The 57,671-nt window shown below is 56.5% G+C and carries 48 protein-coding genes, 1 tRNA gene and 1 pseudogene (1 of these 50 running past the window's edge); 35 read left to right on the top strand and 15 right to left on the bottom strand.

Annotation, left to right across the window (positions count from 1 at the left end; all coding sequences use genetic code 11):
- Positions 1 to 326 precede the first annotated feature (326 nt).
- Positions 327 to 1,736, top strand: coding sequence for a glutamate--tRNA ligase (gene gltX / locus IBT47_RS23840; RefSeq protein ID WP_105593317.1), 1,410 nt, complete (start codon positions 327 to 329; stop codon positions 1,734 to 1,736).
- A gap of 32 nt (positions 1,737 to 1,768) precedes the next feature.
- Here gltX and IBT47_RS23845 read toward each other — a convergent pair whose 3' ends face one another.
- Positions 1,769 to 2,242 carry an Rrf2 family transcriptional regulator gene (locus IBT47_RS23845; protein WP_105593318.1) on the bottom strand — a complete coding sequence of 158 codons (474 nt, stop codon included), beginning with the start codon at positions 2,240 to 2,242 and terminating at the stop codon, positions 1,769 to 1,771.
- 139 nt (positions 2,243 to 2,381) lie between these two features.
- Here IBT47_RS23845 and IBT47_RS23850 point away from each other — a divergent pair, with 139 nt between their 5' ends.
- Positions 2,382 to 3,281: an NAD(P)/FAD-dependent oxidoreductase gene (locus IBT47_RS23850; protein WP_200563481.1), complete on the top strand. Its 900-nt coding sequence runs from the start codon at positions 2,382 to 2,384 to the stop codon at positions 3,279 to 3,281.
- A gap of 201 nt (positions 3,282 to 3,482) precedes the next feature.
- Here the strand turns inward: IBT47_RS23850 and IBT47_RS23855 are convergent, their stop codons facing one another.
- Entirely contained in the window at positions 3,483 to 3,836 is a 354-nt protein-coding gene (locus IBT47_RS23855) for a YfeC-like transcriptional regulator (protein ID WP_105593320.1), read from the bottom strand.
- Between the two features lie 157 nt (positions 3,837 to 3,993).
- Complete coding sequence (locus tag IBT47_RS23860; RefSeq protein WP_200563483.1) at positions 3,994 to 4,782, bottom strand: formate/nitrite transporter family protein; 789 nt, start codon at positions 4,780 to 4,782, stop codon at positions 3,994 to 3,996.
- Between the two features lie 409 nt (positions 4,783 to 5,191).
- Here IBT47_RS23860 and IBT47_RS23865 point away from each other — a divergent pair.
- Positions 5,192 to 5,267 (top strand) — tRNA-Ala (locus IBT47_RS23865).
- 232 nt (positions 5,268 to 5,499) lie between these two features.
- On the opposite strand, the gene IBT47_RS23870 is transcribed toward IBT47_RS23865, so the two are convergent.
- Both IBT47_RS23870 and IBT47_RS23875 read right to left on the bottom strand, forming a co-directional pair.
- The gene (locus tag IBT47_RS23870) at positions 5,500 to 7,095 is read right to left on the bottom strand and encodes a rhodanese-like domain-containing protein (protein WP_200563485.1); all 1,596 of its coding nucleotides are present in this window, start codon (positions 7,093 to 7,095) and stop codon (positions 5,500 to 5,502) included.
- 410 nt (positions 7,096 to 7,505) lie between these two features.
- A complete protein-coding gene (locus tag IBT47_RS23875; protein WP_105593323.1) occupies positions 7,506 to 8,690 on the bottom strand; it encodes a NupC/NupG family nucleoside CNT transporter in 1,185 nt (394 codons plus the stop codon).
- 439 nt (positions 8,691 to 9,129) lie between these two features.
- Between IBT47_RS23875 and IBT47_RS23880 the strand changes: the two genes are divergently transcribed.
- Positions 9,130 to 10,368 (top strand): Nramp family divalent metal transporter, encoded by a 1,239-nt coding sequence (locus IBT47_RS23880; protein WP_200563487.1) that lies wholly within the window; start codon positions 9,130 to 9,132, stop codon positions 10,366 to 10,368.
- A gap of 67 nt (positions 10,369 to 10,435) precedes the next feature.
- Here IBT47_RS23880 and IBT47_RS23885 read toward each other — a convergent pair whose 3' ends face one another.
- Entirely contained in the window at positions 10,436 to 10,783 is a 348-nt protein-coding gene (locus IBT47_RS23885; protein WP_200563489.1) for a DUF2502 domain-containing protein, read from the bottom strand.
- A gap of 386 nt (positions 10,784 to 11,169) precedes the next feature.
- Positions 11,170 to 12,159 (bottom strand): L-glyceraldehyde 3-phosphate reductase, encoded by a 990-nt coding sequence (gene mgrA / locus IBT47_RS23890; protein ID WP_200563492.1) that lies wholly within the window; start codon positions 12,157 to 12,159, stop codon positions 11,170 to 11,172.
- Positions 12,160 to 12,364: 205 nt separating this feature from the next.
- Between mgrA and IBT47_RS23895 the strand changes: the two genes are divergently transcribed.
- A complete protein-coding gene (locus IBT47_RS23895) occupies positions 12,365 to 14,017 on the top strand; it encodes an alpha-keto acid decarboxylase family protein (RefSeq protein ID WP_200563494.1) in 1,653 nt (550 codons plus the stop codon).
- A 158-nt stretch (positions 14,018 to 14,175) separates the two neighbouring features.
- Positions 14,176 to 15,141 carry a glucokinase gene (gene glk / locus IBT47_RS23900; RefSeq protein WP_200563496.1) on the top strand — a complete coding sequence of 322 codons (966 nt, stop codon included), beginning with the start codon at positions 14,176 to 14,178 and terminating at the stop codon, positions 15,139 to 15,141.
- A 30-nt stretch (positions 15,142 to 15,171) separates the two neighbouring features.
- Here the strand turns inward: glk and IBT47_RS23905 are convergent, their stop codons facing one another.
- Both IBT47_RS23905 and IBT47_RS23910 read right to left on the bottom strand, forming a co-directional pair.
- Positions 15,172 to 15,900 (bottom strand): LytTR family DNA-binding domain-containing protein, encoded by a 729-nt coding sequence (locus IBT47_RS23905; RefSeq protein ID WP_105593329.1) that lies wholly within the window; start codon positions 15,898 to 15,900, stop codon positions 15,172 to 15,174.
- 23 nt (positions 15,901 to 15,923) lie between these two features.
- A complete protein-coding gene (locus IBT47_RS23910; protein ID WP_234472082.1) occupies positions 15,924 to 17,609 on the bottom strand; it encodes a sensor histidine kinase in 1,686 nt (561 codons plus the stop codon).
- A 570-nt stretch (positions 17,610 to 18,179) separates the two neighbouring features.
- Here IBT47_RS23910 and IBT47_RS23915 point away from each other — a divergent pair.
- Both IBT47_RS23915 and alaC read left to right on the top strand, forming a co-directional pair.
- A complete protein-coding gene (locus IBT47_RS23915) occupies positions 18,180 to 18,707 on the top strand; it encodes a GNAT family N-acetyltransferase (RefSeq protein ID WP_200563502.1) in 528 nt (175 codons plus the stop codon).
- Positions 18,708 to 18,827: 120 nt separating this feature from the next.
- Entirely contained in the window at positions 18,828 to 20,063 is a 1,236-nt protein-coding gene (gene alaC / locus IBT47_RS23920) for an alanine transaminase (RefSeq protein WP_105593331.1), read from the top strand.
- Positions 20,064 to 20,117: 54 nt separating this feature from the next.
- Here alaC and ypdK read toward each other — a convergent pair whose 3' ends face one another.
- The 3 genes from ypdK to IBT47_RS23935 form a co-directional block, all read right to left on the bottom strand.
- A complete protein-coding gene (gene ypdK, locus IBT47_RS27400; protein WP_105593363.1) occupies positions 20,118 to 20,189 on the bottom strand; it encodes a membrane protein YpdK in 72 nt (23 codons plus the stop codon).
- 197 nt (positions 20,190 to 20,386) lie between these two features.
- Positions 20,387 to 21,415 (bottom strand): HlyD family secretion protein, encoded by a 1,029-nt coding sequence (locus tag IBT47_RS23930; protein ID WP_105593332.1) that lies wholly within the window; start codon positions 21,413 to 21,415, stop codon positions 20,387 to 20,389.
- On the bottom strand, positions 21,412 to 23,022 hold the full coding sequence (locus tag IBT47_RS23935) for an MFS transporter (RefSeq protein ID WP_200563504.1): 1,611 nt from the start codon (positions 23,020 to 23,022) through the stop codon (positions 21,412 to 21,414). The genes IBT47_RS23930 and IBT47_RS23935 overlap by 4 nt, the downstream gene beginning before the upstream one ends.
- A 164-nt stretch (positions 23,023 to 23,186) precedes the next feature.
- Between IBT47_RS23935 and IBT47_RS23940 the strand changes: the two genes are divergently transcribed.
- The 4 genes from IBT47_RS23940 (at position 23,187) to IBT47_RS23955 (ending at position 25,874) form a co-directional block, all read left to right on the top strand.
- Positions 23,187 to 23,969 (top strand): IclR family transcriptional regulator, encoded by a 783-nt coding sequence (locus IBT47_RS23940; protein ID WP_105593334.1) that lies wholly within the window; start codon positions 23,187 to 23,189, stop codon positions 23,967 to 23,969.
- Positions 23,970 to 23,981: 12 nt separating this feature from the next.
- Positions 23,982 to 24,431 (top strand): universal stress protein, encoded by a 450-nt coding sequence (locus IBT47_RS23945; RefSeq protein WP_105593335.1) that lies wholly within the window; start codon positions 23,982 to 23,984, stop codon positions 24,429 to 24,431.
- 53 nt (positions 24,432 to 24,484) lie between these two features.
- Entirely contained in the window at positions 24,485 to 25,294 is an 810-nt protein-coding gene (locus IBT47_RS23950; RefSeq protein WP_234472078.1) for a hypothetical protein, read from the top strand.
- 298 nt (positions 25,295 to 25,592) lie between these two features.
- Positions 25,593 to 25,874 carry a hypothetical protein gene (locus tag IBT47_RS23955; RefSeq protein ID WP_200563554.1) on the top strand — a complete coding sequence of 94 codons (282 nt, stop codon included), beginning with the start codon at positions 25,593 to 25,595 and terminating at the stop codon, positions 25,872 to 25,874.
- A gap of 117 nt (positions 25,875 to 25,991) precedes the next feature.
- On the opposite strand, the gene IBT47_RS23960 is transcribed toward IBT47_RS23955, so the two are convergent.
- The gene (locus IBT47_RS23960; RefSeq protein ID WP_200563556.1) at positions 25,992 to 26,150 is read right to left on the bottom strand and encodes a hypothetical protein; all 159 of its coding nucleotides are present in this window, start codon (positions 26,148 to 26,150) and stop codon (positions 25,992 to 25,994) included.
- A 292-nt stretch (positions 26,151 to 26,442) separates the two neighbouring features.
- On the opposite strand from IBT47_RS23960, the gene IBT47_RS23965 reads away from it, so the two are divergent.
- Positions 26,443 to 27,324 carry an SMP-30/gluconolactonase/LRE family protein gene (locus IBT47_RS23965; protein WP_200563506.1) on the top strand — a complete coding sequence of 294 codons (882 nt, stop codon included), beginning with the start codon at positions 26,443 to 26,445 and terminating at the stop codon, positions 27,322 to 27,324.
- A 49-nt stretch (positions 27,325 to 27,373) separates the two neighbouring features.
- Here the strand turns inward: IBT47_RS23965 and IBT47_RS23970 are convergent, their stop codons facing one another.
- A complete protein-coding gene (locus tag IBT47_RS23970) occupies positions 27,374 to 28,603 on the bottom strand; it encodes an OFA family MFS transporter (RefSeq protein WP_200547866.1) in 1,230 nt (409 codons plus the stop codon).
- 839 nt (positions 28,604 to 29,442) lie between these two features.
- Here IBT47_RS23970 and tssB point away from each other — a divergent pair.
- The 22 genes and pseudogenes from tssB (at position 29,443) to tssE (ending at position 57,036) form a co-directional block, all read left to right on the top strand.
- On the top strand, positions 29,443 to 29,940 hold the full coding sequence (gene tssB / locus IBT47_RS23975) for a type VI secretion system contractile sheath small subunit (RefSeq protein WP_200563508.1): 498 nt from the start codon (positions 29,443 to 29,445) through the stop codon (positions 29,938 to 29,940).
- A 34-nt stretch (positions 29,941 to 29,974) separates the two neighbouring features.
- The gene (tssC, locus tag IBT47_RS23980; protein WP_200563510.1) at positions 29,975 to 31,522 is read left to right on the top strand and encodes a type VI secretion system contractile sheath large subunit; all 1,548 of its coding nucleotides are present in this window, start codon (positions 29,975 to 29,977) and stop codon (positions 31,520 to 31,522) included.
- Between the two features lie 9 nt (positions 31,523 to 31,531).
- Positions 31,532 to 32,872, top strand: a complete 1,341-nt coding sequence (tssK, locus tag IBT47_RS23985) for a type VI secretion system baseplate subunit TssK (protein WP_200563512.1) — start codon at positions 31,532 to 31,534, stop codon at positions 32,870 to 32,872.
- Positions 32,869 to 33,555, top strand: a complete 687-nt coding sequence (gene tssL, locus IBT47_RS23990; RefSeq protein ID WP_200563514.1) for a type VI secretion system protein TssL, short form — start codon at positions 32,869 to 32,871, stop codon at positions 33,553 to 33,555. The genes tssK and tssL overlap by 4 nt, the downstream gene beginning before the upstream one ends.
- Positions 33,552 to 35,276, top strand: a complete 1,725-nt coding sequence (locus IBT47_RS23995) for an OmpA family protein (protein ID WP_200563516.1) — start codon at positions 33,552 to 33,554, stop codon at positions 35,274 to 35,276. The genes tssL and IBT47_RS23995 overlap by 4 nt, the downstream gene beginning before the upstream one ends.
- A 4-nt stretch (positions 35,277 to 35,280) precedes the next feature.
- Positions 35,281 to 35,772: pseudogene (gene hcp / locus IBT47_RS24000) on the top strand (type VI secretion system effector Hcp).
- A gap of 178 nt (positions 35,773 to 35,950) precedes the next feature.
- Complete coding sequence (gene tssH / locus IBT47_RS24005; RefSeq protein ID WP_200563518.1) at positions 35,951 to 38,614, top strand: type VI secretion system ATPase TssH; 2,664 nt, start codon at positions 35,951 to 35,953, stop codon at positions 38,612 to 38,614.
- The gene (locus IBT47_RS24010; protein ID WP_200563520.1) at positions 38,611 to 40,992 is read left to right on the top strand and encodes a type VI secretion system Vgr family protein; all 2,382 of its coding nucleotides are present in this window, start codon (positions 38,611 to 38,613) and stop codon (positions 40,990 to 40,992) included. The genes tssH and IBT47_RS24010 overlap by 4 nt, the downstream gene beginning before the upstream one ends.
- Before the next feature lie 6 nt (positions 40,993 to 40,998).
- Positions 40,999 to 41,778 carry a DUF4123 domain-containing protein gene (locus IBT47_RS24015; protein ID WP_200563522.1) on the top strand — a complete coding sequence of 260 codons (780 nt, stop codon included), beginning with the start codon at positions 40,999 to 41,001 and terminating at the stop codon, positions 41,776 to 41,778.
- A 92-nt stretch (positions 41,779 to 41,870) separates the two neighbouring features.
- Positions 41,871 to 42,404, top strand: a complete 534-nt coding sequence (locus IBT47_RS24020; RefSeq protein WP_200563524.1) for a DUF3304 domain-containing protein — start codon at positions 41,871 to 41,873, stop codon at positions 42,402 to 42,404.
- Between the two features lie 108 nt (positions 42,405 to 42,512).
- Positions 42,513 to 43,046, top strand: a complete 534-nt coding sequence (locus IBT47_RS24025) for a DUF3304 domain-containing protein (protein WP_200563526.1) — start codon at positions 42,513 to 42,515, stop codon at positions 43,044 to 43,046.
- A gap of 108 nt (positions 43,047 to 43,154) precedes the next feature.
- Positions 43,155 to 43,688 carry a DUF3304 domain-containing protein gene (locus IBT47_RS24030; RefSeq protein WP_200563528.1) on the top strand — a complete coding sequence of 178 codons (534 nt, stop codon included), beginning with the start codon at positions 43,155 to 43,157 and terminating at the stop codon, positions 43,686 to 43,688.
- Between the two features lie 108 nt (positions 43,689 to 43,796).
- Positions 43,797 to 44,330 (top strand): DUF3304 domain-containing protein, encoded by a 534-nt coding sequence (locus IBT47_RS24035; RefSeq protein WP_200563530.1) that lies wholly within the window; start codon positions 43,797 to 43,799, stop codon positions 44,328 to 44,330.
- On the top strand, positions 44,318 to 46,768 hold the full coding sequence (locus tag IBT47_RS24040) for a DUF2235 domain-containing protein (protein WP_200563532.1): 2,451 nt from the start codon (positions 44,318 to 44,320) through the stop codon (positions 46,766 to 46,768). Before IBT47_RS24035 ends, IBT47_RS24040 begins: the two co-directional genes overlap by 13 nt.
- Before the next feature lie 18 nt (positions 46,769 to 46,786).
- Positions 46,787 to 47,044, top strand: a complete 258-nt coding sequence (locus IBT47_RS24045) for a PAAR domain-containing protein (RefSeq protein WP_200548123.1) — start codon at positions 46,787 to 46,789, stop codon at positions 47,042 to 47,044.
- Positions 47,041 to 48,180, top strand: coding sequence for a hypothetical protein (locus IBT47_RS24050; protein ID WP_200563534.1), 1,140 nt, complete (start codon positions 47,041 to 47,043; stop codon positions 48,178 to 48,180). The genes IBT47_RS24045 and IBT47_RS24050 overlap by 4 nt, the downstream gene beginning before the upstream one ends.
- Positions 48,164 to 51,628: an ImcF-related family protein gene (locus tag IBT47_RS24055; RefSeq protein WP_200563536.1), complete on the top strand. Its 3,465-nt coding sequence runs from the start codon at positions 48,164 to 48,166 to the stop codon at positions 51,626 to 51,628. The genes IBT47_RS24050 and IBT47_RS24055 overlap by 17 nt, the downstream gene beginning before the upstream one ends.
- A complete protein-coding gene (tssA, locus tag IBT47_RS24060) occupies positions 51,625 to 53,214 on the top strand; it encodes a type VI secretion system protein TssA (RefSeq protein ID WP_200563538.1) in 1,590 nt (529 codons plus the stop codon). The genes IBT47_RS24055 and tssA overlap by 4 nt, the downstream gene beginning before the upstream one ends.
- Before the next feature lie 58 nt (positions 53,215 to 53,272).
- Positions 53,273 to 55,027 (top strand): type VI secretion system baseplate subunit TssF, encoded by a 1,755-nt coding sequence (gene tssF / locus IBT47_RS24065; protein ID WP_200563540.1) that lies wholly within the window; start codon positions 53,273 to 53,275, stop codon positions 55,025 to 55,027.
- Positions 54,991 to 56,076, top strand: coding sequence for a type VI secretion system baseplate subunit TssG (gene tssG, locus IBT47_RS24070; RefSeq protein WP_200563542.1), 1,086 nt, complete (start codon positions 54,991 to 54,993; stop codon positions 56,074 to 56,076). Before tssF ends, tssG begins: the two co-directional genes overlap by 37 nt.
- Positions 56,054 to 56,599, top strand: coding sequence for a type VI secretion system lipoprotein TssJ (gene tssJ / locus IBT47_RS24075; RefSeq protein ID WP_200563544.1), 546 nt, complete (start codon positions 56,054 to 56,056; stop codon positions 56,597 to 56,599). Before tssG ends, tssJ begins: the two co-directional genes overlap by 23 nt.
- Positions 56,599 to 57,036: a type VI secretion system baseplate subunit TssE gene (gene tssE / locus IBT47_RS24080; protein WP_105591183.1), complete on the top strand. Its 438-nt coding sequence runs from the start codon at positions 56,599 to 56,601 to the stop codon at positions 57,034 to 57,036. Before tssJ ends, tssE begins: the two co-directional genes overlap by 1 nt.
- Before the next feature lie 28 nt (positions 57,037 to 57,064).
- Here tssE and IBT47_RS24085 read toward each other — a convergent pair whose 3' ends face one another.
- Positions 57,065 to 57,671, bottom strand: partial view of a DapH/DapD/GlmU-related protein gene (locus IBT47_RS24085; RefSeq protein WP_200563546.1) — the 3' portion only. It continues 8 nt past the right edge of the window; the window shows 607 of its 615 coding nt (coding positions 9-615); its start codon lies off the right edge, out of view — the gene reads right to left on this strand; it ends in the stop codon at positions 57,065 to 57,067.

Here is a 57,671-nt window from a genome sequence, read left to right on the forward strand (position 1 = left end):
AACCGCCGACCCCCTCCGTGTAAAGGAGATGCTCTACCAACTGAGCTAATCACCCCCGCTGTGTGGAGTCGCATTATAGGGATCCGCGAAAATGAGTCAACGCTTTTTATGAGTAAAATGTGAGTTCGCCTTAAAAATAGTCAGGATGTTCTGATTTCAGGCAAAAACAGAGGCTTGCCGAAGAAAATCACCGCGATGACCGGGGCAGAAGTGGGGATTGGCGTTGAGGATTCGTCTGCGAGTGATAGAATATCTGCCACGAAAATCAGACTGGCATAATTTGCCCTGACTCTGGCCAAAGCATCCGCGTAATAAGGCATTCATTAATGAAAATCAAAACCCGCTTCGCTCCCAGCCCAACTGGCTATCTGCACGTTGGCGGCGCTCGTACTGCACTTTACTCCTGGCTGTTTGCCCGTAATCACGGCGGTGAGTTTGTGCTGCGCATCGAAGATACCGATCTGGAGCGGTCAACCCAGCAGGCGATCGATGCCATTATGGATGGTATGAACTGGCTGAATCTCGACTGGGATGAGGGCCCGTACTATCAGACCAAGCGTTTCGATCGCTATAACGATGTTATCGATCAAATGCTGGAAGCCGGCACCGCGTACAAATGTTACTGCTCTAAAGAGCGTCTGGAAGCGCTGCGTGAGCAGCAGATGGCGAACGGCGAGAAGCCGCGTTATGACGGCCGCTGCCGCGATAGCCATGAGCATCACGCTGACGATGAGCCTTGCGTAGTCCGCTTCCGCAACCCGCAGGAAGGTTCGGTTATTTTTGACGACCAGATCCGCGGCCCGATTGAGTTCAGCAATCAGGAACTGGACGATCTGATTATTCGCCGCACCGACGGTTCGCCGACCTACAATTTCTGCGTGGTTATCGATGACTGGGATATGGGCATTACCCACGTAATTCGTGGTGAAGACCATATCAACAACACCCCGCGTCAGATCAACATTCTGAAAGCGATCGGTGCTCAGGTGCCGGTTTACGCCCACGTTTCGATGATCCTCGGCGACGATGGCAAAAAGCTGTCCAAACGCCACGGCGCGGTCGGCGTAATGCAGTATCGCGATGACGGCTACCTGCCGGAGGCGCTGCTGAACTATCTGGTACGTCTGGGCTGGTCACATGGTGACCAGGAGATTTTCTCCGTCGATGAGATGAAAAAGCTGTTCGATCTGGATGCGGTCAGCAAATCTGCCAGCGCCTTCAACACCGAGAAGCTGCAGTGGCTGAACCATCACTACATCAACACTCTGGCACCGGAATATGTGGCGACTCACCTGCAGTGGCACATTGAGCAGGAAAACATTGATACCCGCACGGGGCCGCAGCTGTCTCAGCTGGTGACCCTGTTGGGCGAGCGTTGCAAAACCCTGAAGGAAATGGCGGCATCCTGCCGTTACTTCTACGAAGACTTCGATGATTTCGATGCCGATGCGGCGAAGAAACACCTGCGCCCGGTGGCGCGTCAGCCGCTGGAAGTGGTACGCGATAAGCTGGCAGCCGTTGCTGACTGGACGGCAGAAAACGTTCATCACGCCATTCAGGCGACCGCGGACGAGCTGGAAGTCGGTATGGGTAAAGTGGGTATGCCGCTGCGCGTTGCGGTAACCGGTGCCGGGCAGTCGCCGGGTCTGGACGTTACCGTACAGGCTATTGGGAAATCACGCAGCATTGCGCGTATTGAGAAAGCGCTGGCGTTCATCGCCACCCGCGAAGGCTGATTTCAGTCTGTACCTGATTTTATCCAGATAACTTAGCCCTTCAAACAATGCCGGCCACTCAGATGGTCGGCATTTTTTTCAGCTCCCGCAAAGCGTTGCTCAAAATCCTCCGCCAGCTGTTCCAGCGTTACGCTTCCCAGACGTTCAAGCAGGAGCGCCTGAGCGGCATCAAACGCTTCGCTAAGCGCCGCGTTAACGGCCTGTTCAACCAGGCATTCCGCATGATCGGTGGATAATCCAATGGCAAAGATCGTTGACGATCCCAAAGCCTGGTGAATATCCAGCAGGGTGATCTCCGCCAGCGGCTTAGCCAGCATCCATCCCCCACGATGACCTTTTTCTGAGCGTACAAATCCTTGTTCCCGTAGCAGGGCCATGGTCCGCCGTACGACTACCGGGTTGGTATTCAGCATTTGCGCGATGGTATCGGAAGTGGTGGCTGTTTCATGGCGTGCAATATGGATGAGTACGTGAAGCATGCGTGACAGACGTGTGTCGTTTCTCATAACGGTACGATCCTGAGCAAAGTTGTACGAATTATTACATGAAACAATAAAAGTTACGAGATGATTGACAGTGCGATATCACGTAACTTATGTTGTGACGATATTGATTCGGATGAGTCAACCAGACAGGAGATACCTTATGACTTTTGAAGCGATCGTTATTGGCGGCAGCTATGCTGGCCTTTCTGCGGGTCTGCAGCTGGCACGTGCGCGCCGTAAGATCCTGATGATTGATGCCGGCCTGCGCCGTAATCGATTTGCCGGACATTCCCATGGATTTCTAGGGCAGGATGGCCGCGAGCCGGGCCAGATTGCCGATGAAGCGCGCAGGCAGCTAATGGCCTATCCCAGCGTTGAATGGCTTGCGCAGTCAGCGATCGGGGTGAAAAAAGAGGCGGGTGGTTTTATTGTCAGCACCCAGGACAGGCGAAGTTTTCATGGCCTGCGGCTGATTCTGGCGACTGGCGTGGTGGATGAACTTCCCGGCATTCCGGGGCTGCAGGAACGCTGGGGAAAACAGGTTTTTCACTGCCCCTACTGCCATGGCTATGAGCTGAATGGTGGTCCAATCGGCGTGCTGGCGGCTTCTCCCGGCGCTATTCATCATGCCATGATGTTGCCCGACTGGGGACCAACGACCTTCTTTTTAAATCAGGTATTCGAACCTGATTCAGAGCAGCTTGCCGGGCTTGCAGCACGCGGTGTCTTACTGGAGCGTGAGGTCGTGATCGCGATGGGGGGCGATACGCAAATTAACGTAACGCTCGCCGACGGGCGGGTGTGTAAACTGGCGGGGGTCTTTACCCAGCCGCGAACCCGCATGGCCAGTCCGATAGCTGCTGCATTAGGATGCGAATTTGAGGAGGGGCCGACGGGGCCGTTTATCAAGGTTGATGCCATGCGTGAAACCAGCGTTTCCGGCGTGTTTGCCTGCGGTGATGCATCTTTAGCGGCAGGGACAGTCGCTATTGCCGTCGGGGAGGGCGCACGCACGGGTAGTGCCGTTCATCATTCGCTCATTTATCGGCACGCGCGTTAGCCAGGAAGATGTTGAAAAGTTCCACCGCCACTCAGCCAGGCTAAATCAGGTAAAGCGTGGCCCAGGTGGTATTTCTATTCAGGTTATCGCTAATCACTCCATTAAAAAGGGCCCATGAAAAATCATGAGCCCTTTAATTACTCCAGTTACTGCGTTAATTAACCGAATCACATGAAGCGGTTTGGTCGCAGAACGGGTTGGTTAAACGTTACGAATTCCTAACCTTTGCAGTATCCCCTGAATCCCTTCACGCAGCAGTAATGCCGTCAACTTTTCCTGTTCATCGGTGCTCAGCTGTTGCAGCGATGAAACCAGTAAAGCAGAAAGAGAACTCTGGTTAACGCGATAATGCGCCGTGGGTTCAGTTGCGTGACGCGTTGATTTAAGGAATGATTTTACCTGTTCATCGATAAAAATCATCCTGGCTTTCCCACCCTGAACTCCGGGTTTTGGGGCGGTTGTCCAACCCTCTTTCTTAACCCATTTATTGATGGTTTGTCTGCTGAAACCTGTTTGCTGTGCCAGTTCTTCCGGCGTTAACCAATCCTTTTTCACTATCTATCCCTTTTAGCCGAACAAAGTAATTGAACATATTACAACAATTCATCACTTGAACAACTAATACAAATTACTAACCTTTAGTCAAATGAAAGGAAAAATACGTGGAACAATAGGAAATTTCCCCCGCAGCGGGCGCGCGGGGGAGGATAAATTAGCGGGAAACAGCCACTTCTTCGGTGCGAGGACGGTAGGCGATGTAATATGCCAGTCCTACAAACACCGCGCCGCCAACGGTATTACCGAGGAATACGGCAACAAAGTTTGGCAGATATTCGGCCCAGCTCAGGTAACCGGCAAAAATTGCGGCAGGAACGATAAACATATTTGCTACGACGTGCTGGAAGCCGATGGCCACAAAGGCCATAACCGGAAACCACATGCCGAAGATTTTACCGACCACATCTTTACTGGCAAAAGCCAGCCAGGTTGCCAGGCAAACCAGCCAGTTGCAGCCAATACCTGAAATAAACGCGTGCATAAAGTCGGCATTAACCTTCGCGCTGGCAATCGCTACGGTCTTCTTCAGGTAATCACCTTCGGTCATGCCGATCATATGGCCAAACAGCCAGGCAATCGCCACGCTGCCGATGAAATTGCCGATAGTGACCCAGAACCAGTTACGCAGCAGGCTTAATGCGCTAATTTTGCGGGCAAACCAGGCAACAGGTAGCATCATCATATTTCCGGTCAGTAGTTCACCGCCGGCCAGAATGGTCATAATAATCCCTACCGGGAAGACGGCAGCGCCAAGCAGTACGCCGAATGAACCCCAGTCGGCAGGTAGCTGGTTAATGACGTGGATATAGAGCAGGAAGCCGAAGGCGATAAAGGCACCGGCCATGAAACCCAGAATTAATAACGAAGAGACGGATGAACGGCTTTTAACCACGCCAGCCTGAACGGCAAGAGCAGCGATTTCTTTTGGTGTGTGCAAAGACATGGGGGCTCTGATTTATAGTGATAATAAACTGCCGGATTCCGTCGCGTGCTGAAACGCGCGCATCCAGCGCAGAGAAGGCCCGGCATCCAAATTCGGGCGCAAGTTTTGCACGCTCAGTTAACAAAAACAAGCAACTTTACTTATAAAAATTACCAATAATTAACAGCGAAAGATAAGTGGCTGAACCAGGGGAAATCTTAGGGGTTTCCTGAGGGGAGTCCGATCGTGGTGATAATAACCTGTCGTAATGAGTCCGGCGCAGTGAGGATGCTAAAACAGGAAATTAACGCTTTTATCATCGCTTTGGCGTCTTTTTCAGCGATCGATCTCAGATTGTTAATTTGCCGTTGACACCAACCGCGCTGTTTCATATTATCCCCGCCGTCAACACGACACGGTTTTTCGGACTGGGGGTATAGCTCAGCTGGGAGAGCGCTTGCATGGCATGCAAGAGGTCAGCGGTTCGATCCCGCTTATCTCCACCAAATTCTCAAACAGGTCGTTGTTAAAAAATAAATCTGCTTCGGCGGATTTTTTTTCGTTCATTTTTTACGACCACGCGGTTTCTCGCATAAAAAAACGGGGTAACCCGTTTCAGGTCCCCCGCTTAATCACTCACTATTTTAGCGCTATGGTGAGAAACACAATCGCTTTAGCCCCGACTAATCTGCGTTGCCATATCCTTCAGCGCAGCACAGCGAGCCTCCCCTGAGAGCCTTATCTCAATACCTGGAACCCATGAGTACCATCACGATCCAGCTGCGCGATCAGCCCACGCTCCCAGTCAAGATAGGCCTGTAAAGCCGCCGGGGAGATATCTTTGCCTTCATAAGGTCGCGGGTAGCGATCGACGCGTGGTAGCAGCAGCCGGGTTTCTCCGCTTTCCACCGGCAGACCGGCGGCTTTCCATGCGGTGTTACCCCCCTTCAGCGCCAGAACCGGTTTGCCGGTCAGCTGTTCCAGCTTCGGAATCGAATAGCGCGCCAGCAGGCTGCTGCCGCAGGTTACAACATAGCGTGCTGAATCCGGCAGCACGGCGGCTCCTTCGGTGGTCAGTACCGAACGCTGGAGCCACGCTGCCCCTGGAATATGCGCATTGGCGTAGTTGGCGCTGGTGGTGAAATCCAGTACCTGAATATCGCCGCCGGCAAGCAGGGCCGACAGCTCTGCGGGTTCAACTTCAGGCAGATCAGGCTGCGGTGGAACCCGTGGTGACCAGCCGCCGGTGGCGCTGAAATCCGCCTTGCTCAAACCATCGAGCACAAACGTCTGCCAGCCCAGCTGTGCCAGCCAGGACGCGCTGATATTGGCGCGTACGCCATCGCTATCGACCAGCACAATCCATGCGCCGCGAACGCTGGCGTAATGATCGGTTTCCTGAAGCAGCTGCCCGCCGGGAACGTGACGTGAATCGGGTAAATGCCCCTGCTGATATTCAGCCTCATCGCGCACGTCAAACAGATAAAGCGTGTGTCGATCCTGCTGCCGCCAGACGTTCACATCGTCCAGCGTGGCACGCTGGACCCCGGTTTTGTCCGCCAGGGTACGCGCGTGGCGTGCCGCATGCAGACGCGCCGTGTCACTGGCCTCACCGTAACGATGCGTCTGATTCGCTTCCAGCTTCAGTCCTGCCCGCGTCCAGCCGAGGATGCCGTCACGCAGAGCGTAAACCGGGTTGGGCAGCCCGCTGTCAATCAACGACTGCGTACCAATGATGCTACGTGTGCGATCGGCACTGATGACGACAATGGTGGTTTCCGGCGACGGAGCCAGATCCCGGCTACGCAGTACCAGCTCCCCGCCGGGGACGCTAATGCTGCCGGGGATGCTTTGCGTCTGGTACTCGTCAAAACGTCGGGCATCCAGCAGCACCACGCTGCTACCTGCCCGCTGCAGGGCGTTGACCTCATCGGCGGTCAGCGACGGTGTTTTAGCCCGTTTCTCAACCAGTTCGCCAAACGCTTTGCTGGGGACATTGACGTCGCTGAACAGCTCTCCGCCCGCTTCGGTCCAGCCGGACAGTCCTCCTGCCAGCAGCGTAACGTCAAGATAGCCAATCTCGCGCAGTCTGGCGGCAGCTTCCTGTGCCAGTCCTTCACCGTTATCGTAAACGGTCACCGGTGTGGTCAGGCGGGGAACGCGGTTCAGGATCTCCAGGTCCAGCTTGGAAAGAGAGATATTCACCGCAAACAGCGGATGTCCGCTGGCAAACTGGACTTCTTCCCGCACATCAACCAGCGCAACTTCCTGATGGTTTTGCAGCGCCAGGCGCAGTTGATGGTAGTCGCGGGTTAACAGAGTATTTTCAGCCATAAGAGGGTTCCAGACAGTCAGTGAAAGAGGTCGCTACTGTCGGAAATGAACGCTCTGCCGTTGAACGACTGGCCTTCATCAACAACAATCCGCAGTAAACGTCGAAGGGTGGCAATTCAGAGGGCCACACTAAGCCGGATTAAAAGGCGAGTGAAATCAATAATTGTTCGTTGTTAACCAGCAAATCAGCAATGTTGTGGCGCAGCGCGTGGCGATCGGGGGCGCGAAATGTCATCCGGTTGGTTGAGATGAGGTGATAACAGACGGCAAACGCCACAAGCGGATAGGGTCATGACGGGCGGCAGGGGAAAGCGGACAGGGTAAGGATGATGTGACGGTGGAAAAGCAGTGACAGCATCAGACGGCGGTTTAACCAAATGAAAATCGGGGCCATCAGGCCCCGATCCGTGTTACAGCACCAGTCCGGCGATAGAAGCCGACAGCACGCTGACCAGCGTTGAGCCGTACAGCAGCTTCAGGCCGAAGCGGGAGACGACGTTACCCTGTTCTTCATTCAGGCCTTTAATCGCACCGGCAACAATACCGATCGAAGAGAAGTTAGCGAAGGAGACCAGGAACACCGACAGGATACCTTCCGCACGCGGTGACAGCTGGGAGGCAATCTTCTGCAGATCCATCATTGCAACAAACTCGTTAGACACCAGTTTAGTTGCCATGATGCTGCCAACCTGCAGCGCTTCACCGGCAGGAACGCCCATCACCCAGGCAAACGGGAAGAACACGTAGCCGAGAATACCCTGGAAGCTGATGCCGAAAATGGTATCAAACAGGGCATTAATACCGGAGATCAGCGCGATAAAGCCAATCAGCATTGCGGCTACGATAACCGCAACTTTGAAACCGGCAAGAATGTATTCACCCAGCATTTCAAAGAAACTCTGACCTTTGTGCGTATTATTTAGCTTCAGGTCTTCTTCGTTCTCAACGCGGTAAGGGTTGATTAACGACAGCACAATAAAGGTACTGAACATATTCAGGATCAGCGCAGCGACAACGTATTTAGGCTGTAGCATGGTCATGTAGGCACCCACAATCGACATAGAAACGGTCGACATCGCGGTTGCTGACATGGTGTACATACGGCGTTCGGACATTTTTCCGAGAATATCTTTATAGGCGATAAAGTTTTCTGACTGTCCCAAAATCAGCGAACTTACCGCGTTAAAGGATTCCAGTTTACCCATGCCGTTGATCTTCGATAGCACCGTACCGATGGCACGGATGATGATTGGCAGGATACGGAAATGCTGCAGAATACCGATCAGCGCAGAGATAAAGACGATTGGGCACAGAACGTTAAGCCAGAAGAAGGCCAGGCCTTTGTCGCTCATATTACCGAAGACAAAGTTAGTACCTTCCGCTGCGTACTTCAGCAGTTTTTCGAACAGATCCGAGAAGCCTTTAACGAAGCCAAGACCGACTTCTGAGTTCAGGAAGAACCAGGCCAACAGAACTTCGATCACCAAAAGCTGGATAACGAAGCGGACGCGGATATTTTTTCGGTCGCGGCTGACCAGTAAGGCCAACAGCGCAACCACCGCCAGTGCCAGTGCAAAGTGCAGAATGCGGGACATGTTTGCTCCAATAATTTGAGGGCAGTTATATTTCGTTGCACATTCTATGTAACAAGGTTTGGAAAAACGAGACTTAATCCACAATATAACAATTAGCTATTACAGCTTTTTGCAGAAAAGCATGAGCCGTCACAGGTTTTTCTCTTCACTCGCCGAAATTTCCCCTGCCTGGATCGTTTACTTCATAGTACTTAGCGTAATCGCGGTGAAAAGGCGATGAAAAAAACACCCTGTATCTGGTAAGTGAATTCCGAATGCCCTACATTGAAAGGGGTTGCTCAAATTTTAGCTTTGACGTACTGTAACCCAAAGTATAGCCAGTGCTATATTTCATAGCGATGGCTATCACAGCGATAACTAGAATCATTACAAACGCGTTTAATAATCATTATCATATACGCCAGAGTAGCGTATCAGCCGCAGATCAGGGGTCACCACTATGCTGGAAAGTCGCACTGCGCAGCAGAGCGTCCGCAGTAACCGGAAAATTAAGTTTGCCTTGATGGGGCCTGCCTTCATCGCGGCGATCGGCTATATCGATCCCGGCAACTTCGCCACCAATATTCAGGCAGGTGCCTCCTACGGCTACAAATTGCTGTGGGTGGTGGTCTGGGCCAACATTATGGCGATGGTGATTCAGCTGATGTCGGCCAAGCTGGGCATCGCCACCGGCAAAAACCTGTGTGAGCATATTCGCGATCGCTTCCCCCGCCCGGCGGTCTGGTTCTACTGGGTGCAGGCAGAAATCATCGCGATGGCCACCGATCTTGCTGAGTTTATCGGTGCGGCGATCGGCTTTAAGCTGGTATTTGGCGTTAGCCTGCTGCAGGGTGCCATGCTCACCGGGGTGGCCACCTTCCTGATTCTGATGCTGCAAAACCGAGGTCAAAAGCCGCTTGAACTGGTGATTGGCGGCCTGCTGCTGTTTGTCGCCGCCGCCTACGTGATCGAGCTGTTTTTCTCCCAGCCGAAAGTGGTGGATTTATTGCAGGGCATGGCGGTGCCATCGCTGCCAACCGCTGACGCGGTACTGCTGGCCGCCGGGGTGCTGGGCGCGACCATTATGCCGCACGTGATCTACCTTCACTCTTCGCTGACCCAAAAGAGTGATGGCGGCACGCGCAGCGAGCGCTACAGTTCCACCAAGCTGGATGTGGCCGTGGCGATGACCATCGCCGGATTTGTTAACCTGGCGATGATGGCTACTGCCGCTGCCGCGTTTCACTTCAGCGGCCACAGCGGTATTGCCGATCTGGATGAGGCCTATCTCACCCTCGATCCTCTGCTGGGTAAAGCAGCGGCTGTGGTGTTTGGTCTGAGCCTGCTGGCTGCCGGTCTGTCATCAACGGTCGTCGGCACCATGGCCGGGCAGGTAGTGATGCAGGGCTTTATCCACTTCCATATCCCGCTGCTGGTACGTCGCGTTATTACCATGGTGCCGTCATTTATCGTCATCATTGCGGGCTGGGACCCGACCCGTATTCTGGTGATGAGCCAGGTGGTGCTGAGTTTTGGTATTGCGCTGGCGCTGGTGCCGCTGCTGGCGTTTACCGGCAACCGCGAACTGATGGGCGATATGGTGAACTCGCGTGTGATGCGGAACATTGGCCGGCTGATCGTGGTGATAGTGGTGGTGCTGAACGGCTATCTGCTGGTGTCGATGGCGACCGGCCTGTAATTTCTTTTCGATGTTAAAAAGGGCAACCCTTTGCGGATTGCCCTTTTTTTAGCTTCTTTTCAGGACATTAGTGATGATGGCGGCGATCGCGATCGTGTTCCCGCCATTCGCGGCGGCGTTCATGTTCCCGCCAGCGCCGCTCTTTCTCCCACTGATGATGGCGGCGCATCTCTTCATGGCGTCGCCACTGCTCGTGTCGCCACCAGCGCCCTTCATCGTAGCGATAGTTATTGCGCCACCAGCGGTCATCACGCCAGCGCCCGCCGTCCCAGTAGCGGCCCCGATCGTCACGGTCGCCCAAATGCAAGGTAATACCCGGAGCCAGAGTAATTCTTGCGCTGTCTGCCTGTGCTGTGTGCAGAGCCAGCGGTGATAAACATGCCACTAAAGCGGCAATCAACAATAAGCGTTTCATATTATCTCCTTATCAGCGGCCCGACTTCTCCACCGTATCAGCAGAATAGGGGCGGGCTCAGTGCGTGACGACTGGCGGAGTCTGAAATGCAGTAGAAGATGCGGATTTGGGAATTATCTGGGGCAAGAGTAGAAAACCGAACGGTCACGTGTCTGCTCTGCAGGCTTGATGGGGTAGAAAATGGCTGGTTGGAAGATGAATGAGTCAGCACAGTAAAATTGGCGACACGCCGTACTGTCTGAAAACCCGCGCTTCAGGCCGTGTTTTAACCTGAAGCGGCGGGAAACGGGCGGCAGTTCCTGATCGTAACCTGAAACGATATTTTGCTGGCGATCGCGGTGGGATAAGTTAAACCTGCGCAGCCCGCCAGCCCGCCAGCCCGCTAATCAGCCAAGAATCGCATCGATCTGTGCCAGCTCTTCTGCGCTAAAACTGCGGTTATCCAGCATTCCCAGCGCATCGTCAATCTGGCTGGTTTTACTGGCACCGATCAGCACTGAGGTCACGCGGTCGCCGCGCAGCACCCAGGCCAGCGCCATCTGTGACAGTTTCTGCCCGCGCTGCTGCGCCAGCGAATTCAGCTGGCGAACCTTCTCCATCTTCTCGGCGGTCAGCTGGTCTTCGCTAAGGAAGCGGCTGCCGCTGGCGGCACGTGAATCCTCAGGAATACCGTTCAGATAGCGATCGGTCAGCATGCCTCCGGCCAGCGGTGAGAAGGCAATGCTGCCAACGCCCTGCCCGGACAGCACGTCCAGCAGGCCCGCTTCCGGCGCGCGTTCGAACATGGAATATTTCGGTTGATGGATAAGGCTGGGGGTACCCAAATCTTTCAGTATGGCGATGGCTTCGGCCGCCAGTGCCGCCGGATAGTTAGACAGCCCGACGTACAGCGCTTTCCCCTGACGTACCAGATGGTCGAGGGCGGTCATCGTCTCTTCCAGCGGGGTTTCCGGGTCCGGGCGGTGGTGGTAGAAGATATCGACGTATTCGAGATCCATACGCTTCAGGCTCTGGTCGAGGCTGGAAATCAGATACTTACGTGAACCCCAGTCGCCGTAGGGGCCGGGCCACATGGTGTATCCAGCCTTACTGGAAATAATCAGCTCATCGCGCCACGGACGAAAATCTTCCCGCAGGATACGGCCAAAATGCTCTTCGGCCGATCCCGGCGGTGGGCCGTAGTTGTTGGCCAGGTCGAAATGGGTGATACCGTTATCAAAGGCGTGGCGCAGCAGGTCACGACTGACGTCAACCCGGGTACTGTCGCCAAAATTATGCCATAGCCCCAGCGAAATCGCCGGAAGCTTCAGGCCGCTACGGCCGCAACGGTGGTAGGTCATATTTTGATAACGCTGTTCATCTGCCTGATAAAACATAAAAAAATCCCGTCAGTTAAGAAGAAATATGGCGACACAGCACATCAGTGTATACGGTTACACTCACAAAAATAGCGCCACGGATCGCAACTCAGGGAGAATTATTAGCGTAACGTTCTGTTGCCATTTCCCGCGCCGCCTTTCTGCTAACGAAGTGAAAATTATCGCTAATACTCAGCTTATGCCCCGCAGAGGAGTGTGAGCAATGAACAGTTATACCGTGGGTGATTATCTGCTGGAACGTTTGAATGAGACGGGCATTGACCATTTGTTTGGCGTGCCGGGCGACTACAATCTGCAATTTCTCGACAGCGTGATCGCCCATCCGCGACTGGCATGGGTTGGCTGCGCCAATGAGCTTAACGCCGCCTATGCGGCCGATGGCTATGCCCGCTGTCGGGGTGCCGCCGCGCTGCTGACCACCTTTGGTGTTGGTGAGCTTAGCGCTATTAACGGTGTGGCCGGCAGCTATGCGGAGTATCTGCCGGTGGTGCATATTGTCGGTGCGCCGTCGCAGACCTCGCAGCACAACGCTGAATTACTGCATCACACGCTGGGCGACGGCGATTTCCGGCATTTTTTGCGCATGCATCAGGAAATCTCGGTGGCCAGCAGCGTGCTGACCGCCGATAACGCTGCGGCGGAAATCGACCGGCTGCTGCGCTGCGCACTGACCGAGCATCGACCGGTGTACCTGCTGCTGGCCACCAACGTTGCGGCCAGCCCGATTTCACCGCCGTCATCGCCTTTAGATCTGCGCATCAGCCGTCACGAACGGCAGCTGGCGGCGTTTGCCGACGCTGCAGAACAGCTGCTGGCCGAAGCCCGCAGCGTGGCGATGCTGGTGGACTTCCTTGCCGATCGGACAGGGCAGCAGGAGAGGCTGGCAAGCTGGCTACGGGAGGTGCCGATGCCATTTGCCACTCTGCTGATGGGCAAAAGCGTGGTGCCCGAAAGTCTGTACGGCTTTGCCGGAACCTATGCCGGGGCATCCAGTGCGCAGAGCACCCGCGAGGTGATTGAGCAGAGCGAGGTGATTATCACCATTGGTGTCAAATTTACCGATACCGTCACGGCCGGGTTTACCCAGCAGATTGACAGCGGTAAAACCATCGATGTTGGCCTGAACGAATGTCGGGTACGGGAGCACTGTTTCCACGATATACCGATGGCGGCAGCGCTGGAGGTGTTGCATCGGCTGGCAAGGCGGCACGGCAGCGGCTGGCGGCAACATATTGTCGCCCCTCCGGTGATGGAGGAAGATCGTTCGGTATCGCTAACCCAGGGCAGTTTCTGGCAGGCTATGCAGGCGTTCTTACGCCCCGGCGATATCGTTCTTGCCGATCAGGGGACTGCCGCGTTTGGCATTGCCGCGCTGCGGCTGCCGGAAAATACCCGCCTGATGGTGCAAACGCTGTGGGGATCGATTGGCTACACGCTGCCTGCCGCCTTTGGTGCTGCTACGGCAGATCCTGGTCGCCGGGTGATCCTGATTATCGGCGACGGCTCCGCGCAGTTGACGGTGCAGGAATTGGGCACCATGCTGCGCGATGGCCAGCATCCGATTATCTTTCTGCTTAATAACGATGGCTATACGGTGGAGCGGGCGATCCACGGTGCCGAACAGCGCTATAACGATATCGCCCGATGGAACTGGACGCATCTGACCGAGGCGCTGAGTCTGGACAACCCGGCGGAAAGCTGGCGGGTGACCCAGACGGTGCAGCTGGAAGACGTCATGCAGCTGGCTGCCGACAGTTCACGTTTATCGCTGGTGGAAGTAGTGCTGCCGCGAGCCGATATTCCGCCGCTGCTGGCGGCGGTTACCCGCTCTTTGCACGAGCGCAACAGCCGGTAACGGCGGCGATTGCAGCCGTTCTACTCGGTAAATAAACTGAAATTTTCCGAAAGGGCGGATTTTAGCCCGAAACGCTCACCTTTCTTCCCGGTGAGCGTTGTTGTTTTCGCAGTGGAAATTTATAGTGTGTCTACTTGATTAAGCGGAGCAAAACCATAATGACCCAGTATGCTTTGGTAGGTGATGTCGGCGGCACAAATGCGCGCCTGGCACTCTGTCATCTTGAAAGCGGTGCCATCTCACAGGCCAAAACGTTCTCCACCTCTGACTATGACAGCCTGGAAGCGGTAATCCGCACCTGGCGCTATGAACAGCAGCAGGAAATTCACGATGCCTGTATTGCTATCGCCTGTCCGATCACCGGTGACCGGGTTGAAATGACCAACCACGACTGGGCATTTTCCACCAGCGAGATGAAAGCCAGCCTCGGCCTGAAGCATCTGGAAATTATTAATGACTTTACCGCCGTGTCGATGGCGGTGCCGATGCTGCAGGAAGAGCACCTGCTGCAGTTCGGCGGCAAAGCGCCGGTAAAAGATAAACCGATTGCTATTTACGGTGCCGGAACCGGGCTGGGCGTTTCTCACCTGGTGCACGTGGACAAGCGCTGGATCAGCCTGCCGGGCGAAGGCGGCCACGTGGATTTCGCGGCCAATAGCGAAGAAGAAGACCAGATCCTTGAAGTGCTGCGTGCCGAACTGGGCCACGTTTCCGCCGAGCGTATTCTCTCCGGCGGCGGTCTGGTGAATCTTTATCGCGCTATCGTGAAATCAGACGGCCGCGTGCCGGAGGCGCTGAAGCCGCGCGACGTCACCGAGCGGGCGCTGGCCGACAGCTGCACCGATTGCCGCCGCGCGCTGTCGATGTTCTGCGTGATTATGGGTCGCTTTGGCGGCAACCTGGCGCTGAACCTCGGCACCTTTGGCGGCGTATTTATTGCCGGTGGCATCGTGCCGCGCTTCCTCGATTTCTTTAAGGCTTCCGGCTTCCGCGCCGCCTTTGAAGATAAAGGCCGCTTTAAAGATTACGTTAGTGATATTCCGGTGTATCTGATCACCCACGATCAGCCCGGCCTGCTGGGTGCCGGTGCGCATCTGCGTCAGACGCTGGGCCAGGTGCTGTAACCCACGGCTTCCACGCTGGCTGATGCGCAACTACAGGCGCATCAGCTGGCGAAACTCCTTCACCTTGCTGCGGCTTACCGGCACCTGAAACTCCAGATCGCGCAGTTTCAGAATGTAGGTGTTGTTGAACCAGGGTTCAATCTCGCGGATTTTGCTGAGGTTGACGCAGTACGAACGATGGCAGCGGAAGAAGTACTCCTCCGGCAGGCGGCTGCAAAACTCCGTCATGTTCATCGACATCACATACTCTTCCCGCCGGGTATACACAAACGTCAGCTTCTCGTGCGCTTCGGCATAATAAATATCGTTGATATCGGTCACGATAATGCGCTCGTCTTTCACCAGGTTGATGCTGTGGGAAGCGGGGCGCGGAGTGGCGGTGTTTTGTACCGTGTCCTGACGAACGTGGTTTTCCAGCTTGCGCAGCAGGGTGATTATGCGCATCTCGTGGTACGGCTTAAGAATGTAGTCGAATGCTTCCAGTTCAAAAGCATCCACCGCGTGCTCTTTATAGGCGGTTATAAACACTATCAGCGGCTTATTGGCGAACTTACTGATGTTTTGCGCCAGCAGCATGCCGTCCAGCGAAGGAATATTGATATCCAGAAATATCACGTCCACCTGATGGCTTTGCAGATATTTCAGAACGTCCAGCCCGTCATCGAAGGTCGCTTCAATCACAATCTGGCTGTGCTGACGGATCAGCCAGCTCAGCTCCTGCTGGGCCAGAAATTCATCTTCAACAATAATCGCTTTCACAACGTTTTCCCGGTTTACAAAAATTATACCGACAGCGAAATACGCTCATTTTCCGGCAGGGAAGCCCCATTTTTACTGATATAGAAGGAAATCTCCGTGCCCGGATTCAGCCGGTGGATATGCAGCCCCTCACCATACAGTAGCCTGACCCGATGATGAACGTTCAGCAGGCCGATTTTATTGCCCGGCATCTCATTATTCTTCACCCGGGCAATAACCTCTTCGGCGATACCGTTGCCGGTATCACGCACCGCAATCCGCACGCGATCGCCGTGATCCTGGATACTCAGCGTCACCACGCCTTTGCCCCGGCAGGGATGAATACCGTGAACAATCGCATTCTCGATCAGCGGCTGGATTAGCAGGCTGGGCAGCGAACAGCTGACATCTTCCTGAATATCGTAGATCACGGTTAGCTTATCGCCGAACCGTGCCTGCTCAATGGCGATGTAGTCCTTCACCTGATACAACTCTTTCTTGATATCAATGATTTCATCATCGTTCAGTTCAAGGTTGTAGCGAAGATAGCGGGAGAGGTTGGTAATCAGCTGCCGCGCGGTGTCCGGATTAAGCCGGATAGAGGAAGAGATAGCATTCAGCGCATTAAACAGAAAGTGGGGGTTAATCTTGCTTTGCAGCGCCCGCAGCTCGGCCTTATTGGCCATTTCCCGCAGCTGTTCGGCGCGCGACACTTCCAGCTGGGTGGAGATGATCTGCGACAGCCCGATAGCCATTTCCTTCAGGGAAGAGGTAATGCGGTGTGCATGGCAGTAGTAAATTTTCAGCGTGCCGGTGACTTCCCCTTTTTCCCACAGCGGGATGACAATCATCGAATGGATTTCCGGCGTGCGATGAGCTTCATCATTGTTCTTAATGATGATTTTTCCCTCAGAAATCGCCGCCGAGGTGGTTGGACTGATGCCGTCATCGCCGTTGCGGTAGTTCTCTTCGCCAAAACCGACGTAGGCCATGATCTGATGCTTGTCGGTGATCGCCACGGCATCCGCTTTGATATCGCTGCGAATGATTTCACACACCTGGCGCAGGGAATGGCTGTTGATCTGACGGAACAGCGGCAGGGTTTTATTGGCAATATCCAGCGCCAGCTTGGCCTGCCGCGCCGCGCTGGCTTCCTTCTCGCCTTCAACACTCTGCACCAGCAGCACGATCAGGCCGATACTGCTGGCCCCGAGGATCATCGGGATGGCGATTTCAGCAACGATATCAATCCCTAATGAAGTCGGGGAAGCCCACAGCACAATCAGCAGCATGGTCAGCGATTCGCAGAGCATGCCGCCAACGATCCCGGCGCTCCAGCGTTTCTCTTTCACCACTTTCAGGTTAATCCAGCCGGAGGCGATCCCAGCCACGATGCTGGTAATCAGGCAGGGGACCGAGGTCACGCCGTGAATATCGATCAGAAAACGGTGTACCCCGGCAATCACGCCGGTAGCAATGCCTACCCAGGGGCCAAACAGGATACCGCCGGACATAATGGCAATCGTGCGCACGTTAACCAGCGAACCTTCAACGTTAATGCCGGTCCAGGTGCTGAACAGGGCAAACAGCGAGAAGATCGCCGTGACGGCGAACAGTTCCTGGCGCGAGTGCTCATCCTTTTGCAGCAGCTGGCGAAAATGGCGGGTACGGGTCATAAAAAACAGACTGATAAGCATCAGCGCTGCGCGATCAAATACGGCGAGCAACATTTCAAACATAGAGTGCACGGGCGTCTCGGCTGACGGGGAGCAATGTCACTATGATAAGAAAAGGCGGGCGGATGCGCTACGGCTGTGGCAGGGTTCAGCGATACTGATGTGTTAATAGGGGAAAAGTTGAGTAACAAAAAGAGGATGTTGATATTCTCGACGACTTTGGGTCGGATTGACGATTTTTCACCGTTAATTGAGGAAAGTCCGTACTTTAAAAGGGGGTTATCCCCGGATTTCGTTCCGTATCGGCGGCAGGGAAGTAACGAATCCATTAATAGAGGAAAAACCGAGTGCTAAAAAGAGGATGTTGATTTTCAGCTTTGCGATATTAAAAATGCGTAGAAAACCATTCTCTGCAACATCCTCTGGCAAAGCTTATCGTAGTCTTTTTTCCGCGATATGAATAACCCTGCTGACGATACTGAGATCCGCCAGCCAAATATAGATTTTGCGACGGTATCCTGTCGTTATCCGCACACTTTTTTGCTAACTTCACGTTATCAGTAAGTGAAAAGCGGCACTAAAAAAACAGCCGAAGAGTGGATTTTCCCTTTTTTTGAGATATCTATGCAACTGACCACCGAGCGACTCATTCTCACCCGGCTGCAGCCGGAAGACTGGCAGCTGTTTTTACAGGTGCACAGCGATGAAGCCAGCATGCGCTTTATCAGCGCCGTGCCGCAGCTGGCGGACATCCGTCAGCGCTTTCAGGACCGTCTGGCCCCCTGGCAGATCACCAGTTTCCATATGCTGTGCCTGGTGGTGCGGCGCAAAGAGGATGGTGAAGCGGTGGGGCTGATCGGCACCAATGCAGAATGGGCACCGTACCGACAGGCGGAAGTCGGCTATTCGCTGCTCAGCCGCTATTTTGGCCTCGGCTATGGCAGCGAGGCGCTGGCCGCGCTATGCGAGTATTTGTTCCGTGAATGCGAGTTCCACAAGCTGAAGGCGCAGGTGGTGGAGGGCAACTGGGCGTCACGCCGGGTGCTGGAAAAAAACGGCTTCGAGCTGGAGGGCACGCTGCGGGATAATTATCTGCTGCGCGGGCATTGGGTGAATGACTGGCTGTTTGGGCGCGTAAATCCGCTGGAATAAAAAATTTTATCCGGCCTATCGACAGCCGTCGGAATATTACGCTATGTTCGTTGCACGGCCACCGCAGTGGCCGGCGTCGCTCGGACGGTCCGGGCGCTAACGTAAGCGAGCAAAAATACTATGGCTGATATCAGTTCAACCCGTCGTTTCTCCCGTATCGAACGCCTCCCACCCTACGTGTTCAACATCACTGCTGAACTGAAGATGGCCGCACGCCGTCGTGGGGAAGATATTATCGATTTCAGCATGGGCAACCCCGATGGCCCGACGCCGCCGCACATTGTGGAAAAACTCTGCACCGTTGCCCAGCGCGAAGACACCCACGGCTATTCCACCTCACGCGGCATTCCGCGCCTGCGCCGGGCGATTTCCCGCTGGTATGCCGATCGCTACCAGGTGGAGATTGACCCGGAATCGGAAGCCATTGTCACCATCGGATCGAAAGAGGGGCTGGCGCACCTGATGCTGGCAACACTCGATCACGGCGACACCGTACTGGTGCCCAATCCCAGCTACCCGATCCATATTTACGGCGCGGTGATTGCCGGTGCGCAGGTGCGTTCCGTGCCGCTGGTGGCGGGCGTCGACTTCTTTAACGAACTCGAACGCGCCATTCGCGAAAGCTATCCCAAGCCGAAAATGATGATCCTCGGCTTCCCGTCCAACCCGACCGCGCAGTGCGTGGAGCTGGACTTCTTCGAGCGGGTCATCGCTCTGGCGAAGCAGTACAACGTGCTGGTGGTCCACGATCTGGCCTATGCCGATATCGTCTATGACGGCTGGAAAGCGCCGTCGATTATGGAAGTTCCGGGCGCGCGTGACGTGGCGGTCGAGTTCTTCACCCTGTCAAAAAGCTACAATATGGCCGGCTGGCGTATCGGTTTTATGGTGGGGAATAAAGATCTGGTTGCGGCGCTGGCGCGCATCAAAAGCTATCACGACTACGGCACCTTTACGCCGTTGCAGGTCGCAGCCATTGCCGCGCTGGAAGGCGATCAGCAGTGCGTACGCGATATTGCCGAGCAGTACAAGCGCCGCCGCGATGTGCTGGTGAAAGGGCTGCACGAAGCGGGGTGGATGGTCGACAACCCTAAAGCTTCAATGTACGTCTGGGCCAAAATTCCCGAGCAGTACGCTCATCTGGGATCGCTGGAATTCGCCAAGCTGCTGCTGCAGGAAGCTAAAGTCTGCGTTTCTCCGGGAATTGGTTTTGGTGACTACGGTGACACCCACGTACGCTTTGCGCTGATTGAGAACAGCGACCGCATTCGCCAGGCGGTAAGAGGGATTAAAACCATGTTCCGGGCAGATGGCATTTTGCCATCTGCCGCGAAAGGTAGCGCGGAAACGCTCTGACCGCGAGCGAGATCAATAAGGGTCAGGCATGCCTGACCCTCTTTTCGGGAAGCGCTACAGCATCAGATAAAAGGTGCCGACCCACAGTACCAGGATAAACGAAATTCCCATAAACGCGTATTTCACGAACAGCTCCTCTGCGCGGTTACGGCTATGGCGATCCCGGACCAGCGTAACGCGAACAGAATCAACCTCAGGCGGACTTATTAATGCCAGACGCGCTAAGGCAGGGTCGCCGTGGGGAGCCCACGGCAGGATCGATCGCTAATTTACCCGCATTGCCTTGCAAAATAAAGGCGATTGTGCTGAGAACTTTCTCACATTTAGCGCATTTTTAATTCAGGAATCACCGACATTCCCACCCGCAGACGAGCCAGATCCGGCTGATCCCTCTCCAGAACGATTTTTACCGGCAGGCGCTGGACCACTTTTGTGTAGTTGCCGGTAGCATTATCCGCAGTGATGGCCGCAAACGTTGAGCCGGTTGCCGGAGCAATACTGTCAACGTGGCCGCGCAGGGTGACGCCGGGCAGGGCGTCAACGGTGATACTGACCGGCTGTCCGCTGCTGACGTGCGCCAGCTGCGTTTCCAGGAAATTCGCCAGCACGTAGCTTTGCTGTAGCGGCACGACCGCCAGCAGGCGCGTACCGGCAGACACCCACGCCCCTTCACGCAGTGCGCGTTGGCCTACCGTACCGGAAATCGGCGCGGTAATGCGGGTATAGGAAAGATTCAGCTCGGCCTGATCGACGCTGGCTTTCGACGCGGCAATATCGGCTTCCGCCTGGCGCACGCTGGCCTGCAGCACCGGAACCTGCTTACGCGCGGCCAGCACTGCGGCCTGGCTCTGTTTCACCTGCGCGGCGGCGCTCAGCATAGTGGAGTTCGATTTCTGCTGCTCGTCGGCGGTTGCCGTGCCGCTTTTCAGCAGCTGACGGTAACGCTCTGCATTTTGTCCTGCGTAGTTAAGCGACGCCTGGCTGGCGCTGACCGCAGCTTCATTCTGCGCAATCGTTGCCTGCTGCTGATCGAGCTGTGCCTGAACGCTGCTCAGCTTGGCCTCGCTAATTTGCAGGTTAGCCTGGGCTGTTTCCAGCGCCACGCGATAATCACGATCGTCAATTGTTGCCAGCAGGTCACCGGCCTTCACCTGCTGGTTATCCGTTACGCTAACCTGACTGATATAGCCGGAAATTTTTGGCGCCACCAGCGTGTAGTCGGCGGTAACCACCGCGTCGTTGGTGCGATAGTCGTGGCTGCCGATTGCCGACCAGATAAAAAAGGCCATCCCCAGCAGTGCCAGCAGCAATAGCGCCAGCAGTGAGGTACGTTTTGCAGGTGTGAAACTCATGATGTTGTTCTCGTTGTTGGCGAAGCAGAATTAATGAGAGTTTGTGGCGGCCAGACGCGTTTCGGCAGCCAGGCGGTCAGCAGGACCAGCAGCAGGGCAAAGCCGATAATCAAAAGATAGGTATCGCTGATGCTGAGGATTGTCGCCTGATGTTTTACCAGCGTGATGAAGTGGCTGAGATTTTCCGTCGAGCTGGCTGAACCATCCGGCAACAGCGGCTGCAGGCTGCTGGCCGCGTCGCTGCTGTTCGCCGTGATCAGCCAGGGGCGGTTACCGAGGTTATCGACCAGCACATGGGAGTGAAACTTCTCGCGATGGGTGAGGAAATTCTCCACCAGGCTGCCGGCCGCGACGCTGGAAAAACCGCGCACGGTATTGAACATCGCTGAGGCGAACGGCCCTTCCGGCGGCATCACCACGCTGGTGGCACTCATCAGTACCGGCAGGATCAGCATCGGCTGACCGAAGGCCTGCAGTGCCTGGATTAGCCAGAAATTCTGCCGCGCCCACTCATCGGTCAGCTGCGTGCCCAGCAGGCAGGAGGCGATCATCAGCCCGGCTCCGGCGGTTAACACCCAGCGGCAGTCCACCTGCCGCAGATTCAGTAGCGTAGCGACAAGCGGAGCAATGATCAGCTGCGGCAGACCGATAGTCAGCGCCAGTGGGGCAAACTGTGCGGTACGAAAGCCATCAATCTGCGCAAAATAGGCCGAAGGCAGCGCTGAGCCGGAGAGCGACACCATCAGTACCCCCGCCAGAACCAGCAGGCCGTGGGCGAGATTCTTACGCTGTAGCATCTGCAATTTAAACAGCGGCAGCGGGTGATACCACTCGTTAATAAAGAAGGTCACCAGCAGCGCGGCGGACGCCAGCAGCAGGCCGCCGATAAGCGGTGATTCAAACCACTCCAGGCGTTCCCCCTGGGTTAAGCCGAGGATCAGCAACGCCATACCGCTACAGCCGGTCAGCATCCCAAAGGCATCGATCTGCCGCAAACGTTCCAGGCGCAGCGGGTCCTGCGGCAGCCCCCAACCGATTAGCAGGGCGGCAATCAGACAGGGTGGGATCACCTGCCAGAAAGCAAACTGCCAGCCAACCGAATCGGTCCAGAAGGCCGCGAGGGAGGCGGCCATATTCGGACCAAAGGTCGCCGTCATCGCATAGGCCGCCAGGCCGTAAAGCTTGATAGTCGGCGGCAGGAAGCGCAGCGCCACGGTCATCAGCATCGGCGGCAGCGCGCCACCGAACAGGCCCTGAATGACACGAAGGGTGATAAACAGCGCGGGATCGGTCACTAGCGGCTGGATCACCGCCAGGCTGGCAAACCCTGTTGCTACCACCAGGGTAAAACGGCGCAGGGAAAAGGTCACCGCCAGCCACGGAGCGATCATCATCGCGGCGACTTCTGCGGCCTGGTAGGAAGAGGTGATCCAGCTGCCGGTATCATAGTCGATACCGATCGCCGCACGGATATCCGCCAGCGCCAGATCGGTTACGCGATCGTTAAGGCCGGAACTGAGCGTGGCAATCAGCACTCCGATCAGCCCGAGAGCCAGGCGCAGGGTAAAAGGATGCGGTGGCGGCATCGCCACCGGCGGGCTGTTCATAGCAGGTGCTCCGGGAGGATTATTATTATCGATGCAGTGTATTGCATCGTGATACATTGACGCAGATATTACATCTTGATGCAGTGTATTGCAATGCGATGCAGTGTGCCGGACAGGGTAAAAAAGTGCTACAGTAAGCCCGACATCAAGGAAAGAGAATCGTTATGTCTGAACCCTCAATACCGCACGACGAAGAACGGACCGGTGGCATTCAGGTCATCACCCGGGCGGCAAAAATTCTGGATGCGCTTGGCGCAAAACCTAACGGTATGAGCCTCGGCGAAATTGCGCTGGCGGTGGATTTGCCGCGTTCAACCGTACAGCGCATTGTTGCCGCGCTGGACTCGGTCAAGCTGGTACGCAGTCACGGTGCCGGTGGGGTTCGCCTTGGCCCGGCGCTTCTGCGGCTGATCGCCAATGTGCATACCGACGTGGTGACGATTGCTCAGCCCTGGCTTCAGGCGCTGTGCCAGGCAACGGGCGAAACGGTGTCGCTGGGCAGAGCAAGCGGGCTGCAGCTGGCCATCGTGCACTATGTGGTGGCCGATCGCGAACTGCGCGTGGTGCCGCGCATCGGTATGAACCTGCCGCTCTACAGCACCTCCGGCGGCCGTGCGCTGCTGGCGCTGGACAGCGATGAGGCCGCCCGGGAGCTGCTCGGCGAAGCCTACCAGGCAATCACCGATCTCACCGTGCGTGATTTCCCTGCGCTGCTGGCGCATTTAACGGAAATTCGCCATACCGGTCTGGCCTATGACCGTGGCGAAACGCTGGAAGGGGTGTCAACGATGGCGGTGGCTATCGATACTATTCTGGGGCGTTTCTCCATCAGTCTTCTGGTCCCCACTCCCCGTTTTGAAAGATTTGAAGATCATTACCGTCAGGAGATCCTGAAATGTAAGCTCGGGATGGTGGATGAAATTGGCAAAGTGGCATTGCGTGACTAACAGGAGAAAGCTATGAAAACGCTTTTGGTCGCCGTTGATAACTCTGGGATTGCTCGTAAGGTTGTGGCTCTGGCCACGGAACAGGCGCTGGCGCTGCGGGCCGAGGTGGTGGTGCTGTGCTGTATTGACGTCAGCTATGCGTCATCCGGGCCATTTGAGATTGAAGCCGGGGAAGATCCCGGTGATTTTGGCATGGCGCTGGACGAACAAAACACCGCTGAAGCCGTGGTACGGCGCGCACTGTCGGAACTGCAAAAGTCCGGCGTAACGGCGCGCGGACGGGTGATTGCCGGTGAATCGGCAGAAACCATCGTTGCCCAGGCTAATGCGCTGAACGCCGCGATGATTATTATGGGGCGGCGGCACCTTTCTTCATTTAACCGTCTGCTGAAAGGCTCGTGCAGCGCATCGGTGATAGAACGCGCCAGCTGTCCGGTTTTAGTCGACGTTCGGGCGGATTAAGCCCTTTTATCTCAGGCCGGCATAACCGGCCTGACTGCATCAGGAAAACCGTTTTGATTTCTCAACCCGTATTGATTTCTTCAGCGATCGCGCTGGTCTGGCTGGTGGTGATTGCGCTACTGGTGAAGCGCGGCAGCCTGGGGAAAATTGCCGCTTTGCTGCTGCTGATCCTGCCCCTGGCGGCGGGAAACCTTTATTACTTCCGCTGGATGGCACCGCAGCAGGCAGAGACGGCCCGACTGGATGCTGCCCAGCTAAAACTGGCGACGCTGCCGGTTTGGCGTACCGTCAAAGTGCAGCAGCTGGCCCTGTACAAGCAGGCCAGCGATGAGCTGCTGAACGGTCTGCATAGCGGTTTGACTGAGCAACAGGCTTTTGACCGACTGCGCCCGCTGGCGGCAGACCTGCTCAACCAGCGAATTAACGCTGCCGCCGACGATGATCTTATCGGCTATATGAAAGTGTCGCTTGAAGAGATGAAGCAGCTGCGCCAGCAGAGTACCGATCGCTGCTTCCGCTTCCTGTTCCCGCAGGTCAGGGGAGGCGTGGATATTGCCGAGTTGCTGCCGCAGCCGCTGGTTGAAAGTGAAATGCAGGCGATGGACCGGCTGTTAGTGAACAGCCGAGATGGCGATCGTGCGGTGGACTTGCCTCGCGGCCGCAAGCAGCTTCAGTCGGTAGTCAGAACGCTGTACGGAAAGTGGGGCAGTGACTTACAAACCCTTAACACTCCGGCAGAACCGGGCGTGGATGAAAGCAAACTCTGCGATATGACCATCGACCTTTATCAATCTGTGCTGGCACTTGCGGATAAAGATTCAGCCAACGTGTTGCGTATAATTATTAGTGGAACAGGTAATTAACCCTGAAAAAAAGCCCGCTCGCCGCGGGCACAAGTCATTAAGTAAAGCAATGATATAACAATAAAAAACCTGGTGTGGTTCCGACATTTGCGTTGTCTGGATGCATAGTCGCACTGAACGGCTGATAACGCCAGGCGTCTCCCCGAATTGATTCAATCGGTAAAACATTGCATTTTTCTGCTCTGTACTTTGTGAGGTATGCAGATGCACCGCTGAGTAAAAAAATGCAAATGCGCCGTAGTCTGATAGTCCCCGGAGGCGAGGTTGTTATCATGCTGCCCGGAGGAAATGAGCAATGATGAAAACAAAAATAACCGCCTTATTGGCACTGCTGCTGCTGGCCGGATGTACGTCCAGCAAGCCTGGCGCATTTGAAAAAGTGGACGAAGACCCGGCGGTGAATACCGTACAGTATCGCTTTAACCCGACTAAAGTGGACAAGGTGGCGCTGGCTGAAGATATCGAGCGTTACTGCACCGAAAGGGGATTTGATAAAGTAGAAGCGCTGTCTCCGCAGGAGAGCCACGTACCGGGATTAATGAAAACCTGGTATCAGTGTAATTACAGTATTAAAAGCTAAAAAAATGGGCGGATAACTATCCGCCCAAATTTTATCAATAATAACTACTCTTCTTTATTGTTATCTTGCCGTGCGCAGGCTTTGCCCGCCGTCGGTGAGATAGCTCACCGGATAAGTTTACCAGCCCCGATGCGGGCCGCCGTGATGGTGGCCACCATGATAGCCACCACCTCCGTGATATCCGCCTCCGCCATGATGAGGCGGTGCAACGATACAGCCGCTTAGCATGATAATCAGTGCCATTACAGAGGTCGCTTTCATTATATTTTTCATCATTTCACTCCTGCCATTTCGATACGTACAAATTTAACAAGGCAAAGTGGAGGAATAATGCTGGCAGTGTAGAGTTATTTAATTAGATATTTCAAATAATTTCAGCGGTGAGATTTATAATCTTTAAATTTTACTCTTAAATAAGAATAATATTAAACATACTCCAATTTGATAAGAATCATCTTAAATCAGGGTTGGATCGGATTCATCTCCGTGAAGCCGCCAGATTTATTGTTGTGCTTCTGATACTGAAATAACGTAAATTCTATCCGTACATTCTCATCAAGGAGCGGTAATGAGCTATCAGGTAGAAAACGTACTGCGCGCGCAGACCGAGCTGGGCGAATGCCCGCTGTGGGACAGGCAGCAGCAGGTGCTGTGGTTTGTCGATATTCTTGCTCCGGCGCTGCATCGTTTCGATCCATCCAGCGGTGAGCATCAGGTTTGGCCGGTTGCGGAAGATATTGGCTGCATCGGCCTGCGCGAAGAAGGTGGGTTGATTGCCGCACTGCGCAGCGGGGTGTGTTTCCTTGATGAACAGGGGAAAATCGTCCGGCGGATCGCCGAAAACCCCGGTGAAGCGGCGCGGAGCCGCTTTAACGATGGTCGCGTCGATCCCTTTGGCCGCTTCTGGTGCGGCAGCCTGTGGGAACCCCAGGATCGTAACGGCGGCAAACTGTGCCGCGTAGACGAGAATCTGCGGCTGACGGTTCAAGCGGAGGACGTCAAAATTTCTAACGGGCTGGCATTTTCACCCGATCGCCGCTGGATGTATCACACCGATACGCCGAACGGCCTGATGTATCGCTATCCGCTCGATGCCGCAGGTGAGCCGGGAAAAAGGCAGGTGGTCAGGCACTTTATCCAGCAGCAGGGCGGTTTACCGGACGGCGCTGCGGTGGACAGCGAAGGTTTCTACTGGTCGGCAATGTTCGACGGCCAGCGGGTGATTCGCCTTGACCCAACCAGCGGTGACATTGTTGATGAGATCCCGCTGCCGGTGCGCTGGCCCACCATGGTGGCGTTTGGCGGCAGCGATTTGAAAACGCTGTATATCACCAGCTCGCGTGAAAACCGGACGCCTGAAGAACTGGCGAAGTATCCGCAGTCCGGCGATCTGTTCGCGGTGCGGGTCAGCGTGGCCGGATTGCCCGAGCCGCGCTTTATCCATCAATAAAGAAAAACCGCCGTCGGTCAGGACGGCGGTTCTGCTTATCAATCCGCTATCAGGCGTGCTGCAGTTCTTTTTTCTGCTGTGCGCTGGCGTTTGGCATGCGGATCACCGCAGACATCAGCAGTGAGACTACCAGTAGCGCCATAATCAGGCTGAAGGTCACCATAAAGCCACCGAACAGGGAGGCAATCAGCGAGCCAAGCACGCTACCGATACCGAAGCCGAGGTAAATCACGCCGTAGTTTTTGGTCAGGTTATTGAGGCCGAAGAAATCACTGACCAGCGATGGATAAACGGTAATGGTGCCACCGAAGCTGAAGGCTACGCAGGCGACGGCAATAAAGAAGGTGGTTTCATTCATGCTGCTGAACAGCAGGATGCCCATACCGCAAAGGGAGACCACCTGCGCCAGGCTGATCACCCGAATACGCGCTACCTTATCAGACATAATGCCCAGCACCAGGCGACCGCTGAGGTTAGCGATAGCGATAATGGTGACTGCGCTGGCGGCGGTCTGCGCGCTGAGGTGAACCAGGCTCTCACCGATATCCTTCGCCACGCCAATCACATACAAACCGCTCATGCAGGCTGTCAGGAACATCAGCGCCAGCATCCAGTACTGCGGCATACGCATAGATTCTGCCAGCGTGAAATCGCGAGCTGGCTGAGCGCTGCTGCTACTGGCTGATGCTTTCTGCAGTGGTGCATCTTTCATCATCAGTGAACCCAGCACGATCATGCTCATCGCCAGTCCGCCCCAGATCATAAAGGTGGTTTCCAGGCTGTTCACGCTGAGCAGGTAGCTACAGATAAATTTAAAGCCCAGGCTACCCAGTCCGTAAGCACCGATTGAGCAGGCAGAAATCAGGCCTTTACGCTCCGGGAACCACTTCACGCAGTTAGACAGGGTGATCAGATAACCCGCGCCATCCGCCAGGCCGACCAGCACGCCAGCGGTCAGGTACAGCATAAACAGGTTATCAGCCTGCGAGGTCAGCATCAGACCCGCGGCCATCAGTAAACCGGCGGACAGCGTGACCTTACGCACGCCAAAACGCTCCTGCAGTTTCCCGGCAACGGAAGAAGCCAGGGCCAGGCCAAGACTCAACAGACCAAAGGAGAATGCGACCTTACTGATCGGTGCATCCAGCTTGCTGGACAGCTGTCCGTTGAACAGGCTCCAGGTATAAACCGAACCGAGGGCAAACTGAGTAATGATGGTGCCAATCAGGGTTAGCCAGCGGGTGCGGTTAACGCTGCTGCTTAATGTTGGTGTGCTCATGAAATTCTCCCAATGGGAATGCTAAGAATCTTTAAATTGGGGAAATTTTAAGCCTGCCAGCGATACAGGCGGCGGTAAAAGGCATGAAGTGCCGCATTCAGGGAATGAAATGCACGGATAGCGACATGAATGGCATCTGGCAGCCGTTTTGATGGACTTGAAGTAAAGTGAATATATTGATTTAAGTCAATTTTTTTTAAAATTTAGCAGCCGGGTCGTGTGGTGTCAATGGGGCGACGGTGGTTGATAATAGTGGCCGAGAAGGCAGCGGTAGTTCTTTTCCTGCTGCTCGCGCTGTTTGCCAGATGGAGACGTAGCCTGACATTAAGTTCACCGGATCTACGGAGGGAGTCAAATACTCCTTTTGTGGTGTTATGTCGATATTTATTCATCTCTACTTTTAACATAGTAAAAAATCCAATATCGATGTTCGTTTGGTATTTTTCTTATTTTTGCGTGTTAGCTCAAGTAATGGTTAACATTCTCAGTATTGAAAAGTGTATTTAAATGAACTTATCCTAAGAAACCTCTTATTAATTTTGGTGTTTATGAGGAAATAATGATATTGGTCAATTTTTCGTTGTTTTAGTGTTTTATTTTGTAATGCCCTGTTAAAACTTGCGATGTTTCTTTCTTTTAACGTGTGCCGAAGCGAAATTTGGTTGTTTTACGACTATTTTTTCGTGAAAACAGAAGGGTGTTTGTTTTTTAATAACAAGAGTTTTCTAATTTTTATGTTTATATTTGCGTATTTGATTAATTAAGTCTGAATGCTCTATTATCGCCCGAAAAGAAATTAAGACTGCAATTCTTTACATGGCGATATCAAAGAGGGATTTATGAGCGACAGCTTCCAGAAGGAAATACCAAAAGCACGTATTAATCTGAAACTCGATCTTCATACCGGCGGTGCCAGTAAGAAAATGGAATTACCGCTGAAATTACTGGTTGCCGGTGATTTCAGTAACGGGCAGGAAACCGCACCGTTATCAGAACGCAGTAAAACAGACATTAATAAGAATAATTTCAACAGCGTACTGGCGGAATATTCTCCGTCGGTGGATCTCACCGTTGAAAACACGCTGGCCGGAGACGGTAGCGAAGAACATATTCATCTCACCTTCCGTAATATGAAGGATTTCACCCCTGAACAGGTGGCCCGCCAGATACCTCAGCTCAAGGCCATGCTGGCCATGCGCAACCTTCTCCGCGATCTGAAAGCCAATCTGCTGGATAACCAGAACTTCCGCAAAGAGCTGGAAAAAATCCTGCTTGACCCGGCACTGAGCAATGAACTGCGTAGCGAACTGTCCGCGATGGTGCCGGAACAGGCATAAACGGTCGCAATGATTAACGGATTAACAAGAGAATATGCTGATGTCTGTACAAAATGAGAATGCTACTGCTGCGGAAAATGTCACCCTTGAACATCCGCAGGCGGGCGGCGTTTATGCTTCCCTGTTTGAAAAAATCAACCTCCATCCGGTTTCCTCTCTCAGCGCGCTGGATATCTGGCAGGATGCACAGGCGATGTCCGATGCAACCGCCGATGAGCGCCTGACCGCCGGTATGCAGGTATTTCTGGAACGCCTGCGCCAGACAGGAACCAAAGTTGAGAAGCTGGATAAAGCGCTGATTGACCACCATATTGCCGAGCTGGATTTCCAGATTGGCCGCCAGCTTGACGCGGTACTGCACCATCCGCAGTTCCAGGCCGTTGAGTCGCTGTGGCAGGGCGCTAAATCGCTGGTGGATAAGACCGACTTCCGCCAGAACGTCCGAATTGAGCTGCTGGATCTGTCTAAAGAGGATCTGCGCCAGGACTTTGAAGACGCGCCGGAAGTGATTCAGAGCGGTCTCTATCTGCAAACCTACGTGGCGGAATATGACACTCCGGGCGGCGAACCGATTGCCGCGCTGATTTCGGCCTGGGAGTTCGACGCTTCGGCGCAGGACGTGGCCCTGCTGCGCAATATCTCTAAAGTCTCCGCCGCCGCCCATATGCCATTTATCGGCTCGGCCGGGCCGAAATTCTTCCTGAAGGAGTCGATGGAAGACGTGGCGGCCATCAAGGACATCGGCAACTACTTTGACCGTGCGGAATACATTAAGTGGAAATCCTTCCGCGACACCGATGACTCGCGCTATATCGGGCTGGTAATGCCGCGCGTGCTGGGCCGTCTGCCGTACGGACCGGACACCGTGCCGGTACGCAGTTTTAACTACGTGGAAGAGGTGAAAGGCCCGGATCACGATAAATACCTGTGGACCAACGCCTCGTTTGCCTTTGCGTCCAACATGGTGCGCAGCTTTATTGATAACGGCTGGTGCGTGCAGATCCGTGGCCCACAGGCCGGCGGTGCGGTGAAAGACCTGCCGATCCACCTGTACGACTTAGGGACAGGCAATCAGGTGAAAATCCCGTCTGAGGTGATGATCCCTGAAACCCGCGAATTTGAGTTCGCCAACCTTGGCTTTATTCCGCTGTCTTATTACAAGAACCGCGACTATGCCTGCTTCTTCTCGGCCAACTCCACTCAGAAACCGGCGCTGTACGACACCGCCGACGCCACCGCCAACAGCCGGATCAACGCCCGCCTGCCGTATATCTTCCTGCTATCGCGCATCGCTCACTATCTGAAGCTGATCCAGCGCGAGAACATCGGTACGACTAAGGATCGTCGCCTGCTGGAGCTGGAACTGAACACCTGGATACGTGGCCTTGTCACCGAGATGACCGATCCTGGCGACGAGTTGCAGGCCTCCCACCCGCTGCGTGACGGCAAAGTGGTGGTGGAGGATATCGAAGATAACCCGGGCTTCTTCCGCGTGAAGCTGTATGCGGTGCCGCACTTCCAGGTGGAAGGGATGGACATCAATCTGTCGCTGGTCTCGCAGATGCCGAAAGCGAAAGCATAAGGGCGCTGAATGAGAACGGAACAACCGTTATGGGGCCGGGGCATTATGCTCTCGCCCCAGCATTTTCAACAGCAGGCTGCTTATGCGGCCTGGTCTGCGGAATTTATTGCACGTCTCGGGTTGTGCCGGCCGTGGGGTGTGATCGAAGCCTCTTTCGAAGATGATGCGCTGAAACTGGGCCGCCTGCAGGCCCGGCGTCTGTGCATTCGTTTCCAGGATGGAACACTAATTGACACCAGCAATGCCGATGCGCTTCCCCCGGTGCTGCCGCTGGAAGGAGAACAGGGTGAAATGGTCGTGCTGCTGGCACTGCCGCTGCTGCGAGCGAACGGCGGTAACTGCCTGAAACCCGAAGAAGCTGCCGAACGTCCGGTACGTTATCGCCAGCGCTGGCGTGATATTCGCAATCAGTTTGGCGATGACGATCGCCAGATTGCGGTGATGCAGCATGAGCTTTGTCTGCGTTTTGCCCATCAAAACAACAGCGACTACCTCACCTGTCCCGTTGCGCGTCTGCATCTGGACTCGCAGGGGCTATGGTCGCTGGATGACAGCTTTCTGCCGCCGATGCTTACCCTGCAAAGCAGCGGCTGGCTGATGCAGCAGCTTGATCAGCTCATGGTCCAGTTGCGTGCCCGCTTAACGAGGCTGATGGCGATGCGCCGGGAAAGTAACGCACGCATGGCGGATTTCGCCGTCGCTGATGTGTCGCTCTTCTGGTTGCTCAATGCGCTAAACGGCGCTGAGCCGGTACTGGCGCAGTTTCTGCAGTATCCACAGAGTGCACCGGAACGTCTGTATCCTGAACTGGCCCGGCTGGCCGGCAGCCTGCTGACCTTTTCGCTGGAGCATCAGAGCGGTGCGATCCCGCCATGGCAGCACGAACGGTTGAACGATGTGTTTCCTCCGTTGTTTGCGCTGCTTAATGAGCTGCTGGAAGCCAGCTTGCCATCGCGCGTAGTGGCGATTGAGCTTAGCCACGATAAGCGCATGCGTCAGTGGCTGGCGCGTCTGCAGGACCCTCGCCTGCGCGACGGGGCGGATTACTACCTTTCCGTTCGCTCCTCCCAACCTGTTGCACAGCTGCTGGAGCAATTCCCGCGCCAGTGCAAGGTCGGCAGTCCGGATTATGTCACCAGTCTGGTCAACGCATCCCGCCAGGGGATACCTCTCAAGCCGCTCAGCCATGTTCCTGCCGCCATCCCACTTCGGCTGGAGAACCAGTATTTCTCGCTGGATCTCACCCACCCGGCAGCGCGGGAAATGCTGGAAAGCGGCAACTGTATGTTCTACACGCCGGGCACGCTGGGCGAGCCTGAACTTGAACTTTACGCGGTACTAAGAACATGAGTGAGAGCAAACGCAGAGCGGTCTCATCCGTCGATATTGATGCGCTATTTCAGGATACCTGGTTACAGGTTATCAGCCTGCGCCACGGCCCACTGTTTCAGGAGGGAGAAGGCTACCTTCTCTGGCAGCGCTGTGTAGCGGAAATAGAACGTGTACAGCAGTCGCTTAACGACGGAGGGGTGGATGACGCCGGCCGTCAGCATATTCTTACCGCACACTGCGCCCTGCTGGATGAGGCGGTGAAAAGCCGTGGCGTGCAGGACGACGCCTGCATGCAGTGGTACGACATGCCGCTACAGGGGCATTTTCTTGGCACGATTGAGGCGGGGGACACGTTGTGTGACCGCATGCGCGCCGTGCTGCGTGAAACGCAACCCGATGCTGCCGTGTTGACCTGTTTTCACCGGGTCATGCTGTTGGGATTTATCGGTAGCTATCATTCGCTGGACGATCCTCAGCGTGAGCAGCTGGTTAAGATGCTGAACGATCGGGTTCCACCGTTTACTCCGCAGGATCAACCGGTGCTGGCGAATGCTTATGCGGCGAGCCGTATCGGCCCATGGTTTACATCCTGGCCGCTGCGTATTGGCGTGAGCGTCGCGATCCTTATTACGCTCTGGTGGGGGTTGGACCGATCCCTGGACAGGATGTTGGCGACCCTGCTGCCGGGAGTGATTCCATGACCTCTACGCAGCGCAGCGTGCTGGCGATATGGGGAGCACTGCTGAGCGCCGTTGTATGCCTGGGTTTTTTGCCGCTCCCACTGCGCGCAGCAACAGGGATAACGCTGATTTGCATTGGCGCGATCGCAGTCGTCTGGTTTCTGATGGCCCGTGGCAGGGGACATAAGGCGGCGATTCGCTTCGACAATTTGCCGGACGCCAGCTGGCGGCAGCCGGTGGTGCTGGTGTGTGGTGATATTTCACAAGTGTGGCCGCAGGAGTCTCCGGTACTGGTGCTGTCGCAGGGCTGCTGGATCAACGTCGCGAATCACCAGGACATGGAACAGGTTGCCCGCCATCTGCTGTGGCTGCGCCCCGACTGGGGACGCCAGCTGTCGCTGATGGTGAACATCTCTCCGCAGCTGCAAACGGATACGGAAACGCTGACTGGCCGTTTACTGACCCTGCGCTGGCAGTTAAGCCAGCTGCGCCGAGAAACCGGCTGTGCGATCCCGCTGCTGCTTCATGCTCAGTTGGGTTGCAGCATGATGCACGAAAACCTGTGGCAGACCGCGATTGCAGATCACGCTATCCAGGTCTGGCGTGAAGGAGCGCCCCCGTTATCGGTAGCAACCTGGAGCGCCAGCGAGGGGGCCCAGGCTGTGCAGTCGCAGGTGATCATCGGAAGCCTGTCCGCATGGTTTAGCCAGCATGTAGCCGCAGTGTTTACTGATGAAAATCCGGATATCCCTGCTGTGCTGCCTGTGGCGATCGTTTGGGGGGCTGGCCCTGCTCTTGCCGGTGCCTTACCGGAGTCTGCCTGGCTCAACTGGCTGCGTAAGCACAGCGCGATGCAGCATGTTTCTGGCTGGTCTCCCGCGCCAGACAACGCGACCACGCACCCGGTACTGCCTGACTTTATCCTGCCCCTTTTACCCCGGGGGGCGGGATTGACACCCCGCCAGCGCCTGTACCGTGCCGGACTGACGGCCTTTACCTTTGCGGCGATTGTGGCGCTGTGCAGCAGCGGCTGGAACAACCGTCAGCTGCTGCAGCGGATGAATTTCGATATCCAGCATTTCTATCGTATCGCCAGCGGCGACCACATTCGTAAAGCCGAGGCCCTTAAGATCCTACAGCAGGATGCCGCGCAGCTGGATGGCTGGGCCCGCAACGGAGAGCCGATGTCTCTGGGGCTCGGATTATATCGGGGTGAAAGCCTGCGTCTGCCGATTCTGACGGCGATTCGCTCCTATACACCGCCATCTCTACCGCAGACGCAGAAAACGTTGCCGAAGGCCCAACAGGAAGCCGCGCCGCAAATTATTCGCCTCGACAGTATGTCGCTGTTCGATTCCGGCAAGGCAGAGCTGAAGGCGGGATCGACGAAAATGCTGGTTAATTCCCTCGTGGGAATCAAGGCGAAACCAGGCTGGCTGATCGTGATCAGTGGACACACTGATAACACCGGTAATTCCGGGCTTAATCAGGCGCTGTCGCTGAAGCGTGCGGAGGCGGTTCGCAACTGGATACGCGATACCGGCGACGTGCCGGAAAGCTGTTTTGCAGTACAGGGCTATGGCCAAAACCGCCCGATTGCAACCAATGACACGATGGAAGGGCGGGCGCTCAACCGCCGTGTCGAAATCAGTCTGGTACCGCAGGCCGATGCCTGTCAGATACCGGACAAAACCCCAGCGTCATCTCAGGATGATGACGTATCACAACACAATGGAGAGTAATTCCATGGCAATTCCTGTTTACCTTTGGCTAAAAGACGACGGCGGCGCGGACATCAAAGGGTCCGTTGACGTACAGGATCGTGAAGGCAGCATTGAGATCGTGGCCCAGGAACACAACCTGTACATCCCGACCGATAACAACACCGGTAAGCTGACCGGTACTCGCATCCACACCCCGTTCCTGTTCACCAAGGAAATCGATGCGTCCAGTCCGTACCTGTAAAAGGCCGTCACCACCGGGCAGACACTGAAATCTGCGGAGTTCCGCTGGTATCGCATCAACGATGCAGGCCAGGAAGTGGAGTATTTCAATACCAAACTGGAAAACGTCAAGCTGGTGAAAGTGAATCCGAAGATGCATGACATCAAGGACCCCGCCTACGAGAAACACAACCATCTCGAACAGATCGAGCTGCGTTACGAAAAAATCACCTGGACCTACAAAGACGGCAACATCATTCATTCCGATTCCTGGAATGAACGCGCCACGGCGTAAGTCTCCGGCGGGCAGATTTCCTGTCCGCCTTTTTTGTTTTTGCCGAACGCCTGTGGTTACGGGCGTTCAGCAAAAATAACCCTATGGAAATTCGACCTGATGCGCTTTGAGTTCTTTGCATAAAGAAAAGCGATGGGCGGTAGCGTGCCTCAAGGTCCCTGACAGCGAGTTAACTAACATGGAAAACCCCGCAATTCTCCTGCGTCGTCTCAACCCTTACTGTGCCCGCGCGATGGAAGGCGCAGCGTCGTTGTGCCAGATCCGCGCTCACGCAGAAATTTTGCCGGAACACTGGCTGCTGAAGTTGTTGGAGCAGGGGGAGGGCGATCTGACGGTGCTGGCGCGCCGCTATGAATGGGATATGGACGGGATGTGGCAGTCGCTGCTGGACTGGCTGGATAGCCTGCCGCGTTCGGTGCGCGGACGCCCGCAGCTGTCAGAGAATCTCCAGTCGCTGATGCAGCAAGCCTGGCTGCGGGCGTCGCTGGCGGGGGAAGAAAGTATTCGCAGCATTCATCTGCTGATGGTGCTGATCGACAAACCGAAAACGGTGCGCTGCGACGGGCTTTGGCCGCTGCTGACCCTGGGTCAAATACAGCTGGAACGCCTGCGCCCGCTGCTGGACAGGCAGTCGGACGAGCGCCCGGAAGTCCAGCAGGAAGCGGAGCTGGCACGTATCCCGGCAACGGAAGAAACGATCGCCACTGCGGCTGACGGCACTGTGAACCATGAGAACGCGTTGTCTCCCGCACTGCAGAATGCGCTGGATAAATTCACCCTCGATGTAACCGCAAAAGCACGGGAGGGAAAAATCGACCCGGTATTTGGCCGCGATACTGAAATCCGCCAGATGGTGGATATCCTTTCCCGCCGCCGTAAAAACAATCCGATTCTGGTGGGCGAGCCGGGCGTAGGTAAAACGGCGCTGGTGGAGGGGCTGGCGCTGCGGATTGCTGAAGGTAACGTACCGGAGAGCCTGAAGCCGGTCAGCCTGCGTACGCTCGATCTTGGACTGTTACAGGCCGGTGCGGGGGTAAAAGGTGAATTTGAGCAGCGGCTGAAAAACGTCATTACTGCGGTACAGCAGTCACTCACGCCGGTACTGCTGTTTATTGATGAAGCACACACGATAATCGGTGCCGGTAACCAGGCGGGCGGCGCGGACGCGGCTAACCTGCTGAAACCGGCGCTGGCGCGCGGCGAATTGCGCACCATCGCTGCAACTACGTGGAGCGAATACAAACAGTATTTTGAACGCGATGCGGCCCTGGAGCGCCGCTTCCAACGGGTTTTAGTGGACGAGCCGGATGATGATACCGCCTGCCTGATGCTTCGCGGTCTGAAATCCCGCTACGCGGAGCATCACGGCGTTTATATCACCGACGATGCGGTACGCGCGGCCGTCACGCTTTCCCGCCGTTACCTTACCGGGCGACAGCTGCCGGATAAAGCGGTGGATCTGCTGGATACCGCGGCTGCCCGCGTACGGATGAGCCTGGATACGCTGCCGGAAGCGATTGTGCATCTGCAAGCGCAGATAAATGCGCTGGAGCTGGAGGAACAGGCGCTGCGGGAAGATATTGCCGCTGGCAGCCCCCCGAAAAGCGAACGGTTGCACGACATTGCCCATCAGCGTGAGCGGCTCAGCGCAACCCTGCAACATTCGCAGGCGCGACTGGCGGATGAAAAAAGCCTGGTGCAGCAGCTGATTGCGCATCGTCAGCAGGCCGATTCGACGGATGCAGCAGGCTTACGGCAGCAGCTGGCTAGCTTGCAACAGGACGAGGCCCTTATTCAGCTGGATGTGGATAGCCGTACGGTAGCAGGCGTAATCGCTGACTGGACCGGCGTGCCGCTCTCTTCTCTGATGAAGGATGAACAGACAGAACTGCTCAATCTGGAAGCGGAGATGGCGCGGCACGTAATAGGCCAGGATGCGGCACTCAATGCGATAGCCCAACGACTGCGTGCGGCCAAAACCGGATTGACCCCGGAAAATGGCCCGCAGGGGGTATTTCTGCTGGTGGGCCCGAGCGGCGTGGGCAAAACCGAGACCGCGCTGGTACTGGCCGATGTGCTCTACGGCGGTGAGAAATCGCTGATTACCATCAACCTTTCCGAATATCAGGAACCGCATACCGTTTCGCAGTTAAAAGGCTCACCGCCGGGGTACGTCGGTTACGGACAGGGGGGCATTCTGACCGAAGCGGTGCGTAAACGCCCCTATAGCATTGTGCTGCTGGATGAGGTTGAAAAAGCTCATCGCGACGTTATGAACCTGTTCTATCAGGTGTTCGACCGTGGATTTATGCGTGATGGCGAAGGGCGTGAAATCGACTTTCGCAATACGGTGATCCTGATGACTTCTAATCTGGGTAGCGATGCGCTGATGCAACTGTTGCAGGAACAGCCGGAAGCCACAGAAAGCGATTTGCATCAGCTGCTGCGCCCGGTGCTGCGCGACCACTTCCAGCCCGCGCTGCTGGCACGCTTCCAGACGGTAATTTACCGATCGCTGGCACAGGAACCGATGCGTGCCATCGTCCGGATTAAGCTCGAACAGGTTAGCAAGCGCTTGCATCGGCACTATGGGCTGAAAACACACATTGCCGACAGCCTTTACAACGCACTGACCGCCGCCTGCCTGCTGCCGGACACCGGGGCGCGCAACGTGGACAGCCTGTTAAACCAGCAGATCCTGCCAGTGCTGAGCCAGCAACTACTGGTGCATATGGCGGCGAAGCAGAAGCCACAAACGCTGACGCTCGGCTGGGATGAGGACGACGAGATCGTGATGGAGTTTGATGGCGAAACGGCAGAAGAACAAGGAGAGCAGCCATGAGTGCAGCACCGCTTAGCGTGGCATTCAGCCACAGCCACCACCTGCTGGCGGTACGCGGCAGTGATGCGGATCTGGACGTCCTGGTCTTTGAAGGCCGGGAGGCGCTAAGCCAGCCGTTCAGTTACCGCATTGAGTTCACCAGCAGCCAGCATGCCATCAGCAGGGAAAGCATGCTGCTGAAACCGGCGTCGCTGACGCTGCAGGCCCCGGTGGATCAGGGCCGGGGGATTAAAATCCAGCAGCCGGTGCGGGTGATCCAGGGTGTGGTTACGGGGTTTGACCGCCTCAGCACCTCAAAAGACGAGACGCGCTATGCCCTGACGCTGCAGCCCCGGCTGGCGCTGCTGGACCGCTCGCACCAGAACGCCATTTATCAGGACATGTCGGTGCCGCAAATCGTGGAGAAAATCCTGCGCGAGCGCCACGACATGCGCGGTCAGGATTTCCTGTTCTCGCTGGTGCAGGACTATCCGCGCCGCGAGCAGGTGATGCAGTACGGCGAGGACGACCTGCACTTTATCCGCCGTCTGCTGGGGGAAGTGGGTATCTGGTTCCGCTTCACCACCGACACGCGGCTGAACATTGACGTGGTGGAGTTTTACGACAGCCGGCAGGACTGTGAGCCGGGCCTGACCCTGCCCTCGGTCCCGCCGTCGGGCCAGCATTCCGTGGGCGTGGACTCGGTGTGGAACATGGAAAGCCATCACCGGGTGGTGCAGAAGCAGGTCAGCACCCGGGATTACAACTACCGCCTGGCCACGGAAGACATGAACGCGCAGGTGGATGTCACGCGCGGCGACCCGACCACCTGGGGTGATGCCTACCATTATGCCGACAACTACCTGACGCCGGGCAGTGCGCACGACCGCAACCCGGCCCCGGAGACCGGCGCATTTTATGCCCGCATCCGTCATGAACGCTACCTGAACGGGCAGACGCAGATCCGCGCCACCAGCAGCAGCCCGACACTCTCTCCGGGGCAGGTGCTGAAGGTGACCGGGGGTGATGAAGTGGCGGCGGTGTTTGCTGACGGCGTGGTGATTACGGCGATAAGCAGCCACGCGCGCCGTGACGCCGACTTTACCGTGCATGTTGACGGCATCCCGGACGGCACCGACTTCAGCTTTCGCCCGGCACCCGGCTCCCGTCCGGTGATGGCCGGTACGCTGCCGGCCCGGGTGACCAGCACCACGCCGAACGACACCTACGGCCATATTGATAAAGACGGCCGCTACCGGGTCAACATGCTGTTTGACCGGGATAACTGGGAAACCGGCTTTGAAAGCCTGTGGGTACGCCAGTCGCGGCCGTACGCGGGGGATACGTACGGCCTGCACCTGCCGCTGCTGGCGGGGACGGAAGTGGCGATAGGCTTTGAGGACGGCAACCCGGACCGGCCATACATTGCCGGGGTGCTGCACGACTCGGCGCACGGCGACCACGTCACCATCCGTAACTACAGACGTAACGTACTGCGCACGCCGTCAAACAACAAAATCCGGCTGGATGATAACCGCGGGCAGGAACACATCAAGGTCTCGACGGAGTACGGCGGCAAAAGCCAGCTGAACCTGGGTCACCTGGTGGACAGCGAGCGGCAGAAGCGGGGCGAAGGTTTTGAGCTGCGGACGGACAGCTGGGGCGCGATACGGGCGCAGAAGGGGATATTTATCTCGGCGGATGGCCAGGCGAAGGCGCAGGGCGAGGTGCTGGAGATGGGGGCGGCGGTCAGTCTGCTGAAAGGGGCCGTGAACCAGCTGACAGAATGGGGACCCGTTGCGCAGGCTCACTATAATGTTGCCCCGGATGTTGTGCCGCTGAGAGCATTATTTTCAGGTGCCAGCGAGCTTAAAGAATCCACGCTGCTGATGTCAGCACCGAAAGGTATCGCCGCCGTCACCCCGGAATCGGCATTAGTCCACAGCGGGAAAGGTCTGTATCTGCAAAGCCTGGGCGAAATCAACATCAGTACGGCGAAGCGCTATTCAGTTAACGCGAGCCAGGCTGTCTCCTTGCTTGCTCAACGGGAAGGTATGCGCCTGGTGTCGGCTAAAGGCCCGCTGGCCGTAGAGTCACATGCTGATACGCTTTCGCTGACGGCACTGAAAGATGTCACGGTGCAGTCCACCCAGGGCCATCTTCAGCTAACGGCGAAAAACGGGATCACGCTTGCCTGCGGCGGGGCCTATATCCGGCTGACTCCAGCGGGTGAAGTGGAGATTCATGGGCCTGGCTTGCTGAGCCTGAAGGGACAGCATAAATGGATGGGCCCGACGAGCCAGGACTTTCCTCTGCCGGAGCTGCCATCGTCAGTGTGTAAAGAGTGCCTTAAAAAGGCGCAGGAGCTTGCGCAGGGTTTTGTGCCAAGGGAGGCATAATTGAACATGTCCGGCATCACCAATTGGATAAACAAGCTTCAGCATACCTGTGCTGAAATTGAAGCTAACCACCTCGATTTTATTATCGACCAGTGCGGTATCGATTTTTCAGTTATCCCGGTACTGAAGGAGTTTAGCCCCCACCTTAAATGGCAGTCTCTTTACCAGGGATTACCGGAGGATGCCCTGCAGGAAGAGGCTCCACTGCTGGTAAGGATTACGCTAAAAGACCCACAGCAGCGGCAGTGGTTTATTGAGCTGGCGCAGAAAGCACAAGAAACTGCTCCGCTGCTGGTGATCGGCTCCCAGTGGTCTTTTTCTGCATTGGCGGAATGGTTAACGGACTGCACCGATGCAACGCATGAGGGGCGTGCGGGTCTGTTTCGCTACTTTGATGCGAGAATTTTCCCTTTTTTGTTCTCCGATATTTTGTCTCCAGAGCAGCAGGCCCAGCTGCATCGCCCAGCGCTGTTCTGGAGCTGGCTGGATCGTGATAACCATCCTGCGCTGCTGATAGGTAACGGGGCACAGCCCGGAAAAAGTGAAAAGTGCCAGAAAATAGCCTTCAGCGATAGTCAGTTCGAATGCCTGATGTGCATTTGCGATGTGAAGCTGTTGCTGCGCCACCGGCACATTGCTGAGGACGGGTTTACTTCTCAGGAAGAACGGTTTTCGGCCTGTTTCCAGGCCATGCTTTCTGCGACGAAAAAAGGAATCTTGCTGGACAAAGAACGAGAGGACTGGGTGATAAGCGCTCTTGCTGAACGATATCATACCGAATCCTGAACGCTCTCTTACGATGATATTCGTTAGCGGCTGGCGGATATTGTGGTTAAGCAATACGCAACCGATCTCTACATTTATCAAAGGAATGCAAAATGAAATCACGCTATTACCTTGCGGCGCTGGGTGCGCTGCTGCTGACCGGCTGCAGCCAGCCTGCCGCGAAGGCGCAAATCCGCAGCGGCGGCAGCGGGACCATTGAGGCGATCAACCATACCAAATGGGCGATCAACCACTTCAGCGTGAACGGCCAGTCGGGAATAGACATTATCGGGCCATATCAGGGCGGCGGCGGGGGCTGCTGCTTTGGCGTGCCGTCGAAATGGCGACCGGGTATGACGGTTAAAATCGACTGGGAAACTGGAGTGGGCGGGTCGGAGGGTTTTCCTGGCTTTGGTGATGACGCGAAATATCTTGCCTGGGAAAAAAAAATGAAGGCCCAGAATAAGCAGCACAGCACGGTTGTGCGCGTGCCGGACTATACGGGGCAAGAAACCTGTGGGATCACGGTACATTTTTTGCCCTGTGACGAGGTTAAGGTGACCACCAGCTGTGTGGTTTATGGCTATCCGGGCCATCCAATTAAGGACCCGATTAAGATGACGGAGCCGAAAGTATGTCCGAAATAATCACCGATCTTCACTCACTCCCCCTCAGCACTGTTTAGCCATGTCTGGCCGGCAGGCCATGGCTAAGCAGTGTGCACGTAATCCGTTCATTGAATAAAGGAATGCAAAATGAAATCACGCTATTACCTTGCGGCGCTGGGTGCGCTGCTGCTGACCGGCTGTAACCAGCCTGCCGCGAAGGCGCAAATCCGCAGCGGCGGCAGCGGAACCATTGAGGCGGTCAACCATACTAAATGGGCGATCAACCACTTCAGCGTGAACGGCCAGTCGGGAATAGACATTATCGGGCCGTATCAGGGTGGCGGCGGGGGCTGCTGCTTTGGCGTGCCGTCGAAATGGCGGCCGGGTATGACGGCTAAAATCGACTGGGAGACCGGGGTAGGAGATATGGAGGGTTTTCCTGGTTTTGGTGACGATGCAAAATATCTTGCCTGGGAAAAAAAAATGAAGGCCCAGAATAAGCAGCACAGCACGGTTGTGCCCGTGCCGGATTATACGGGGCAAAAGACCTGCGGGATCACGGTACATTTTTTACCCTGTGACGAGGTCAGGGTGACTACCAGCTGTGCAAGTTACGGTCGGCCGGGCCATCCAATTAAGGACCCGATTAAGATGACGGAGCCGAAAGTATGTCCGAAATAATCACCGATCTTCACTCACTCCCCCTCAGCACTGTTTAGCCATGTCTGGCCGGCAGGCCATGGCTAAGCAGTGTGCACGTAATCCGTTCATTGAATAAAGGAATGCAAAATGAAATCACGCTATTACCTTGCGGCGCTGGGTGCGCTGCTGCTGACCGGCTGTAACCAGCCTGCCGCGAAGGCGCAAATCCGCAGCGGCGGCAGCGGAACCATTGAGGCGGTCAATCATACCAAATGGGCGATCAACCACTTCAGCGTGAACGGCCAGTCGGGGATTGATGCCATAGGGCCATATCAGGGCGGCGGCGGGGGCTGCTGCTTTGGCGTGCCGTCGAAATGGCGGCCGGGTATGACGGTTAAAATTGACTGGGAAACTGGTGAGGCATCAACAAAAGGATTCCCAGGTTTTGCAGATACGGCCAGGTATTTGGACTGGGAAAAAAAAATGAGTGCTAATAACCGTGAGCACAGCACGGTTGTGCCGGTGCCGGACTATACGGGGCAAAAGACCTGCGGGATCACGGTGCATTTTTTACCCTGTGACGAGGTCAGGGTGACCACCAGCTGTGCAAGTTACGGTCGGCCGGACCATCCGATTAAGGACCCGATTAAGATGACGGAGCCGAAAGTATGTCCGAAATAATCACCAATCTTCACTCACTCCCCCTCAGCACTGTTTAGCCATGTCTGGCCAGCAGACCATGGCTAAGCAGTGTGCACCTAATCCGTTCATTGAATAAAGGAATGCAAAATGAAATCACGCTATTACCTTGCGGCGCTGGGTGCGCTGCTGCTGACCGGCTGTAACCAGCCTGCCGCGAAGGCGCAAATCCGCAGCGGCGGCAGCGGAACCATTGAGGCGGTCAATCATACCAAATGGGCGATCAACCACTTCAGCGTGAACGGCCAGTCGGGAATAGACATTATCGGGCCGTATCAGGGCGGCGGCGGGGGCTGCTGCTTTGGCGTGCCGTCGAAATGGCGGCCGGGTATGACGGTTAAAATCGACTGGGAAACCGGGGTAGGAGATATGGAGGGTTTTCCTGGTTTTGACAAATGGGATGAGTATCTTGCCTGGGAAAAAAAAATGAAGGCCCAGAATAAGCAGCACAGCACGGTTGTGCCGGTGCCGGATTATACGGGGCAAAAGACCTGCGGGATCACGGTACATTTTTTACCCTGTGACGAGGTCAAGGTGACCACCAGCTGTGCAAGTTATGGTCGGCCGGGCCATCCAATTAAGGACCCGATTAAGATGACGGAGCCGAAAGTATGTCCGAAATAATCACCGATCTGGCGTGGTATCCGCCGGCGTTTCCGACGCAGGGGCGTTTGCCCACCCACGCCGCGCTGGTTGGGGAGAACTGCGCTAAGCAGGACAGCCGCGAGATAGAATACCGCCAGGAGCTGTGCCTGGCCGCCGGACGCCGCGTGGAGCCGCCCTGCTGTAAGACCCTGCATATCAGCCTGTTTTTTGACGGCACAGGGAATAACCTTAATCACGACTTCTATAACTCCGATCCGAAGCACCCTACCAATATCGCCCGCCTGTTCCGCGCCACTATCGGCCAGGGCTACGCCGGCGGGCTGGCGGGGAAAGCGTCGGAGCTGCTGGATGCTATCGGCAGCGGCGATGACAAATACTATAAGTACTATATTCCCGGCGTCGGCACCCCCTTCCCCGAGGTTAAGGATCTGGATTTCAGCATGATGGGGCTGGCGGCAGCCACGCACGGCGAGGACCGAATCAACTGGGGGCTATTGCGGCTGATCGATGCCCTAAAGCGCACGATGGGCGACGATAACCTCTCGGACAGCGAGAGCTGGAAAGCGCTGGAAAAAATGGCTACCGCGATGGCATCGTTCGGGCTGACCGGCAGCGCGAACCGCTACGAAACTTTCCAGAGCCTGCTGAACGATATGTCGGCCGATCTGCAAAAAGCGCTGATGCCCGCCGTGCCGGGTAAACCCAGGCTGCTGGGCATTAAGCTGTACGTGTACGGATTTTCACGCGGGGCGGCGGCGGCGCGGACCTTTGTTAACTGGCTTAGCGAGCTGCTGCCAAAGCCAGAGGAGGGGAAGGATAAGCCCGAGCAGTGCCTGGCCATTGGGGAACTGAAAATTCCGCTCAGCGTGGAGTTTCTCGGTTTAATCGATACGGTCGCCTCGGTGGGCGTTGCCCATATCGCGCCGGTGGCGGAAGGGCATATGGGCTGGGCGGACGGAACCCAGGAGTTACCGGCGGAAAAGACGTACGGTGGCCTGATCAAGCACTGCGTGCACCTGGTTTCATCCCATGAACAGCGGCTGTGCTTCCCGCTGGATTCGATCCGCCGGCCGAATGGTCAATATCCGGCCAACAGCGTGGAGGTAGTTTATCCGGGGATGCATTCGGATTTAGGCGGGGGGTATCCGCCGGGGGATCAGGGAAAAGCTAATGCAGTTAATGATGGTTTTTTACTTTCGCAAATCGCATTGCATGAAATGTATGCTGCAGCTTTCAGCTCAGGGGCTCCCTTCAAGGTACCCAAAGAAGCATTGCCTTCAGATTTAACAAAAGATATCTGGCGAACCATACCGTTCGATTCAGGACGTGAATTTGCAGTTGCCCCCGAACTTATCAACCGCTTCAACGCCTGGCGAGAGCTCACCCTGGGGCAACAAGCCCCTCAGCAGCCTGTTACCCCGGAGCAGGCGGCAAAATACGATCCTCCGCGCGCGCCCGTCAGTCTGGAAAAAGCGCTCGAAAACCAGTTGGGCTGGATCACCGCGTGGCGCATAAATCGCTACGCCGGAGGCAGCTATAAAACCCAGCGTTTCTTCGTTGATTCCGCCGCAAACGGGCAGGATAAAGACAGCGATCCGCTTGTCAGAAAGGAATCCGAAGCGGCCCGAAAAAAAGCACAGAACGAAGTGGAAAAAGAACGCCGGAAGATTATCGCTGAGCAAAGCGAAGATGATGATTTCTTAGTTCTTCCTCCGGGGCCGAAAGATTTTGATGCCGCCCTCGGGCAGACGCAGCTCCGCCAGGCGGCTGAAGAGTTCCGCGAGGATTATCACGGGCTTTCGCGCACCGGAACGGGAAACTGGCTTTTTAGCGCCGTCGATTCAGTGAGTAATGTGATCTTCCTGCTGAATAATGATGATGAGTATGGCGAATGGCTGAGAATGAAAACGGCGGGCGACGATCGGGTAAAAATACTTTTCCCGGATGCGGGAGAAGCCAGCAACGCCAGCCAGCCTGGCGGGCTGGTGCGGGCGCTGTTCGACGATCAGGTACATGATTCTCGCGCATGGTTTATGCACAACACCTTAGGTGCCCGCGAGCCGTGGGGCAGCTATTTCCTCTACCGAATGATCTATTTTGGCAGCCGGAGCAGCAAGCCAATGACGCCACTGATGATCGCTGGTGCGGTGGTGGGCGCGGCAACCCTTGCCGGCGGCGTGGCCATTATCATCAAACAAAAAAGCGTTATGGGAAAACTCGCGGGCCTTGCAGGCACGGTGGGAGCGCTCAAACTGGAAACCCAGGCCATCGATCTTCTCTCCGGCAAGCCTCTGCCAATGCTGGAAAATGCCGCAGAGTTGCAGGCTCCGACAATGGAACCTGGGGACGTGGTCGCGCGGCAAACACAGGTGGTCAATGAGCAACGGTTGGCGCTGGCAAAATCGCTGATTGAATCCGGCTGGGCAGAAAAAATTGAATCGACAATCACGGCATAATCCAGGGAAGGAGGAACAATGAAACAGGTTATTCGTGAGGGGGATACTCTTCGGGAGTATGGCGGCAGGGTGCTGGCCGGGCACTATCTTTGCTTCGGTAAAGGCATCGCCCGCAAAGGGGATGCCGTGAAGTGCAATAAACACGGCATGACGGTGATCGGTGAAGGCAGTGCGCTATCGGAAGTCAATGGGCAACCCGTGGCGCTGCATGGGCACCGCTGCGCCTGTGGGTGCACGCTGGTCAGCTCTTTCCCGGATTGCGGAGTGGAACTGTGAGGCCGCTACCGGTTTATCCCCCCTATCGCGCTGCTCGTGTCCCCAATAGCCAACGCTGGATGTCAGCCTGTGCGGTGCTGGTGCTGCTTGCCGGGGGAGGCCTGGCGTTGTTTCAACCCGAAGGTGCGGGAGCCGGGAGGATCGTCGGGGGTATGGTGGGCGCTGCCGTGCTGACAGGGGGGCTGTGGCTTATTCGCCAACTCTACTATCGGCTATCGGTTCACAACGCCAGACTTTATGACCGGCTGGTCAAACAGCAGCAGCAGGCCTGGTGGACAGAACATCAACGCGCTTTTGTCCTCAGTGAATGGGTGCTGCTGGGCCCGGCCGGAGCCGATACCCGGCACTGGCTGCGCCTGCTCGCGCGGGAGCATCGTCTTCCTGAAGTCAAAAATGAGCCGGGTGGAAGCGCACTGCGTATCGCAAGGACGATGGTTGATGCTGCAGCTGAGCGGGAGGCTCATCTGGCAAAAATGCTGGTCATGCAGTGGCAGACGCAGAGGGCAGAAACTTCACTCCCTCGCATTCAGCGCTGCTACTGGCAGGGGACGCTCCGTGCCTGGCAGTCATTTTGCTTACAGATGCAGGTGACGTTTCCCGGCGTTGTGCTGCCTGATGAACCTGACGTGTGGTGCGGAGAAGAGAGCCTGTCGGATCTGGCGGCGACTGCTCCTGCGTTAGCGGTTGATGAAGCCATTCTGGTTGCAGGATGCCAGTCGGCACCGGCCTCGTTTAGCTCGCTACCGCCGGTCGGTGAATCGGCTGCGTTATGGCTGGTCGGTCACGATGGTTCGGTCTGCCTGACCCGGGGTGAGGTTTACGATAGCGGCGGCAAAGACACACTGGTTGACGTTAGCGAACGGGCGCAGCGCCAAAGCCAGCAAGCAGAATCTCCCGAAGTCTGCATGCTGTTCTCGCAGCCTGCGCTACCCACATTGGCACAAAGTGGCTGGAATGTGACCCACCATATTCAGGACCTCAACTGGGGTCACCCCGGTGATATGGAAATGCTGATTGTGCTGACCCTGGCTGCTATTGGTGCAAATCATTATCAAGAACCCTGCGGCTGGATAGCCAAAGACCCTCAACACACTCTTGCATTTGGGATCGTTAAACCTTATGGCCAAGGAAAATAAACCCGCTGAATTCTCTGTACTTCCTACAGCGCTGTTGTTTATTGCTGCCGTAACGCTGCTTGTATTATCAGGTGGGCTGTTTTGGTGGTTCTGGAAAGAGGATTTCACCACTGACTGGCACGCCATCCGTCAGATTATGCTGGCCTGTTTTATCCTCTGGGTAATATCGCTCAGCGTGCTGCTGCTGGGCGTGATCGCATCTCGTTTACTGATTCGCGATAAAGTGATGCTGAATTCTTCCATAGTGCCAGGCAACAAGAAAAAAACGGCGGACTTGCCTCTGAAAGGTCCTATCGGCAGGCATTTACGTCACCGTTACGGATTTTTCTGGCGCAGCAAAGTCCGTCTGCTACTGGTCACCGGCGATGATGACGCGATTGAACAACTGACCCCCGGGCTGAAGCAACAGCAGTGGCTGGAAGGCAGCCGTACCGTACTGATTTACGGCGGTAGCCTGACAGATGAGCCTGATGCGACGGTATTGACCGCTCTGCGTAAACTCTGCCGTCGTCGCCCGCTGGATGGTATTGTTCGCGTCATATCACCCACAATGAGTCTGACCCCGCAGGTGAGCGACAGCGATCTGCGCGGGCTGGAAAAGATCGGAGAACGGCTGCGTTACCGCGCTCCGGTGTGGCTGTGGCAGCTCGCCGACAGCGCGTGGTCGCAGGCCGGGCGCTGCGAGCAGGCCGTGGGTGCGCTGTTTCCGCTTCGTGCCAGCCAGGATGACATCATACGGCAGATGGAAAGCCTGCTCCCCGGTCTGAGAACGCAGGGTATCAGCCAGATAGCGGAAGATAACCGAAACGACTTTCTGCTGCGGCTTGGTCAGCATCTTGAGCAGGGCGGGATTACCCGCTGGGCCCGGAAACTGACGCCATGGCTTTATGGCTCTCAGCGGTCCGTGATGCTGCGTGGCCTGATGTTCAGCCTGCCTGGCAGCCCCGCTTCGGTGAGCGACAACCATGCGAAAGAGGGAACCGGCGCTTATCCGATTTGGGCAGATAATCCGGCCCTCCGGGTGCAGCGACATGTACTCATACTGCCGAAAACCTGGCAGGGTATCCTCAGTGACTGTGTTCGTGTACGTGGTCACCGCGCTGGCATGGCCTGGCAGCAGACGCTCTGCCGGACGCTGATGGCTGTTCTCGGCCTGTGGGGTGCCGGGCTGCTGCTGTCATATTCCCTGAACCGGCAGCAGATTATTCAGGTTGCAGATAAAGCGCATGGCCTGGTTGAGCATCCCGCCGTGTCGGACAGCCAGCTAACCGCCCTGCACCAGTTACGCAACGAGGCAGGCCTTCTGCAGCACCGCATCCTGCACGGTGCCCCCTGGTTCCGGCGTTTTGGCCTCGATCATCATCGCCAGCTTCTCTCCGCCATGCTCCCGTGGTACGGCATGGCGAATAACCGTCTGATCCGCGATCCGGCCGGTATCGCCCTGGCACAAAAGCTCGCGGCCCTCGCGAATTCAGCCCCCGACAGCGAGCAGCGCAGGCAGCTGGCGAAGCCCGGCTATGACCAGCTGAAAGCCTGGCTGATGATGTCGCGCCCGGATAAAGTGGACAGCGCGTTTTATGCCCGGACGATGAAGGCGGTGCAACCGACTCATCCGGGTATTTCCAGTGGCCTGTGGCAGAGCCTGTCGCCGGATTTGTGGGCGTTCTACATTTCTGAGCTGCCAAAACAGCCACAGTGGAAAATTACCCCGGATGCGTCTCTGATCAGCCAGAGCCGCCAGGTGCTGCTCCGGCAGCTTGGCCGTCGTAATGCCGAAAGCACGCTGTATGAAAACATGCTGAAGTCCGTGCGCCGGAATTATGCCGATGTGTCTCTGGAGGACATGACCGGCGGCACCGATGCGCGACGACTGTTTTATACCGACAGGGTGGTACCCGGTATGTTCACCCGTCAGGCGTGGGAGGGCGGCGTCAGGCAGGCTGTTGAGAAGGCCGCCACTTCGCGGCGCGAGGAAATTGACTGGGTGCTCAGCGACAATCGCCAGGCGGTGGCGGCGGATATCACCCCGGAAGCGCTCCGGGCGCGCCTGACCCGCCGTTACTTCACCGATTTTGCCGGCAGCTGGCTGAGTTTCCTTAACGGACTGCGCCTGCAGCCCGCCCATACGATTGCCGATGTGACCGACCAGCTGACGCTGATGAGCGATGTACGCCAGTCGCCGCTGATTGCGCTGATGAACACGCTGGTCTGGCAGGGGCAGACGGGGCAGCAGAATGAAGCGCTGTCCGACTCGCTGCTTCGTTCAGCCAGAGACCTGGTCGGCAGCCGGGATAAACCGCTTATCGGCCAGCAGGCAGGGGGGCCGCAGGGACCACTGGATGAAACCTTTGGCCCGCTGCTTCAGATTCTGGGCAAAAATAAAGACGCCGGCGTGATGTCGGCGGACGGCTCACTCAGCCTGCAAAGCTGGCTGACCCGCATCACCCGTGTCCGCCTGCGTTTGCAGCAGGTGGCGGGAGCGTCCGATCCGCAGGCGATGATGCAGACGCTGGCGCAGACCGTGTTTCAGGGAAAAAGCGTGGATCTGACCGACACGCAGCACTATGGCAGCCTGATGGCGGCGAGTCTCGGCGAAGAGTGGAGCGGCTTCGGGCACACCCTGTTTGTGCAGCCGCTGACGCAGGCCTGGGAAACGGTGTTACAGCCGTCGGCGACCAGCCTCAACCAGCGCTGGAATCGTTCGGTTGTCGCCAACTGGCGCACCGCTTTCGACGGGCGTTTCCCGTTCGCCGCCAGTAAAAGCGATGCCTCCCTGCCGATGCTGGCCGAGTTTATCCGCCGGGACAGCGGGCGCATTGACCGCTTTCTCAGCGCCGAGCTGGGCGGCGTGCTGCATAAAGAGGGCAGCCGCTGGGTGCCGGATAACGCTCGCGGACAGGGGCTTAACTTTAATCCGGCCTTCCTGAAAGCGGTTAACCAGTTAAGCCAGTTGTCGGACATTCTGTTTACCGACGGGCGCCAGGGGATCGGTTTTGAGCTCCAGGCGCTTCCCGCGCCGAAAGTCACCGAAACGCAGCTGACCATTGACGGGCAAAAACTGCATTACTTCAACCAGATGGCCGACTGGCAAAGCTTCCGCTGGCCGGGGGAGACCTGGAAGCCAGGCACTCTGCTGACGTGGACGACAACCAGCGCCGGGGCGCGCCTGTTCGGTGACTACAGCGGGACCTGGGGCTTTATTCGCTGGCTGGAGCAGGGGAAACGACAGCAGCAGGACCGCAGCGACTGGATGATGAGTTTTAGCGCGCCGGACGGCAGCAGGCTGCAGTGGGTGCTGCGAATGCAACTGGGTAATGGGCCACTGGCGCTGCTGGGGCTGCGCAGCTTCTCCCTGCCGGAAGACATTTTTAGCGTGGATGCCACCGCTCAGGCACAAGTGCTGGAGAGCACGATACAAGGCAATTACAGGGAGGAAATCGATCAATGAACTATCTGCAAAACTTAGTCGCGGCCTGCCAGGCGGATGAGAATACGCTGTCGGAACGGGCACAGGCGCATATTTCACGCTGGGAGGGCTGGCTGTTGCCGTTAGAAGAGGGCCATCCGACCGGCGACGATCCCGGCTATGACGATGATTTTCAGCGCATCCGTGAGGAGATGAATAAGCTGTCCGGCTTTGATACCGCGCTGGTCTGCACGCTGGCGGAAAAGCTGCTGACTACGGTGAGTAAAGATCTGCGCATCTTCACTTTTTATATCTGGGCACGCCTGCATCAGGACGGTGAAACAGGGCTTGCCGAGGGGCTGGAATTGCTGGCCGGTGCGATCCAGCGCTTTGGCGCAGCGCTGCACCCGCAACGCGAACGCAGCCGACGCTCCGCGCTGGAATGGCTGGGCAGCAGCCGCATGCTGGACAGTCTTGCCCTGTACCCGGAAGTCGACATGGCCGCAATGCAGCGTATTGGCGGCGCGCTGCTGCTGCTGGAGCAGGCACTCCGTCGTCAGGATGGTGAAGCCAGCGCGACGTTTACCAGCCTGTGCCAGGCGCTGGAAAATCGCCTGGCTCAGAGCGGCGGAGCAAAAAGCCTGGTGCCACAAACCAGCAGCGAAGAGAACACAACGTCGACCAGCGCATCCACGCCGCTGATGACCGCCGTCAGCTCCGGCCGCGACCTGCTGGAACAGGCCAGAGTGCTGGCAAAATACCTGCGTGACCAGCACGGCGGTTGGCTGGCCGGTCATCACCTGATAAAAAGCGTACGCTGGGACACGCTGACCGAACTGCCGCCGCTGGATGCCAGCGGCCGTACACGGCTGGTTCCCCCAAAGCCGGATCACCGCGCACATCTCAAACGCCTGTATCTACAGCAAAGCTGGTCAGAACTGCTGGAACAGAGCGATCGCCTGTTGGCGCAGGGGGTGAACCATCTGTGGCTGGACCTGCAGTGGTATACCTGGCAGGCGCTGGTCAGACAGGACAGTGACAGCGTGCGTGCCGAGATTATCTGTAGCGATCTGAAGGGGCTGCTCTCGCGGCTGCCGGGCCTTGAGGCGCTCGCTTTTAACGACGGCACACCCTTTGCCGATGAGGTGACGCTGAACTGGATCAACGTAACGGTGCGCGATGAGCTGCCGCAGTGGAACGATGGCCCGGTTACGGCGGCAGCGTCCGCCGGCGATGACGTTCTGAGCCTTGAACCGGAGGTGCTGGCGCTGGCCGACAGCGACGGCATTGAGGCGGCGCTTAACTGGCTACAGGCGCGGCCCGGCATCGTATCCGCCCGCGACCGCTGGCTGGTACGTCTGCTGATGGCGCGGGTTACCGAACAGTACGGAAAAAATGAAATGTCGCTGCATCTGCTTGGTGAACTTGATGACGGGGCGCAGGCGCTGACGCTGCAACAGTGGGCACCTGAACTGATATTCGAAGTGAAGGCCCGCCGCCTGAAGCTGCTGCGATCCAGAGTGTCGCGCAGCGAGGCGGATAAAATCCGCCTGCAGCCGGAAATGGATGCCCTGCTTTCCGGGTTGATAGCTATCGATCCGGCACGCGCCGCGGTGCTCTGCGGCTGAGCTCATCCCCGGGAACCAGACCTTCCCACATACCAAAAACCACAACTCAGGTTCTGTTATGGACGATTTAACCCTGCGTTACTACGACGCTGAAATGCGCTACCTGCTTGAAGCCGGTGAAGAATTTGCCCGTGCCCATCCGGACAGAGCGGCAATGCTCAATCTCGACAAGGCCGGGGCGCGCGACCCTTATGTTGAACGCCTGTTTGAAGGCTTTGCTTTTCTGATGGGGAGGTTGCGCCAAAAGCTGGATGATGATCTGCCCGAGCTCACCGAAGGGCTGGTCAGCCTGCTCTGGCCACATTATCTGCGCACCATCCCGTCAATGTCGGTGGTGGAATTCACGCCCGAATGGCGGGAAATGAAAGAAATAATGATTATAAATCAGGGCTTTGAAATACAGTCTCGTCCGGTTGGCGATAAAGCAACGCGCTGCCGCTATACCACCACCCGCGAGATCGGCCTTCAGCCACTGGCGCTGGAGCAGGCGCGTTTAACGACCGATGCCGAAGGGCGCTCGACGATCTCACTGCGATTTGCATGCAGCAGTCTGGCCGACTGGAGCCGCATCGATCTGAGCCGTATCCCGCTCTATTTCAACGCCGATGCGCCGCTGGCCTGCGCCATGCATGAGGCTTTTACCATGAACGTGGCCCGGATGTGGCTGCGCCTGCCGGGAGACATCGATCGCCGCCCGCTGGCGGGGCACTTCACCGCGCTGGGATTTGCCGAGGACGATCGCCTGTGGCCGAAGGGCAACAGCAGCTTCAGCGGCTATCAGCTGCTGCTGGAATACTTCACCTTCCGCGAAAAGTTTATGTTCACCGGACTGTGTGGGCTGGAATCGGTCGAGTTTCCACCATCGCTTCCATGGTTTGAAATCGATGTGGTGCTGGCCGAGCGCTGGGAGCATGACTTCACCTTTAGCACAAAGCATCTGCGCCTTAACTGCGTGCCGGTGATTAACCTGTTTCCGCTGGAATCCGATCCGCTGACGCTCGATTCTCTGCGCACCGAATACCTGCTGCGCCCGATGCGCGTACAGGACGGGCACACCGAGATTTACAGCGTGGATTCGGTCATGTCGGCAAGCCGGCAGGTTTACGTTCCGTTCTCCAGCTTTCGCCATAAGGGCGGGATGATGCGGCATGAAGCGCCGGAATATTACTACCACACCCGCGTGCGGCGTGGTCCTTCCGGGCTGCACAGTACCTGGCTGATCCTCGGCGGCGAGGCGTTCGATCGTCATACGGTACCGGAAAACGAAAGCCTGTCGCTGACGTTGACCGGTACCAACGGACAGCTCCCTCGCCGGGCATTACAGAGCACGCTGCTGGATACCGTTATGAAAAGCACCTCCGTCAGTATTGGTGTCCGCAATCTTTGCGCGCCAACGCTGCCCTGCTACCCACCGGACCGCGATCGCTTCCACTGGCGGGTACTCAGCCACCTCGGCAGTGGATTTTTATCAATGATGGACAACGCCGAGGTGCTGCGCGGCACGCTGGCGCTGTACGAATGGACCGACAGCGAAATGAACCGACGCCGGCTGGAGGCAATTATTGATGTTCGCCACGGTGAAACGGAGCGCTTTGAGCAGGGCTATCTGCTGCGTGGGGTACAGATCGAAGTTACCCTCGACAGCAACGGTTTTGCCGGAAAAGGGGATATCTGCCTGTTCGGTGAAATGCTGAGCCGGTTCTTTGCGCTTTACACCGATATCTACCTGTTTAACCGCCTGATTATCATCCTGCAACCCACCGGAGAACGCCTGGAATGGGAAGAGAAACACAACCGCCGCATTCCCGGCTGACGCCCCGCCTGGAAGCGGAGCTGACGCGAATAAACTTTTATCGTTTCTGTCAGCTGCTGGAAAAGCAGGAACCTGCCCGGCCGCTGATGGGCAGCACCAGCCGTCCCTCTGACGACCCGGTTCGCTTCTGTCCTCATCCGGGAATGGGCTTTCCGGCCACGGAGCTGAATGCCGTTGAATATGATGGCGAAGATCAAACCCGGCCACCCGTGGTGCGCACCACCTTTATGGGACTCTATGGCGTTGACTCACCCCTGCCGACGGCATTCCTGGATGATATTAACCAGCAGCGTGAAGGGCACGAAGCGCTACAGGGCTTTCTGGATATCTTCAGCCATCGCATTCTCACTCAGTTTTACCGTATCTGGCGAAAATACTCTTACCCGGCAGCCTTTGCCGCAGGGGGAACGGATGCAGTTTCTCAGTCTCTGCTGGGGCTGGTGGGGTTGGGAATTCCGGGCACCGCGAATCATATCGCCACGCCGGTGTCCCGCTTTCTGGCGCTCCTTGGCGTGCTGCGCCAGCCCGGAAAAACCCGGGAGGGGATGCAGGCTCTGGTACATCTGCTGGCACCGGATACCCGCGTTAACGTCAGCCCCTACAGCCTGCGTCCGGTAAGGATCGATGTGCCGTCAGGTTTTTACGGCGACGAGGATATTTTGCTGGATGGCAACGGCCCGCTGGGGGACGAAGTGATGGATACCAGCAGCCAGCTGCTGGTTGAGCTGCAAACACACAACCCTGAAGAGGCGAGAGGATGGATGCCGGAAGGCCAGCTCTGGCAGGATTTTCTGGTGATGCTGCGCGTCTATCTGGGGTGGAGGTTTAAGGCGCGTATTCGCCTGACTGTACCCACCAGCCTGCTGCCCGCTCCGCCACTGGGTGAAGCACCGCTATGGCTGGGCATGAACGGCGTGCTGGGCGCTGATGGCGACAGGATTCCTGACGATCTGCCCGCCACTTTTACCACGGAGCTGGGAAACTACAGCGGCCTGCAACCCGCAACACAGACTCAAGGACAACGACGTGTTACCTACAAATTTAACTAAATCAGCTATCTGGCTGCTGCCGGTTCTGGTTCTTAACCTGTCAGGATGCGGGCTGGGTCAGAGCGTCAGCGACGGCACGAAATCTGCCGTATCATCTATTTTCTACAAGAAGATTAAAGTCCTGCACCTTGATTTCGTCGCCCGCGCCGATCTGAATACGGATGCGCGAGAGAATAATTCGCACCCGGAATCCGTGGTGATTCGCGTTTATCAGCTAAGGGAGCGTAAAACCTTCGATAAAACGGTCTATCAGCAGCTGTTGAAAGAGGGCGAGTCGCTGCTGGGCCAGGATCTACTGGCCAGCCGCGATGTCGTGCTCAAGCCGGGCAGTGCCGTGGGCCTTGATATGCCGATGGAGGCCGATGCGAAATTCGTTGCGGTCGTGGCGCTGTTCCGTCACCCGGACAGTGTGAAACAGGGTTGGAAACAGGTGCTGGACCGTAAACAGCTCGATCCGGATAAAGCGCGGGTATTTGAGGCCGGCGCGAACAGCCTCAGCCCAATCGCGATCGATGGGGAGTGATGATGCGCGACCACAACACGCCGTCGCTCTACGAGATACTCTACGGCAATTTTTCCGGCGGCCTCGATCTTCATCAGGTCAGCGAGGAGAACCAGGTGATCCTCTCCGTGCTGGATAATATGCAGCGCATCCTCAACTGTCGGGCCGGTACGCTGGCCCACCTACCGGACTACGGTCTGCCGGATATGACGCGGATCCTGCAGGGGATGCCGGGTACGGCGCATCAGCTGATGAACACTCTTGCCGACGTGCTGCTGAAGTACGAGCCGCGCCTGAAAAAAATCGCGGTAGTGATGCTGGCACAGAAATCCCCCGGCGAACTGCGCTATGCCATCGATGCCGAGCTGAAAGGGATTGGCCTGGTGCGCTACGGCACCGACTTTATGCCGGAGGGAAAAGTGCTGCTGCGCCATCTGCGGGAGCAGCAGTTTATCTAACGGGAGTGGGAGGGCATCACGGTCGCGCTCACTCCCACCTGCGGCAAAATGCCTCAACATCCGCGTCCTGGAAGTCGGCCAGCCGTTCGATAATCGTTTCCAGCGGCCAGTCCCACCAGGCGATCTGCTGTAGTCTGTGGCCGATCTGCGGTGAAAAGCGCTGCCGGATAGTTTTGGCCGGCACGCCGCCGACGATGGTATAAGGCTCGACGTTTTTACTGACCACCGCCCCGGCGGCAATCACCGCGCCATCGCCGACGGTAACGCCGGGCAGCACAATCGCCGCATGGCCGATCCAGACGTCGTTGCCGATAATCACCTTATCGTCCCGGCGGCGGCTGAAAAAACCGGCGTCGCGCACCGCGCTGGCGGAATAGTATTCCGGGCAATAGGTGATGCGATGCTGTGACGGGCGATCCATCGGATGATTCGGTGCGCCAATACGTACGCTGTTGGCAATTGCCACGAACTTGCCAATCGTGGCATCGGCCACGCTGCAATATTCCCCAACGTAGGAAAAATCATCCAGCCTGCTGTACTCCATCTGGCTGTTCGCCAGCACCTCGCACTGCCTTCCAATACTGCACTCGCGCATACGCACGCTTGGGTCTATCCAGGTTTCTGCTAGCTTTACG

Source organism: Erwinia sp. S43 (assembly GCF_016624745.1).
Classification (GTDB): Bacteria; Pseudomonadota; Gammaproteobacteria; order Enterobacterales; family Enterobacteriaceae; genus Erwinia; species Erwinia coffeiphila.

Bases quoted from the DNA above. Each gene is read 5' to 3' on its own strand.
- IBT47_RS23885 (WP_200563489.1), bottom strand. From the start codon at position 10,783: ATGAAACGCTTATTGTTGATTGCCGCTTTAGTGGCATGTTTATCACCG.
- IBT47_RS23845 (WP_105593318.1), bottom strand. From the start codon at position 2,242: ATGAGAAACGACACACGTCTGTCACGCATGCTTCACGTACTCATCCAT.
- IBT47_RS24040 (WP_200563532.1), top strand. From the start codon at position 44,318: ATGTCCGAAATAATCACCGATCTGGCGTGGTATCCGCCGGCGTTTCCG.
- IBT47_RS23955 (WP_200563554.1), top strand. From the start codon at position 25,593: ATGAAAACAAAAATAACCGCCTTATTGGCACTGCTGCTGCTGGCCGGA.
- tssH (WP_200563518.1), top strand. From the start codon at position 35,951: ATGGAAAACCCCGCAATTCTCCTGCGTCGTCTCAACCCTTACTGTGCC.
- tssG (WP_200563542.1), top strand. From the start codon at position 54,991: ATGGGAAGAGAAACACAACCGCCGCATTCCCGGCTGACGCCCCGCCTG.
- IBT47_RS23860 (WP_200563483.1), bottom strand. From the start codon at position 4,782: ATGTCTTTGCACACACCAAAAGAAATCGCTGCTCTTGCCGTTCAGGCT.
- tssE (WP_105591183.1), top strand. From the start codon at position 56,599: ATGATGCGCGACCACAACACGCCGTCGCTCTACGAGATACTCTACGGC.
- IBT47_RS24025 (WP_200563526.1), top strand. From the start codon at position 42,513: ATGAAATCACGCTATTACCTTGCGGCGCTGGGTGCGCTGCTGCTGACC.
- IBT47_RS24020 (WP_200563524.1), top strand. From the start codon at position 41,871: ATGAAATCACGCTATTACCTTGCGGCGCTGGGTGCGCTGCTGCTGACC.
- IBT47_RS24030 (WP_200563528.1), top strand. From the start codon at position 43,155: ATGAAATCACGCTATTACCTTGCGGCGCTGGGTGCGCTGCTGCTGACC.
- alaC (WP_105593331.1), top strand. From the start codon at position 18,828: ATGGCTGATATCAGTTCAACCCGTCGTTTCTCCCGTATCGAACGCCTC.
- IBT47_RS24045 (WP_200548123.1), top strand. From the start codon at position 46,787: ATGAAACAGGTTATTCGTGAGGGGGATACTCTTCGGGAGTATGGCGGC.
- IBT47_RS23995 (WP_200563516.1), top strand. From the start codon at position 33,552: ATGACCTCTACGCAGCGCAGCGTGCTGGCGATATGGGGAGCACTGCTG.
- tssK (WP_200563512.1), top strand. From the start codon at position 31,532: ATGAGAACGGAACAACCGTTATGGGGCCGGGGCATTATGCTCTCGCCC.
- IBT47_RS23910 (WP_234472082.1), bottom strand. From the start codon at position 17,609: ATGTTGCTCGCCGTATTTGATCGCGCAGCGCTGATGCTTATCAGTCTG.
- IBT47_RS23965 (WP_200563506.1), top strand. From the start codon at position 26,443: ATGAGCTATCAGGTAGAAAACGTACTGCGCGCGCAGACCGAGCTGGGC.
- IBT47_RS24015 (WP_200563522.1), top strand. From the start codon at position 40,999: ATGTCCGGCATCACCAATTGGATAAACAAGCTTCAGCATACCTGTGCT.
- IBT47_RS23960 (WP_200563556.1), bottom strand. From the start codon at position 26,150: ATGATGAAAAATATAATGAAAGCGACCTCTGTAATGGCACTGATTATC.
- IBT47_RS23945 (WP_105593335.1), top strand. From the start codon at position 23,982: ATGAAAACGCTTTTGGTCGCCGTTGATAACTCTGGGATTGCTCGTAAG.
- tssC (WP_200563510.1), top strand. From the start codon at position 29,975: ATGCTGATGTCTGTACAAAATGAGAATGCTACTGCTGCGGAAAATGTC.
- tssL (WP_200563514.1), top strand. From the start codon at position 32,869: ATGAGTGAGAGCAAACGCAGAGCGGTCTCATCCGTCGATATTGATGCG.
- IBT47_RS23970 (WP_200547866.1), bottom strand. From the start codon at position 28,603: ATGAGCACACCAACATTAAGCAGCAGCGTTAACCGCACCCGCTGGCTA.
- IBT47_RS23870 (WP_200563485.1), bottom strand. From the start codon at position 7,095: ATGGCTGAAAATACTCTGTTAACCCGCGACTACCATCAACTGCGCCTG.
- tssB (WP_200563508.1), top strand. From the start codon at position 29,443: ATGAGCGACAGCTTCCAGAAGGAAATACCAAAAGCACGTATTAATCTG.
- mgrA (WP_200563492.1), bottom strand. From the start codon at position 12,159: ATGTTTTATCAGGCAGATGAACAGCGTTATCAAAATATGACCTACCAC.
- IBT47_RS24010 (WP_200563520.1), top strand. From the start codon at position 38,611: ATGAGTGCAGCACCGCTTAGCGTGGCATTCAGCCACAGCCACCACCTG.
- tssF (WP_200563540.1), top strand. From the start codon at position 53,273: ATGGACGATTTAACCCTGCGTTACTACGACGCTGAAATGCGCTACCTG.
- tssA (WP_200563538.1), top strand. From the start codon at position 51,625: ATGAACTATCTGCAAAACTTAGTCGCGGCCTGCCAGGCGGATGAGAAT.
- IBT47_RS24055 (WP_200563536.1), top strand. From the start codon at position 48,164: ATGGCCAAGGAAAATAAACCCGCTGAATTCTCTGTACTTCCTACAGCG.
- IBT47_RS23875 (WP_105593323.1), bottom strand. From the start codon at position 8,690: ATGTCCCGCATTCTGCACTTTGCACTGGCACTGGCGGTGGTTGCGCTG.
- IBT47_RS23915 (WP_200563502.1), top strand. From the start codon at position 18,180: ATGCAACTGACCACCGAGCGACTCATTCTCACCCGGCTGCAGCCGGAA.
- IBT47_RS23895 (WP_200563494.1), top strand. From the start codon at position 12,365: ATGAACAGTTATACCGTGGGTGATTATCTGCTGGAACGTTTGAATGAG.
- IBT47_RS24035 (WP_200563530.1), top strand. From the start codon at position 43,797: ATGAAATCACGCTATTACCTTGCGGCGCTGGGTGCGCTGCTGCTGACC.
- IBT47_RS23940 (WP_105593334.1), top strand. From the start codon at position 23,187: ATGTCTGAACCCTCAATACCGCACGACGAAGAACGGACCGGTGGCATT.
- IBT47_RS23930 (WP_105593332.1), bottom strand. From the start codon at position 21,415: ATGAGTTTCACACCTGCAAAACGTACCTCACTGCTGGCGCTATTGCTG.
- IBT47_RS23935 (WP_200563504.1), bottom strand. From the start codon at position 23,022: ATGAACAGCCCGCCGGTGGCGATGCCGCCACCGCATCCTTTTACCCTG.
- gltX (WP_105593317.1), top strand. From the start codon at position 327: ATGAAAATCAAAACCCGCTTCGCTCCCAGCCCAACTGGCTATCTGCAC.
- IBT47_RS23880 (WP_200563487.1), top strand. From the start codon at position 9,130: ATGCTGGAAAGTCGCACTGCGCAGCAGAGCGTCCGCAGTAACCGGAAA.
- glk (WP_200563496.1), top strand. From the start codon at position 14,176: ATGACCCAGTATGCTTTGGTAGGTGATGTCGGCGGCACAAATGCGCGC.
- IBT47_RS23850 (WP_200563481.1), top strand. From the start codon at position 2,382: ATGACTTTTGAAGCGATCGTTATTGGCGGCAGCTATGCTGGCCTTTCT.